The sequence below is a fragment of the Paraburkholderia atlantica genome, from assembly GCF_009362785.1.
Classification (GTDB): Bacteria; Pseudomonadota; Gammaproteobacteria; order Burkholderiales; family Burkholderiaceae; genus Paraburkholderia; species Paraburkholderia atlantica.
The window spans coordinates 113,670-169,397 of the sequence record NZ_WHNQ01000014.1; the positions used below are offsets into that span (position 1 = coordinate 113,670).

Sequence of the window (55,728 nt, forward strand, 5' to 3'; positions counted from 1 at the left end):
CATCGGGCGCTGTCGCGGCCGCGCAGAGCACCGCGCCAAGGGACAGCGCGATACGCAGCGACGCGGCGAGAGCGTTCAATCGCATGCGGCCCTCCAGGCGGGCACGAGGCTGCCGGCTTCATCGAAGCGGTAGCGTCCATCGATGAACCCTGTGCCGAACAGACCGAGCACACGATCGTAGTACACCGGTTCGCGGCCCGGCACGCTCGCGTCGAGCGCGGCGAGCCGCGTGCGCGCGAGGCCGAGGCCATGCTCGTCGCCCAGCGTCTTGAAGTAAGGCGCGAGCGCGCCCCAGTAGCTGAGCGGGCCTTCGCCGCTCGACGCGCCGGTGGTCGACGACACCTTCTCCGGCGGGAAGCCGTTCTGCGCGACCTTCGCGCGCATGCCGCCGAGCGCGCCGAGCCACGGCTTCGCGAGCGGATCGGCGGGCGACGCGAGGCCGGCCCACAAATAGACGCGGATCGCGTCGTAGCTGCCGACGTCGCCGTGCTTAGGATCGACGACGAACCGGCCGTTCTGCCACGCCGCCCAGTCGGGCGCGAAGCCTTGCGGCGACACGGTTTTGACGAACTGATAGGCGTTGTCGGCGAGCTTGGCCCACGGGCCGTCCGGCACCTCGTGCGCGAGCGCGCGCAGCAGCGGCAGCGGCAGATAGCTCGGATTCAGGCGCGTGACGCCGCCGTTCCTGAAACCCTGCGCGCCCGGCAGCAGCATCGGCCCGAGACCGGACAGATTCGCGACTTCGTCGTGCGCGATGCGCTCGGCGAGCGCCCGCCCGAGCTGCGTGTAGGCGGGGTTGTGCCACAGGCGGCCGGCCTGCAGCAGGTCGTAGGCGATCCAGAGGTCGGAATCCGATGCCGAATTCGGATCGAGGACGCCGTACGAGCCGTCCGGTTTTTTGCCCCATTGCCACGCGGGCAGCCGCAGGTTCTGCGCGTCGAACTGGTCGCCAGCGAGATTCGCGCGGGTCCAGCCGAGCAGCTTGTCGAAGGTCGCGCGGTCGTTGGCGACCAGCGCGAAAAAGAGCGCGTAGGACTGGCCTTCCGAAGTGGTCTGCTGGGTCGGCGTCGAGTAGTCGATCACGCGGCCGTCGGCCTGCACGAAGCGTTGCACGAAGGTTCGCCACGCACTCCAGTCGCCGCAGGCGGCGCCGTTCTGCGCGGCCTGAGCGGGGCTGCTCGAAGCCGCAAGACTCGCCGACGCCGCAATGCCGATACCGAGCGCCAGCGCAAAAGAGGTTCTTCTGCCGATCCGAAACCGCATACGAGTCATATCCGTTCCATCAGTCCTTCAGTCGACGCGCGGCAAGCGCGCGCAGCGTCCGGTAGCACAGGCCCGCGATGATCAGCGCGGCGAGCACGCCGCCGAACAACAGCAGCAGCGGATGCGATGACAGCGCCCAGCGCAGATACTCCTGCGGCGACAAATGGCCGACATAGTATGCGGAGCCGTTCGACGTGACGGTGACGTCGCGGCCATGGATCACGGCCATCGCGCCTTGAATCTTCGGCAGCACGTCGGCGTCGAGCAGCGCGGCGGACAAGTCCGCATCCGACGGGCCGGCCGCGCTGATCAGCGCAACCGCGCTGCGGCCGCTCTGGAGCGGCGACTCGAAGCCGGTCAGCAGCGCCGCGCCGTTTGAGCTGACCATCGTCAGATCGGCGCGCGCGGGCGTGCGCTCGACGCCGCGCTCGCCGTGCCACCAGTCCCGCAGCTTGAACACGAGGTCGGTGAGCTGGAACGTGTGCGCGTCGCCGTTGCTGGAGAACGGCATCGACTTCGACCAGCGCTGCAACAGCGGCTGCTTGCCGGGCGCGCCGAACACCAGCAGGTCCTTGTCCGCGAAGTGGTCGACGTCGGCCGCGTGGGTGACGGTCACGCCGGCGACCGGAAAGCCGGTCGATTCGCCCATCCGGCCCATCGTCAGCAGATACAGGCCATAGTCGCTCGCGTCCGGGTCGTCCGGCAGCACGACGGCGGTCTCCGAGAGATCCGCCATCCGTGTGAACGGGAAGCCGCTGTTGGCGAACGCGGCCAGGTCGGGCAGCGCCATGTAGTGCGGGAACGACGACAGGTCGATCGTCGAGTTCGGATCGATCGCGCCGACCACGTTCTGCAGCAGGCGGCCCGCGCATTCGCCGGTGTTCGGGATGTCGTAGTAGAAGTGCAGGCGCAGTTGGGTGCGCGGCGTCATCAGCAGCGGCGGGATGCGGATGTTGCGGCGCGCGTCGGCGGTGCCGTCCGGCATGATCAGGCTGAAGTAGCGGCTCAGCTCGAACACCGACGTCGAGCGTGCCGGAATCGGCAGCGCCTGCACGAAGCCGTTGTTCACGCTGATGTTCAGCGACGAGCGGTCGCGCTTGGGTCGCACCGTGTAGCGGTAGCGCAGAGCGATCGGCGCGCCGCGCGTGTGCCACATGAACAGATCGGGCGCCACACGCATGTTGATGCGCACCGCGTCGGCGTCGTAGCCGAACACGGTCAGGTCTTTCGGATCGGCGAGTTCGCCGAAGCGCACCGCGCGGTCGGTCGCAAGCCAGTTCGGCGCGTCGTACGGCACGCGCGGCGTGATCTCGTTCAGTGCCGTGATCGTCGCGCTCGCGCCGGACAGCGTGCTATGGCCGATGCCGAGCGACTTCGCGGCGGTCTTCAGCTCGGCCTCGTCGCGGCCGAGCACGAGCAGCAGCTTGCCGCGCGCGTTCGCATCGCGCTCGATTACCGCGATGGTCGGCCCGGTGATCTCGGGAATCGTCACGCCGGCCGGATGCTGGTCGCTGGTCGCGAACACGACCGCGTTGCCCGACAGTGGCGGGTTGTCGAGCTGGGTCGGAAACAGCGCGCCGCGATAGCCGGCGAGCGAGCCGAACCATGACGCGACGATGCCCGCGGCTTCGAGCGTGCCGTTGCCGGGTTTCTGCGCGAACACGAACGGCAGTTCGAGGCGGCGCACGTCGCGGCGGTCGAAGAACGGCTGCGGCAGCGCGGCCAGTTCCGCCTTCGTCGCGAGCGACGAGTAGGTCAGGTCGAGCGAGCTCGCGTTGCTGATCGTCGCCCACAGCGACGAGTTCGCGGGGTCTTCGCAGGCGGTCGTGTAATGGCCGATCAGTTGCAGGTTCAGGTGGTTGAAGTCGGTGATGAAGCGCGGATCGATCGTGATGTCGCGCGCGACCAGCATGCCGGCCTGCTCGTGCGGCAGCGGCAGCGTCGCGGCGACCTCGCCGTTGATCAGCACCTTCAGTTGCGACAGGTTCGCCAGCAGCGCGGGCGAGTAGCTGTAGATCAGATGCAGCGTCGCGCCGGTCACGACCTCGTCGCCGCGCACCGAGAACGCGATGCCGTTCTGGCCGTCGACGCCGCGCAGTTGCAGCGGGTCGAGCGCGCCGAAGTCGGCGAACGTCAGCGTCTGACGGCGGCCTCCCGGCACCAGCGTGCCGGGCTCGGCGGTGGTCGGCGTGCGCATGCCGAGCGCCTTCACCGACGATGCCGCGAGCGCGGGCGTCGGCGTGGCGAGCTGGTCCTGGGCGATCGCGTTCGGATCGAACGGCACCGCCGCGCTCGGCGCGGGCACGTTGCCGACACCGGTCGCGACTTGCGGGGTTTCCGCCGCGCCGGCGGTTGCGGCGGCGGCCGGGGCCGGTTTGGCCGCGGTGGTGGCTGCCGGAGCAGCAGCCGGTGCAGCCGCTTCAGCGAGCGGCACGAACGACGCCAGCGCGGTCTGCAGCGCAAGCCAGCAGGCGGCGCCGCGCATGATTCGCCGCGAGCGCTGCGAGCCGTGGCGGGCTAACACGCGCGATTGGGGTCCAGTGCTGTTGCGCCCGTTAGCCGGGTGTTCGATGTTGTCCTTAGGCATCCGGTAGCCCATAGATCAGTCTTTCGTTTTTAGCTTCTTGACGTCCGCGGGACGGCTTTTGATCGAACTGCGCAAGTCGTCGTATAGATGCTCGAACAGCCCCGCGATGCCACGCACGCCGACCTTCAGCACATGCGACAGGCCGCGCAGCGGCGTGTCCGTCTCGCGTCCCTCGGCCCAGCCGGTCCACGCGTCCGCGCGGGCGAAGGTGGTCTTCACGAACTCGTACTCCTGTTCAGGCGACAGCGACGAAAAGCGCAGGCCCACGCGGCCCGGCTCGGTGAAGCTGACGGTGGCGGGGAATGCGTACTCTTCGTCGCCGCGGAACAGCGACACGGTCACGGGCTCCTGCATCGGCACTTCGATCATGCTGGGCAGCGCGACACCAACGCCGCCTTCCGAGTAGTCGATCGTTTCGCAGGCGAGCGTGCGGCCGGTCGAGAACTTCAGCATCACCGGCATCTTCATCGCGACGCGGGGCACCGCGCGGATCTGGCGACGCTCGCTCGCGGCGGCCACGCTCGCGCCGAGGATCAGCATGTTGTAGCTGGTCCACGCGAGATTGAGCACCGTGGTCTCGACGATGCTGCGCACGTGCCAGTTCAGATAGATGTGCACGAGGCCCGCGAGGAAGCCGAGCAGGTTCAGCAGCAGCAGGAACAGATACGGCCGCGAGATCGACCAGTCGAAGTAGCTTTTCTCGATCACGCCGCCCTTGGCCGTCACGTTGAACTTGCCGAGCTTCGGATTGATCAGCGCGAGCAGCGTCGGTGCGGTGATGTACGACGCGAGCACCGACTCGTACACCTCGGCCCAGAACGAATGGCGGAACATCCGCTGCATCCGCGAGTTCGTGATGCTCGCGTGCATCATGTGCGGCAGCGCGTAGATCGCGATCGTGCTGGCCGCCGCTTCGATCACATGCGCGCCGAAGAACAGATACGACAGCGGCGCGGTCAGGAACACGAGACGCGGCACGCCGTAGAAGAAGTGCATCATCGCGTTCAGATAGCACAGGCGCTGGCCGATCTTCAGCCCCTTGCCGGCGAGCGGATTGTCGATGCGGAAGATCTGCGTCATGCCGCGCGCCCAGCGGATGCGCTGACCGATGTGGCCCGACAGGCTTTCGGTCGCGAGGCCGGCGGCCTGCGGAATCGCCAGATACGCGGTGGTGTAGCCGAGGCGGTGCAGCTTCAGCGCGGTGTGCGCGTCCTCGGTCACGGTTTCCACCGCGATGCCGCCGATCTCTTCGACCATGTTCCGGCGCAACAGCGCGCACGAGCCGCAGAAGAACGTCGCGTTCCACAGGTCGTTGCCGTCCTGCACGAGGCCGTAGAACAACTCGCCCTCGTTCGGCACCTTGCGGAAGGTGCCGAGGTTGCGCTCGAACGGGTCGGGCGAGAAGAAGTGGTGCGGTGTTTGCAGCATCGACAGCAGCTTGTCGCGCAGGAACCAGCCGAGGCCGATCTGCAGGAACGAGCGGGTCGGGATGTGATCGCAGTCGAAGATCGCGAGATACTCGCCGCTCGTGATCTTCATCGCCTCGTTGATGTTGCCGGCCTTCGCGTGACGGTTGTTCGTGCGGATCGTCCAGTTCACGCCGACCTCTTCACAGAACGCCTTGAACTCGGGGCGGCGGCCGTCGTCGAGCACGTGGATCGACATCTTGTCGCCCGGGTAGTCGAGCGCGAGCGCCGCGTAGACGGTCGGCTTCACGACCGCGAGCGGCTCGTTGTAGGTTGGGATGAACACGTCGACGGTCGGCCACTCGTCGCGATTGGCGGGCAGCGGCATCGGCTTGCGCTTGAGCGGCCACGCGGTCTGGAAGTAGCCGAGCATCAGCACGAGCGTCGCGTAAACCTCGGCGGAGACGAGCAGCAAACCCCAGGCGGCGTCGAGCGGCCGCTCCCAGCCGGTCGTTTCGGTCAGACGCCAGTACATGTAGCGGCCCGACGCGACGATCGACAGCATGATCATCACCATCGTCGCGTAGCGGCCGGGCAGACGGCGAAACATCAGCGCGAGCACGAAGCACAGCGTCGCGAAGGTCAGCTGCTGATAGAACTCGAGCGGCACCGTGAACACGAAGTACAGCATGTACAGCGCGAGCAGCGTGACGAGCCCGGTGACGATGCGGCTGTTCCAGAAGTTCGCTTCGATGAAGCGTTCGAACCGCGAAGGCTCGCCGCCCTCGGGTTCGCGGGAGGAGGCCGGGCCGCTCATGCGACGTTCCTCGGCTGAGCGGCGATCGCGTCGAGCGCCGCCATGAGCCACGCGCCGCACGCGCGCAAATCGGCGGCGGCCTGGCTCAGTGGATCGTAGTGGATCAGCGTCGTGTCGCAGGCGAGCGCTTCGCTGACGCCTTCGTCGAGATGAATCACGCCGGGGAACACCTTGCCGGCGAGCATCTGGCGCAACACCTTCAGCACGTCCTTGGTCAGCTGGCGCGACTGGTCGATCTGGTTGACCACGTAGCCGACACCGCCGAAGTCCCCGCGCGGCGCCGCGTAGGTTTCGATCAGCCGCTCCATGTGCGGGATCGCCGCGTACGACGCGGCGTCGGCGAGCACGATGTTCAGCGCGAAGGTGGCCGCGCTCAGCGCGGTCCGCACGTAGACCGACGAGCCGGGCGGCGTGTCGATGATGACGATGTCGGACGCATCGAGCCGCAGGCTCTGCAGCGACTGCGCGAGCCATTGCGGATGCTGGTCGATATGCGCCTCGAGGCGGCGGCGGTCGTCTTCTAGCAGCGCGCCATAGGGCAGCACGGTCACGCCGTCGATGCCGTCGAACATCACCGTTTGCCACGGGTTGCCGGAGAGCGTTGCGCGCGACACGCCGTCGATGCTGTCGAGCGGCACGCCGAAATGCAGCCGCAGGGCGTTCTGCGGATCGAGATCGAGCGCGATCACGCGCCGGCCGCTGTTGGCTAGCACGGAGGCGAGATTGGCGGCGAGGGTGGTCTTGCCGACCCCGCCCTTGGCGGACACCACGGCAATGACTTTCATGACCGACGCGGACCGTTGGTGAGCCACGAGGGGAAGCCGCCGCGCGCGGGGCCGCTGGGTGGCTGCGCGCCTTGCACGGGCGTGCCGCGCAGACGGTCGAACACCGCGTTCAGCGACGTGGGCTGTGGCGCGGGCGCGGCAGCTTGCGGCGGCGCTGACGGGGTCTGCGCGGCAAACATCTTGCCGAGGATCGACGGTGGCTGGGCCGGCTGCGCGGGCGGGGCGGGGTAGCTGGGTTGCCCGGCCTGTAGCGGTTGCATCGACGCTGCCGGTGCAGCGCTGACGCCGGATGCGACCCATGCGGGCGCGGTCGGTGGAACCGAAGCTTGCGTCGCTGCCAGAGGCGATGCGGAGATCGGCGGGATCGGCGGGATCAGCGTGGGCGCGGCAGCAGCCGGGGCAGCCGGCAAACCCGGCGCGGCAGCGATGCCCGATGACGCGACGCCCGCCGCCGTGCGCGCGGCCGCCTCGTCGGCTTCAGCGGTACTGAAGCGCGACCCGCCACTGGGCGCCGCTGGCTGCGCGGGAGTCACCGGCACCGGTGGAATGTCACGCCGGTGAGGGCGCGTGAACAGCGGCGCCTTCGCGCGCGTCACCGATGCCATGTCTTTCGGTGTCGTGTCGTCGTGGGCGGCGGCGGCCCGTGGCGCCACGCTCGCCGGCGGCTGCTGTTTCGTGTCTCGAAGCTGGCCGATTGCTGGAATGGCCGGCTGCGTCAGATCGAGCGTGACGAGCAGCGGCCAACGAGTGCGCGCGCTGCGCGCATCGTTTTCGCGACCGATCTCCTGGTACGCGTTGGCGTCGCCGCCGAATTGCTCGAACAGTTTTTCGATGTCGCTCGATGAACTCATGATGCCGTCGTCCGGTACATACCGTGCATTGCCCCGAGACGATTCCTCGGGCGCTGTTTATTGGAACTGCCTTCCCTGCTTCCACGCGTCGGCTGTATCGACGTCGCACATTTCTTGCATTACTACCGCTGTCCTGAATTGGTATGTCGTTCGCATACCGAGCCGCTGATGCTCAGGCCGGATGACGGCCGAGTCGGAATTCGAGCGAGCTGTCCTCGCCGAATGCGCTCGTCTGCACGACCGACAAACCCTGCGCGCCCAACGCGCTCAACCACGTTTGATAAGCGCCTTCGAGAAACGCCGGCGTCCAGGCGAGCGCCGATTCACCGAAGGCCGGCAGCGGCGCGCAATAGTGAATGATGCGCAGCGACTCCGCCTCGTCGGCGAGTGCGACGTAACCCCAATCCATCTGATGCCAGTAAGCGTTCAACACCTGCTCGAGCTCGGCCGTCGATGCGCAGGCGGGCAGCGGATGCGCGAGCGCAAAACGGTTGCCGACGCGATGCATCAGCTGACGCAATTCGTCGCGTCCGATCTGCGCTTCGAACTCGCTCGCCAGTGCGCTTAGCATGCCGCGCCATTGCGGCGAGATTTGGCGTTCAAGCAGATAGTCGAGGATTGGGGCCATGTTTTCCGGAAGTGGTCGCTACCCGTTGCGCATTCGCAAACGTTTGCTCAATTGGGCAGCGCAGTCGTTCGGCAATCGCGCGCCGCGCCATTTACGTCATTTGTACCGGCATGTCTGGCGCGTCCGGCACACATCGTGAGAAGTCTACTTAAGACACTGGCTTTTAGCCACTTTCCATTACTCAGCTTAGACGTTTATTGATGCGCATTCGAGACACATGAATTACGTAATTTTTGCTGCTTCAAACAAAATTGAAACGTTTGCCTTCCGCTTCATGCAAAAAGGCTTGCGCAACAATAGGCGGATTAGCCGACAATTCCGGCATGCTTTGAGCTTTGCGCTTTAAATCATGCATTCGGCGGGTGGTGAATCGCGCGAATTGAATTGCGGAATTGCCTGAAACCGTAATGAAAGTTATCGTCGCATGCCGGCATTGGCCGAGTAGCGACCTTCGATTCAAAACAATTCGCAATGCTCAATCCACTCACTATTCTGCTGGTCACGATTCTGGCGGACGCAATCGCGATGGCCGTGCTGCTGTCGCTAAGGCCCGCGGAGATTCCGGGTGTCGGCTACTGGATCGCCGCCAACGCGATCGTGGTCGTCGCGCTTCTGGGTACCGCGTTACAGGGACATGCATCGCCCTGGCTGACGCTGGTCGTGGCCAACGTGCTATTCGCGCTCGCGCTGCTGCTCCTGTTCGAAGGCTGCCTGCGTTTCCTCGGCCGCCGCCCACGGCCGTGGCCCGCATATGTGGGGCTGCTATTCGTATTGGCTGGCATGATCTACTGGACCTTCGTTGCGCCGAACTTCAATGCGCGCGTCGCGCTGGTCTCCGCCTATCACGCGACCGTCTATGCAGCGCTCGGTCTGCTGATGCTGACCGGACGCCCGGCCAACCGGCCGCGCTACAGCTTCTACTTTCTCGCGACCGCGGCGCTGCTGCTGTGCCTCGGCCACACGACACGCGGCGTCATGTACGGCTTCCATCTGCTCGAGCAGGCGAGCCTGATGCAGGTGTCGATGCCCAACATCGTGTTTCTCGCGCTCGGCATTCTCGCGCCGCCGTTCCTGTCGATCGGCGTCGTGATGCTCGCGCACGACCGGCTCGCCGAGCGCCTCGAGCGGCTCGCGAACGTCGACGATCTGACCGGCGCGCTGTCACGTCGCGCGTTCATCGAAATCGGCGGCGCGCTGCTGAACGCATCGCTGCGCACGGGCTCGCCGGTCGCCATCGCGATCGTCGACATCGATTCGTTCAAGGCCGTCAACGATACGCACGGCCACGCGGCCGGCGACCAGGTGCTCGCGCACTTCGCGGCATTCGTCGCGCGCGAGCTGCGCATCGGCGACGTATTCGGGCGCCCGGGCGGCGAGGAGTTCGGCGTGCTATGCCCGGCGACTTCGGCTGCCGAGGCGGTCGTGCTGCTCGAGCGGCTGCGGGCGCGCCTCGCCGCCACCGTGCCGGACGAAAGGCCGCGCGGGTTGCGCTATACGTTCAGCGTCGGCGTCGATCAGCAGCGGCGCGGCGAATCGCTCGCGCAGTTGATGGCGCGCGCCGACCGTGCGTTGTACGCGGCGAAAGCGGCGGGGCGCGATCGGGTGATGGCGGCGTAATGGAGCGCGCCGCAATTTGTACGTCGTCTTACGTTAGCCATAAATGTTTATCGAACGTTTGCCGATAACCATTGGCGGAGTGACCGGAAACCCATCCTGATCAGCCCTCTATGTCTGCCATCCCGACGCAGCACCTGTCCCAGCCGAGCCTGCGTGAGCGCTTTCACCGGCGCTCGCTCGACCATCAGCGGCCGCTTTCCCTCGTGACGATGGGCTTCACCGTGGTTGCGTTCCTGTGCATGGTGGTGGTGCGCGAACTGATCCGCGCTCCGTCCTCGCCGCTCGGCTACCGGCTGCTGTGCGCGCTCGTGCTTGCGCTGCTGGTGCTGGCGATCCCGCGCGCGAAGTCGACGACGCTGTTCGGCGCGATCGGCGTCGCGTACGAGCTGGTGCTGATCGGCGGGCTCGTGCTGAATGCGAGCGGCCTCACGCATCCGTTGGCGTGGCTATTGCCCGCGTTCGTCGTGATACCAATCTGCGCGGCGCCCCTATGGCTCACGCCCGCCCATTTCGCGACCGGCAGCGCGCTGTTCTACGCGGCGGCCATCGCGCTGCTGCGCGGCAAAGCCCATGCGCCCGAGGTCGACGCTGCTGTGTGGACGTGGGTCATCGCGATCGGCGCGCCGATGGCGGTGGTGTTCCATTTCGGCTTCTACCGTTTCCGGCGCAATCACTTTCTGCTCGAAAGCCAGCTTGCGCAGCTCGCCGCAACCGATCCGCTGACCGGCCTGCAAAACCGCCGCTCGTTCGTCAAGCACGCGGAGGGACGCCTCGAAACGCTGGCGCCGGGCGCGCGGATCAGTGCGATCTTTCTGGACATCGACAGCTTCAAGTCGCTCAACGATCGCTTCGGCCATGCGGTCGGCGATCATGCGCTGTTCCAGGTCGCGCAGGTGCTGAAGGACGCGGTCGCGCTTTACCACAGCGTGAGCCGCATCGGCGGCGAGGAGTTCGCGTTGCTGATCGACGATGATCTCACCGGCGCGCTGCAACTCGCCGAGCGGCTGCGCCTCGACATCGCCGCGATCGAACGGCCGGACGGCCATCTGACCGCGAGCTTTGGCGTAGCCGAGCACCGGCGCGGCGAAAGCTTCATGGTGCTGCTCGATCGCGCGGACGAAGCGTTGCTGCGCGCGAAGCAGACGGGCCGCAACCGTGTCTGCGCGGAGCGCGCGCTGCCGTTCGACGCGCTGCAGCCGCCGTTCGACGATGTGCTTGCGCCGCGTTACCGCTGGGAAGACTTCTATCTGATCTCGCACTTCCAGCCGCTCTACAGCCTGTCGCATCAGAAGCAGGTCGGCTTCGAGGCGCTGCTGCGCGGCGAGCACGACGACGGCACGCTGGTGCCGCCGGTCGTGATGTTCGCGCCGAAGCCGTCGAGCGACGAAGGCGCGCTCGACCGCGCGAGCCACGCGGTGCATCTCGGCAACGCGCGCCGCGCGCTGCCCGGCGATGCGTGGCTGTTCCTGAACATCCTGCCGGCCACCTTCGTCGCCGACGGCTATGCCGACCAGTTGACGAAAATCGTGCGCGCCGCGGGGCTCGAACCCGAGCGCGTGATTCTGGAGATTCTCGAATCGCATGGCGGCAGCGTCGACGAGATGTCGCGCGCGGCGGCCCGCTATCGGCAGCACGGCTTCCTGATCGCAGTCGACGACTTCGGCGCGGGCCAGTCGAATCTCGACCGGCTGCTGCGCATCCGGCCGGACATCGTGAAGCTCGACGGCGAGCTGATTCGCGCGACTACGCACGGCACGCAGCAGCCGATCCTGCCGAAGCTGGTGTCGCTGCTGCATCAGGCGGGGATGCTGGTGGTCGTCGAAGGCGTCGAGACGGCCGACGAGCTGATTCTCGCGGTCGAGTCGAATGTCGATTTCGCGCAGGGCTTTCTGCTCGGCCGGCCGGCTGTCGAGATCGCGCCGCCCGAGTCGGTGCACCGCCAGATCGACGATGCATTCGACGTGATCGCGCAGGGCCGGGCGCATCAGTATGCGTTGTTCGAATCCGAGATGGAGCCGTACCGGCTGGAACTGCGGCGCGCGGCCGACGCGTTGCGCGCCGGCGTCACGATGGACGATGCATTCGCGCTGCTCGCGACCTTCAGGCGTTGCATCAGCTGCTTCCTTCTCGACGATACCGGTCGCCAGATCGGTCACGAGGTGCGCGGGCCCGCATGGAGCGAGGACGCCGCGTCGCTGCAGCCGGTCGCGAATCCGCGCGATGCGCGCTGGGATCATCGGCCGTACTTCCGCAATGCGGTGCTGCTGCCCGGCGAGGCGATTACCAGCAATCCTTATCTGTCGCTCGCGAGCGGGCGGCCGTGCATCGCCGTGACGTTGGCCGCGCAATTGGCGAGCGGGCGCTGTGTAATGGGCGTCGAGCTGGATTGGTCGGCGCGAGACTTGCCGTGGCCGGCGGGGGAGTAGCGGGAAGGTGAAGGCCGCGAGCGCGGGTGGGTGCGGCGGCTCGCGGCTTTTGCCGCAGCTTTTGCGTCAATACCCGCCTTTGACCTGCGGTGCCATCGCCGCCGTGCTCTTGTACGACGCGGCGAGGTCCGCGGCCGCGCGGCTCAGCAAACCGGTATCCGTGCCGACCGCGACGAAGCCCGCGCCCGCCGCCAGATATTCGGCCGCCAGCGCGGGATCAGGGGCGAGCACGCCCGCCGCCTTGCCAGCGCCGCGCACGGTATCGATGCCGCGGCGAATCGCATCGCGCACGCGCGCGTCGCCCGGTTTGCCGAGCAATCCCATCGACGCGCTCAGATCCGACGGCCCGAAAAACACGCCATCGACACCATCCACACGCGCGATCTCCGCGAGATTGTCGAGGCTCTGCACGGTCTCCGCCTGCACGATCACGCACAGTTCGTCGGCGGCGGTGTTCAGATAGTCGGGCACCCGATTCCAGCGCGACGCACGCGCGAGCGCGCTGCCGACGCCGCGAATCCCTTGCGGCGGATAACGCGTGGCCGCGACCGCGTCGAGCGCCTGCGCGGCCGTGTCGATCATCGGCAGCAGCAGCGTTTGCGCGCCGATGTCGAGCAACTGCTTGATCAGCGCGGCGTCGCTCCTCACCGGTCGCACGACCGGATGCGACGGATACGCGGCGACCGCCTGTAATTGCGACAGCGTGCTGCGTACGTCGTTCGGCGCGTGCTCGTTGTCGATCAGCAGCCAGTCGAAACCGGCGGTGGCGAGCAGTTCGGTCACATAGGCGTCGGCGAGCGCGGCCCACAAGCCGAACTGCGGCCGGCCGTCGGCGAGCGCGCGTTTGAAGGGGTTGGTCGGCAAGGACATGTCGTCGCTCTCAGATGAAATTCAAACCGATGCCGCCGAGCGGGCCATAGTCGACGTGGAACGTGTCGCCCGCCCGGGCCGGAATCGGGCTCGTGAATGAGCCGCTCAGGATTACGTCGCCCGCGTTCAATGATTCGTCGTACGGGGCAATCTTGTTGGCGAGCCACGCGACGCCGGTGGCCGGATGGTTGAGCACCGCCGCCGCGAGCCCGCTTTCCTCGACCGCGCCGTTCTTGTACAGCAGCGCGCCGACCCAGCGCAGGTCGACGTCGAGCGGACGCACGGGCCTGCCGCCGAGCACGACGCCCGCGTTCGCGGCGAAGTCGGAGATCGTGTCGTAGACCTTGCGCGGCGCGCGCGTTTCGCGATCGAACTGCTCGATGCGCGCGTCGATGATTTCGATGGCCGGTGTCACATAGGCGGTCGCGTCGAGCACATCGAACAGCGTGACGCCTGGGCCTTTCAACGGCTTGTTCAGTACGAACGCGAGTTCCACTTCGACGCGCGGTGCGATGAAACGATCCACGCGAATGTCTTGGCCGCTGTCGATGAACATGCTGTCGAGCAGCGGCGCGTAGTCGGGTTCGTCGATCTGCGACGAGCGCTGCATCGCGCGCGACGTCAGGCCGATCTTCCTGCCCTTGATCACGTGGCCTTCGGCGAGTTTAAGCTTGACCCACTCGCGTTGAATCGCGTAGCCGTCCTGTACCGTCATCTGAGGATGCTGCGCGGAAAAATGGCGCAGTTGGGTACGGGTCTTTTCCGCGTGATCGAGTTGCGCGGCGAGCTCGCGAATGATGTGTTCATCTAGCATGATGTGTCAGCCCTTGAGCCGCGCGTGCAGATTGTTGTGCTTCCAGGTGCCCGCTTCGCTGAACTCGTTGATTTCGAGCGACAACGCGAGCCCCTGTCGTTCGAACTCAGTGGCGAAGCACTGTTTGATCAGCGCGAACAGCGCGTCGCCGGTCGCCTGTTTGACGGCCTCCGAGCGACCCGCGCCGATCTTCAGGTTCGCGTGCAGGAACGCGGCGTCGGGGCGCCCATCGGCGATGCAGTACTGTTCGCAGCGCAGCGCACGCACGCGAATTCCGCCGAGCGGATAGACGCGCTCGCCGTTATCGCGCTGCGTGTCGAGGCACTGCGCGAGGTCTTTGCAGAGTGCGCCGAGCCGTTGAGCATCTGCGAGATTGGCGCTGTATTCGAGTGTCAAGTGAGGCATGGCGATTTCCTCGCGAGTGTCAGACGGGTAGCGGCGTGACCGGGAAGATCGCGTTGATCTGGCCGGTGCCAGAACTGCCGAAATAAGGCGTGATGACTTCGACCTTGCCATCGTAACGATCCCAGCCGAGCGCGCCGAGCAGCATCGCGGTATCGTGCATGCCGCCTTCGCCCCAGCATTTCTCGTTGTAGAGCGGCAGCATGTCGCAGAAGGTCTTCCAGTCGCCGGCTTCCCACATGCGCACCACGCTGCGATCCATCTGCTCGAGGAACGGGCTCCAGACTTTGTGCAAGAACTGATCGGCGGTGCCGTTGTTCGCGAAGTGATGCGACAGCGAGCCGCTCGCGAGAATGGCCACGGTACCGTCGTAGCGTTCTTCGATGGCCTTGCGCACCGCGAGGCCGAAGCGCGCGCTGGTCGGGAGGTCGTGCCACATGCACCAGCCCGCCACCGACACCGTCTTGAAGTGCTGATCGCCGTTCATATAGCGCATCGGCACCAGCGTGCCGTATTCGAGTTCGAGCGTGGTCTCGCTGTGCGCGCGGCTTTTCACGCCCATTTCGTTGGCGACTTCCGCGATCAACTCACCGAGCCCGACATTGCCCGGGTACGCGTACGGCATGTTTTTGATGAAATGCGGCAGTTCGTTGCTCGTGTACACGCCTTCGAACTTCGGCGCGCAATTGATGTGGTATTCGCTATTCACGAGCCAGTGCACGTCGAACACGACGATCGTATCGACGCCGAGTTCGCGACAACGTCGGCCGATTTCGTGGTGCCCGTCGATCGCGGCTTGACGGCAACCCTTGTGCGGACCGTCGAGCTCGGATAAATATAACGACGGCACGTGTGTGACCTTTGCTGCCAGCGCGAGTTTGCCCATCGCGGTCTCCCAGGTGTTTTCGATGTCGCGGTTAGACGCCCCAGCGCGGAATATGATGCGAGCCGAGCGACACGCAGACGTTCTTCGGTTCGAGGAATACTTCATAGCTCCACGTCCCGCCTTCGCGGCCCACGCCCGACGCTTTCGTGCCGCCAAACGGCTGACGCAGATCACGCACGTTCTGGCTGTTTACGAAGCACATGCCGGCTTCGACAGCTGCGGCCACGCGCAGCGCACGGCCCGTGTTCTCGGTCCAGATATAGCTCGACAGACCATACGAAATATCGTTGGCGACACGGATCGCCTCGGCTTCGTCGTCGAACGGAATCAGGCACGCGACCGGTCCGAAAATCTCTTCCTGCGCGATGCGCATGCGGTTGTCGACGTCGACGAACACGGTCGGCGCGACGAAATTGCCGTGGCGCAGGGCGTCGGGCAACTCGGGCGTGTCGAGGCCGCCGCACGCGAGCGTCGCGCCTTCCTTCGGGCCGAGCTCGATATAGCTGCGTACTTTCGCGAGATGCCCCTGGCTGATCATCGGGCCGACGATCGTGCTGTCCGCTAGCGGATCGCCGACCGTCAGACGCTTCGCGCGCTCGATGAAGCGCTCGGCGAACCGCGCGTAAATGGAGCGCTGCACCAGAATGCGCGAGCCCGCGGTGCAGCGCTCGCCATTGTTCGAGAAGATCATGAACACCGCGGCATCGAGCGCGCGTTCGAAGTCGGCGTCGTCGAAGATCACGAACGGCGACTTGCCTCCCAGCTCCATCGAGAACTTCTTCAGGCCCGCGGTTTGCACGATGCGATTGCCGGTCGCGGTCGACCCGGTGAACGACACCGCATGCACATCACGATGCGCAACGAGCGGCTCGCCCGCTTCTTTGCCGTAGCCGTGCAGGACGTTCAGCACGCCCGCCGGAATGCCCGCTTCGAGCGCGAGCTTGCCGAGCATCGACGCGGTCAGCGGCGACAGCTCGCTCATCTTCAGCACAGCGGTGTTGCCGAACGCGAGGCAGGGCGCGACCTTCCAGGTGGCCGTCATGAAAGGCACGTTCCACGGCGAGATCAGCGCGCACACCCCGACCGGATGAAACAGCGTGTAGTTCAGATGCGAGTCGGTCGGGTACGTGTGGCCGTCGACGCGCGTGCACATCTCGGCGAAATAGCTGAAGTTGTCGGCCGCGCGCGGCACCAGTTGCTTGCGCGTCTGCGAGATCGTCTGGCCGGTGTCCTTCGTTTCGGTCTCCGAGAGTTCCGGCACGTGCTTCGTGATCAGCTCGCCGAGCTTGCGGATCAGCTTCGCGCGCTCCGCGGCGGGCTTCGCGGCCCAGGCGGGGAAGGCGCCTTTGGCCGCTTGCACGGCCGCATCGACTTCCTTCGCGCCGCCGCGCGCGACTTCGGCGAGCACTTCCTGCGTGGCTGGATTGACGGTTTCGAAGTAGTCACTCGAAGTGCACATCTCGCCGTTGATCAGATGGTCGATCGGCATTGCCTTGTCCTTTTGCTGTTCGCTGGGTGTTTGCTGTCCATCAGGCGCGGCCGAAGTCCGCGTCCGATGCGATCGTGTTGACGAGACGGCCGAGGCCGTCGATCTCGCAGACGACTTCATCGCCCGCGTTGACGCTGACGATGCCTTCGGGCGTGCCGGTCAGCATCACGTCGCCGGGTGCGAGGGTCATGAAGCCGCTCAGGTATTCGATCAGCGCGGGGATGTCGGTGACGAGATCGCGCGTATTGCCGCATTGCTGACGCGTGCCGTTGACGAACGTGCGCAGCTCGAGCTGCGTGACGTCGCCGATGTCGGCGGCGTCGACGAACCAGGGGCCGAGCACCGTGCCGCCGTCGCGATTCTTCACGCGCAGATTCGGGCGATAGTAGTTTTCGAGGTAGTCGCGAATCGCGTAGTCGTTCGCGATCATGTAGCCGGCCACGTGCTGCATCGCGTCTTCGCGCGCGACGTTTTGCGCGGTTCGCCCGATCACGACCGCGAGCTCGCACTCATAGTGCATGAACGTGACGTCGGCGGGGCGGCGCGTGACGCCGCGATGGCCGAGTACCGTGCCCGGTCCCTTCAGAAATACCAGCGGTTCTTCCTGCTTGCTGAACTGCAGTTCCTTCGCGTGCTCCGCGTAGTTCAGGCCGAGCGCGAAGATGGTGCCGACTTCGATCGGCGCGAGCCAGACCACTTCGTCCTCGCGACACACGCGGCCGTCAGCGAGACGGACACCCTGCTCGTGCGGATACGCTTCGTGAATCGCTCCCGCATAGGCGATGCGGCCGCGCATCATGATTGTTCTCCGTTGGGTTGATCGACGCCCACGAACGATATGGTCAAGGGCGGCAGCGTGCCGACCGACAGCGTGGCCGTATCGCCGACATGCGCGACCGGCGAGCCGTGCCGCACGCCGAGCGTCAGCACGTCGCCAGCGTTCAGCGTCATGAAGTCGGTGACGTCGGCGAGCAATTGCGCGACGTTGCGCACGGACGATGCGGTGCTCGCGATAAACGGTTCGGCACCGTTCAGCGAGATGGCGATGTCGAGCCGATCCGGCGCGGCGACATGGCGCGCGGCCACGAGCGCGGGTCCGATCACGCAGAAGCCGTCGCGTGCCCGCAGCCGTACGTTCGGGCGATACACGTTGGTATGCGGCACGCTCAGATCGCCGACCAGCGTATAGCCAGCGATATAGTCCGCCGCGCGCTCGACACCGACCCGCGTCGCGGTGCGGCCGAGCACGATGCCGAGCGACGCGCCGACCTCGACGCCGAGCGTGTTATCCGGCACGACCACGCGCGCCCGATGTCCGGCCAGCGTATTGCGCGGCTTCAGATACAGAATCGGTGCTTTCGGCGGAGCCTTGTAGGGTGCCGCATGCACTGCGTCGCCAAGCGCGTTCAAGGCGGCGCGATCGTTAAGCAGGACTCCGTACACGGCGCCGCTGACCGGCGCGCGACATGCGACGCCGCGCGCGAGCAACGCGGCCGCGGTGTGCGCGTCGACGTCGCGAGGCAGCGCGTCGCCTTCGGGATGCAGTAGATGATCGGCAAGGGCAAACATATATGTGCAGCCTCGTGGCGAAAGTTCGGCGAAAACACTAAGATGTTAGTAGTATCCTGCTTGATATGATTGACGGTCAATAGGCTGTCAGTTGATCGCGGGTTTTCCCGTAAGCTTCGACGGCTTTTCTTTCTGATTTCTTACCGACATGCCTGCTGCGTCCACTCGAGTTTTGCACCGCAACCTGCCGATGCTGTTATTACGCGCTCGCGAAAAGATGATGGAGCGCTTTCGTCCGTTGATCACCGCGCACGGACTCACCGAGCAGCAATGGCGAGTGATTCGCGCGCTCAACGAGCACGGCCCGATGGAGCCGCGCCAGATCTCCGATATCTGCACAATTTCGAGCCCGAGCATGGCCGGCGTGCTCGCGCGCATGGAGAGCATGGAGCTCGTGACGAAAGAACGTTTCGCGGAGGATCAACGGCGCGTACTCGTGTCGCTGACCGATACGAGCATCGAACTGGTGCGTGTGATTTCGAAAGATCTCGAGGCGCACTATCGCGAGCTCGAGCGCAAGGTGGGACCGGAGATCGTGGAGCGCGTGTATCGCGCGGTTGACGATCTGCTGGCGGGGTTGTCGGAAGAGGAGGGGTGACGCGGTGGCTTACCAGCCGTAAAACCTTTGCCACTCGACGCTGCTGCCGTCCGGCGCGACCGCGTGATACTCGGGAAACTGTGCGCCGGTCGCGCACGCGTGGTTCGGCAGAATGCGCAGTTTCATACCGATCGGAAAGCGCTGCGCGATGTCGGCGCTCTGTGCATCGGCTTGCGGGTCGGCCTGAGCCGCCGCAAGAATTCCGTGCTCCTGGTTGGCGCCGCTCACGACATAGCCCGGCAGCAACGTGCCATTGAGCAAACACGGCTGCCCGTAACCGAAATCGTGCGACTGCCGCGAGGTGCCGCGATCGCGGCTCAACGCCATCCAGCCCGCATCGAGAATCGCCCAGCCTTTGTCTTCCTGATGACCGATCACGGTCGCGAGTACGCTGAGCGCGATGTCGTCGAGCGTGCAAACGCCCACGTTGTGCATGACCAGATCGAACAGCACGTAGACGCCGGCCCGCACCTCGGTGACGCCTTCGAGATTCCGCGCGGCGAGCGCGGTCGGCGTCGAACCGACACTGACGGCCGGACACGCAATGCCCGCTTCGCGCAGCCGCTCGGCGGCGCGCACGCAGCCCGCGCGTTCCTGCTCCGCGAGCGCGGCGAGCGCTTCGGGCGTATTCAACTCGTAGCTCGAACCCGCATGGGTCATCACGCCGCCGACCTTCACACCGTTCTCGTGCAGAATCCGCCCGACGTCGAGCAGTGTCTGCTGTTCAGCCTGGATACCCGAGCGATGGCCGTCCGTATCGACCTCGATCCAGACCTCGAACGTTTCGCCGTGCTGGTCGCCGAACGCGGCAAGCGCCGCGGCTGCGGTCGGATTGTCGACCACCAGCTTCAGATCGCAGCCCTGGCGACGCAGCGCGAGTGCGCGCGGCAGCTTCGACGGAACCATGCTGACGGCGTACAGGATGTCGTCGACGCCGGCCGCGAAGAACGCTTCCGCTTCCTTCAGCGTCGATACCGTGATGCCGCGCGCGCCGGCGGCGATCTGCGCGCGGACGACGTCGATGCACTTGGTGGTCTTCACGTGCGGCCGGAACGCGACGCCGAGCTCATTCATCCGCCCTTGCATCCGCGCGATGTTCTTCTGCATCCGCGCGACGTCGATCAATGCGGCCGGGGTTTCGATCTGTTCGAGTTTCATGCTTGCACCTGAGGAACGAGGTGAGGTTGGAGGTTCAGTGCCGATGATCGCGGCCAAAGCTTGCGAGCCACGGCACGAGCCCGTCGAGCGATGCCGCTTCGACCTCGGGCGCCTGCGCGCCCGCGACGAGCGGCAGGCCGACGTGGTTGTGCCAGTAGGTCCGCAGACCGACGGCCGCGGTGCCGAACATGTCATAGCTCGACCCGGCGACGAACGCGGCGCGCCGCGGTTCGACGCCGAGCTTATCTAGCGCGAGGCCGTACGGGTGCGGGTCCGGCTTGTAGACGCCGGCTTCCTCGGCGGTCACGATCGCGTCCCAGCGCACGGGCAACAGCGCGGCCGCCTGCAAGCCGAGCCGCGTCGAGCAGTTGGTGACGACCGCGAGTTTGCAGTGCGGCGCGAGCGCGCGCAATGCGTCGATCGCGCCGGGCCACGGCGTCAGGTTCAGCCAGTCCGCTTCGAGCGCGTTCGCGGCCGCTTCGGACAAACCGACCTGCGTGGCAGCCTCCCGCACCAGTTGTTCGTAGGGAACGTAGCGGCCGCAGCCGTACGTCAGACGCAGATAGGCGGCACGCCATGCGCGGCCCGCTTCGCCGGAGCCTGCCGCGCGGTTCCACGAGGTCCACGAGTCGAGCAGGGCGGTGAGCAGGTCGAACAGGACCGCGTCGGGGTAGGCGGGGGTGTCGGCGGGGTAGGCGGCGGCAGTCATGATTGCATGGGCCGGCTGGTGAGGATGAGTTGATTATAGGTTTCTGATCGTACGTAGGCGTTCAGGCGGGTTGACTCTCAGATTCAGGCAAACTGAATCATCGCCGCCACGGCGGCAGTGGCCTGAAGCTGCTTTGCAAATACTGCATGAAATGGCGCGTGCGCGCCGGCAGCCCCGTGCGCTGATGCGTGAGCGCGATCACATTCGCATCAGGCGCTTTCCAGCCCGGCAGCAGACGCACGAGTTTGCCCTTCGCAAGGTCGTCTGCGACGTCCCATTCGGAGCGCACAATCACGCCGCGTCCCTCGCAGGCCCATTGTCGGATCACGTCACCGTCGTTGCAGCTCAGATGCGCGGACACGCGCACGCTGCGACGCGTGCGGCCCTTGCTGAACTGCCACAGCGACACGTCCTCGTTGTTTTCGCGCAGCACGATGCACGGTAGCCGGCTCAGTGCTTCCGGCGATTCGGGTTGGCCGATGCGCTTGACGAGCGTGGGCGCCGCGCAGACGAAGCGCGCGTTCGGCGCGATCGTATAGCCGATCAGGTTCGACAGCGGCAACTCGCCGATATGCACGACGATATCGAAGCGATCTAGTGTTTCGGTCAACGGCCGGTCGGACAGCGTCAGCGCGACGTCGATATCGGGATTCTGCTGCTGGAACTCGCTGATCAGCGGCGCCAGATGGCGTCGTCCGAAACCGAGCGGCGCATTGATCTTCAGCGTGCCGACGAGGCCGCCGCGGCGCGTTTGCAGATCGTCGAACAACGCGTCGAATTGCTCGATCAGCTCGGCGCCGCGCTCGCACAGCAGCAGGCCTTCGTCGGTGAATTGCAGGCGGCGCGCGCTGCGGTTCACGAGCTGCGCGCCGAGCTTCTTTTCGAGCTGCTGCAGGCGCTGCGTGACCGCCGACGGCGACAGCGCGAGCCGCCGCGCTGCGGCGATCAGGCTGCCGCTAGCGCGCAGGGTGAGCAGGAAGCGGATATCGGCCGAATCGTTCATGAGGGCGAGGTGGGTGCATTGGCGGGAGCCTGGAAACTCGCAGCATAATGCGTCCCGATCGCTCACAGGGTAAAGTGGCGCTTCCGGTCTATCGATTCAATCATTGGAAGAGAAGTCCCATGTCGTTGCCTCATGAGTCGTCCGCGAACGACGCAGCGCCCAACGCTCCGCTGAAACAGGCGGTTTTTCTGCACACGGGCTGGCGCAGCGCGGGCACGTGGGTGTGGTCGCGGCTACGCGAACTCGAAGGCGCGGCCGGTTTTTACGAGCCGCTCAGCAACGTGCTCGCCGATCTCAAACTGGCCGACGTGCCCGCCTCGCGGCCCACCTTGACATCGGGGCATCCGCCGCTCGCCGCGCCATACTTCGATGAGTACCGGCCGTTTTTGCGCGAAGACGCGCGCGGCGTCGCGGGTTACGACCGGCGTTTCAGCATCGATCGATTTACGCGCGAGCCCGATGCGACATTCCCGTCACTGCAGGCCTATCTGCAAGCGCTGAGCGCACACACGATCGAGCAGGGCCGTGTGCCGGTGTTCAAGTTTTGCCGCACGGGCGGTCGTCTACCGTGGCTGAAGCGCGCGTTTGCCGAGGCGCTGCACGTGGGCGTGCTGCGCAATCCCGCGTCGCAGTTCGCGTCGGGTTGGCTGCTGCGGCAGCAATGGAGCAATGCATTCTTCGTCGCCGCGCCGTTTCGCGTGCTCGGTCTGAACCAGATCGATCCGCTGGTGCGTGAGGCGGTGGGCGTGTGCGGCGTGCGCCTGCCGCCCCTGCCGCCGATGCCCGATGACGCATATGCGGTCGCCTGCGAGCAATTCGCGCGCACGGTGGACAGCGACAACGCGTATCGCGCGTTCATTGCGTTGTGGATTCTCTGCGCGCTGCGCATGGGCGAGGGTGTCGATTTGCTGATCGATATGGAGCGGCTCGGCGAATCGCGCGACTACGCGGCCGGTCTGAGCGCCGCATTCGACGCTCACTGCGGCTTGTCACCCGACTTCACGGGCGCGCGCGATCTGGTCGTTGAAACGCGGCGCAGCGCGGCGCGCATGACGGGCATCGACGGCGGCGCGTTGCGCGCCGTGCACTCGGCCGCGCTGAAATTCCTGAAGGCGCAGGCGGGTATCGACCCGGCCTTCGCCGAGGTGGTCCGCCAGAAAATGGTGCTGGCCAACGAATTGACCGAAACGTGGCGCTAGCCCGCCGCGGACACCGCCGCGCGCAGCCCGAGCAGATAGCTGTCCACACCGAAGCCGCAAATCTGCCCTTTGACGATCTCCGCGAACACCGACTGATGCCTGAACGCTTCGCGCGCGTGAATGTTCGACATGTGGATCTCGACCACCGGCACGGTCAGGATCGCGAGTGCATCGCGAATGCCGTAGCTGTAGTGCGTCCATGCGCCGGCATTGATCAGCACGCCGTCGGCGTTGTCGGTGAACGCCTGGTGAATGCGCTCGCACATCGCCGCTTCGCTATTGGTCTGAAAGCTGTCGACCCGCACACCGAGCTCGTCGCCGAGCGCGCGCAGCCGTGCGTCGATTTCTTCGAGTGTAATCGTGCCGTATTGCGCGGGATCGCGCTTGCCGAACATGTTGTGGTTGATGCCGTGCAGCATCACGAATGTTTTCATATAGCCATCCTGTTTGATCAACTGAGTAATATCGACGCGACTTCAATTTGTTTTAGTGGACCGCCGGCGCGACAGCGCGGGTCGTGTCGACGACCGCGCCGGTCCTCGCCGCTTCCACAATCGCCTCGGTAATACGCAAATTCTGCAAGCCGTCCTGTGCGCTGACGAGCGGCGGCTCTTTGCCGTGAATTACCCGCACGAAATGCTCGAGCTGCAGCTTCAGCGGATCGTCGCGCGTCATGTCGGCGACGCTGACGTCGAACGGCTTCCACCACGAGCGGTCCGTGGCTTTGGCGTAGGTTTTCAGACGCATCGTCGGGACCGCGAGCGAGCCGAAGGTGCCCGCGATCACGTAGCAGTCTTCGTCCGGATACGTCGGATAGGCCTTGTTCTCTTGCGACGTCTGCTCCCAGCTGCGCGCGCTCGCGGCGGTATCGGACAGCATGAAGCTGCCGAGCGCGCCGTTCGCGAAACGCAGGTTGATCGCGACGGTATCCTCGACCGGAAAGCCGCGCGTCGCATGCGACGAGAAAGCCTGCACGGCGACGATGTCGCCGCACAGCATGCGCAGGTTGTGCACCTCGTGAATCATGTTCAGCAGGATCGGACCGCCGCCGGGCTGGCGCCGCCAGTCGGCGTCGGCGAAGTACTCGTCGGGTTTGAAGAACACCGCGCTGCCCATCACTGCGACGAGCTTGCCGAGCCGTCCCTCGTCGATCAGCTGCCGCGCGCGCGCCATGATCGGACTGTGCGCGCGATGATGACCGATCAGCAGCGGCACGCCGCTGCGCTGCGCGTCGGCGGCGAGCGTTTCCGCTTCGTCGACGCTCGGCGCGATCGGCTTTTCGAGCAGCGTCGGCACGCGCGCCGCGAGACAACGCGACGCGTGTTCGACGTGCAGCTGGTTCGGCGTCGCGAGAATCACGCCGTCCGGGCAATCGCGGTCGAGCAGTTCGTCGAGCGTGCGGAACAGCGGCACGCCCGCCTCGGCCGCGAGCGCGGCGGCCGCGGGCGACGGATCGACGATCGCCGACAGCGTGCACGCGTCGCTTTGCTGCGCGACCGCCATATGAGCGCGGCCGATGTAGCCCGCGCCGGCGACGGCGATCCGGATGCTGGTCATGAGCGGGTTCCCTGAAAGTACTGACTAAAACGCGCTAACGGGCAAGCGGGCTCAAGCAACGGCCTTTTTTCCTGCGGCCATGCTTTGCGCGCGCAGCGCGTCGTAGCTGAGCTTGTCCATCGGCACGACGTTCTTTTCGCCGAGGTCGCTAAGCCGCACACGGAAGTTCTCGCGCGCGCTCCATGCGGAAATCGCGCAGACGATCGTGATGCCGAACGTGATCGCGCCGATCGTCAGCGGCACGTTGTGCGATCCCGGCGGCGCGACGTAGGCGAACAGGGCCGGCAACAGAGCGGTGATCGTCGTGCCGATGTTCTGGCCGATCGCCATCGCGGAGACGCGTGAACGCGTCGGGAACAGTTCCGGGTAGAAGCTCGGGAAGATCGCGTTATAGCCTTGATAGATGACGCCCCACATCAGGATCGACATCACCATCGCGAGCGGCACGTTGTGGATGCTGATCGCGTACAGATACGCGAAAGAAAGCAGCCCGGCGCCGAGCGCGCCGACGATGATCGGCAGACGCCGGCCGATCCGATCGGACAGATTGCCCACATACGGAATCACCAGCACCGCGACGATATTGCCGATCACCGGAATCCACAGATACAGGCTCTTCGAAAAGCCGATTCCATACGACGGCTGCACCGCGTACGCCGCGCCGAAAATCGTCGCGACGACCGGGATCACGTTCATCAGCGAGCACAGCACGACGCGCAGCATGTCGCGCCAGTTGTACTTGAACGCTTCGACGATCGGCGAGCGCGGCACGCCGCCGCTCGCGCCTTCCTTCTCGAACGCCGGCGTTTCGTGGACTTCGCGGCGGATGATGTAGCCGGCGATCAGCACGATCGCGCTGAGCAGGAACGGAATGCGCCAGCCCCACGAGTTGAACGAGGCGTCGTCCATGTAATAGGCGAGCGGCAGGAATACCGCGGCGGCGAGAATCTGCCCGGCCTGCACGCCTTGCAGCGTGAAGCTCGCGTAGTAGCCGCGTCGTCCGAATGGCGCGTGTTCGAGGATCATCGAGCTGGCGCCCGAGATCTCGCCAGCGACCGCGAAGCCCTGGATCAGCCGCAGCACGACGAGCAGCACCGGCGCGAGAAAGCCGATCTGGTGATAGGTCGGCAGCAAACCGACCGCCATCGTCGACAGACCCATCAGGAACATGCAAAGAAGCAGTACGTTCTTGCGCCCGTGTGTATCGCCCCAGTGCCCGAGCACGATTGCGCCGATCGGCCGCGCGACGTAGCCGACGCCGTAGGTTGCGAGCGATGCGACGATCGCGATCTTGGGGTTGCCGGAAGGGAAGAATAGTTGAGGAAAGATCAGCGCGGCGGCCTGCGCATAGATGAAGAAATCGTAGTACTCGAGTGCCGAGCCGATCCAGCCGCTGGCGGTTGCCTTGCGCGCCTGCGAGCTATGCCCGCTGCTTGCGGATGCGTTCGTTTGCATGTCGTCTCCTGAATGGGAAATGTTTTTGTCAGCTTCTACGGCTGAATCATTGGCGCTTTTAAACGGGCACCGCGCAAGCCAGGATTTTCCTGATCCCGTTACCGCGGTGCAGCACAACGGTATGGATCGACGCATGTCATACGCCGCCGCGGCGCACTGCGGGTTAACCACGGCATGCGTGCCCCGGGCATTGCACGCAGACGGCATTCGAACGACCGCCCTTGCCCAACCAATCCGTTGGAGCTAGGGTAATAGCGTTATGCGCCGACACAATGCGTCCAGATGCAAAATCAGAATGCGCTCACAGCCACGAATGAATCCTTCCTGCGCGATCTGCAGCTGTTCTGTCATATTGCGCGGCGCGGCAGTTTTGTCGCGGCGTCGACGGAGATGGGGCTGTCGCCGTCGCATGTGAGCAAGCGCATCGCCATGCTCGAAGCCGGTCTCGGCGTGAAGCTGTTTCAGCGCACCACGCGCCGCGTCAGCGTGACGAGCGACGGCGAAGCCGCGCTGCAGTGGGCGCAAAAAATTCTTGACGACGTGCAGGGCATGGCGGACGCGTTCGCCGATCGCCGCACCGAGCTGAGCGGTCTGTTGCGCATCAGCACGAGTCTGCGGCTCGGCCGCAAGCACGTGTCACCGATTCTCGCGATGCTGCGCGAGCGCCACCCAAACCTCGAAATCTGGCTCGAACTGCTGGATCGGCGCGCCGATGTGGTCGGCGAGAACTTCGATATCGACGTGCGCGTGGGCGAAGTGCAGGAGCCGCATCTGATCGCGCACAAGATGGTGGAGAGTGCGCGCATTCTGTGCGCGTCGCCGGCTTATCTCGAGCGGCACGGCGCGCCGGTCGAACTCAACGATCTAACGGGCCATGATTGCCTGCTGTTTCGCGGCCGCGACGACCGCTTCGGGGTGTGGCGTCTCAGTGGGCCGCACGGCGAAAAGAGCGTGAAGGTGACGGGCACGGTCGCGTCGAATCTGAGCGACATCGTCGTGCAGTGGGCGAAGCAGGGCTACGGGATCGTGATGGTATCGATCTGGGACGTGGCCGAGAGCCTGCGCGCGGGCGAACTGGTGCGCGTGCTGCCCGACTATCGGCAATCCGCCGATGTTTGGGCGGTGACGGCCGAGCGCTTGTCGTCGTCAGCGCGGATTCAGGTATGCATCGAGTTTCTCAGGGAGCAGCTGACGTGCGGGCCGTATGCGCTGGTGACGCGCGGCGTCGGCGGACTCTGAGCTGCGCCAGGATGGGACCGGGGCTCGGACGCTGCGCGCTTATACGCTCGAAGCCGTATCCTCTTCCGCCTCGTCGAGCTCGCTGCGCTGAACCGTCGTGACGGAGTCGGGAAACGCCGTGGTGGCCGTGACGGGTCGCGGGTCTTCGATGCTGTAGCGCAGGAGCCAGCCTTCACGATAGAAGCGCAGCTGCCGGTATCGCATCAGATAGACCAGACCGACGAGCGCCGCGCCGAACCCCGATGCCGCGCCGACGCCAAGCGCCCAGCGCGGGCCGAAACGGTCGGCGACCCAGCCGACTACCGGCGCGCCGAGCGGTGTGGTGCCGAGCGCGATCGCGAGCAGGATCGCGATCACGCGGCCGCGCATCGCGGGCTCGGTGGTCAGTTGCACGAGGCTATTGGTCGAGGTGGTGAAGGTCTGCGTCGACACACCGATCACGACTAGCACGATGCCGAACAGCACGTAGTTCGGCATCAGCGCGGCCGCCGTGCAGCCGACACCGAACAGCGCGCCGGCGCCGAGCAGCAGCCCCATCGTGGGCCGCGCGCGGCGCGCGGCGAGCAGCGCGCCGGTGACCGAGCCGATCGCCATCGTCGAACTCAGCAGGCCGTATTCGCTGGCGCCGGCACGGAACGCGGTGACGGACATCGTCGAGATGAAGATCGGGAAGTTCAGGCCGAAGGTGCCGATCAGGAACAGCATCAGCAGCGCCGCCTTCAGATCGGGGCGGGTCCACACATATTTGAAACCTTCGACGAAGCTGCCGCGCGAGCGCACATTGCGCGGCTTGATATGCAACTGGTCGAGCCGGAGCATGCGCAGCGCGCCGAGCACCGCGACGAACGACAGCGCATTGATCAGAAACACCCAGCCGCTGCCCACCGACGCGATCAGCAGACCCGCGACCGCCGGGCCGAGCATGCGCGCGGCGTTGAACGACGTAGAGTTGAGCCCGACCGCGTTGGCGAGATCGCGTTCGCCGACGAGGTCGGATACGAAGGTCTGGCGCGCGGGTGAATCGAACGCGGTCACGCAGCCGAGCAGACCCGCGAACACGTAGACCTGCCATAGCTGCACGAGCCCCGTGACCGTGAGCAGACCGAGCGCGAGCGCCAGCGTGCCCATCGCCGCCTGCGTCGCGAACAGCAGCTTGCGGCGGTCGAAATGGTCGGCCGCGTAGCCGGTGAGCGGCAGCAACAGCATCTGCGGGCCGAATTGAAGCGACATCACGATCCCCACAGCCGTCGCGTTGTGATGCGTAAGCTCGGTCAGCACGAGCCAGTCCTGCGCCGTGCGTTGCATCCATGTGCCGATGTTCGAGACGAGCGCGCCGCTTGCCCAGACACGATAGTTGAATATTCGCAGCGAACGGAACGTGGTGCTCACGGCAGGGGTTTCCTCAACGCGGGGTGGGCCGGTGCGGGTGGTGACTCGCTTCAATTCTGGCTTTAAGCGCGCGAGCGTTCGAGCAGATCGAGCACTTCCTGCGTCGTGCCGGTTTCGCCGAGGCGCGGGAAGATGCGCGTGATGCTGTTGGTGTGCGCTTCGGCGTTCAGATCGGTCATCGCGTCGACGACGAGCGTGACGTGCAGGCCTGCCTCGCTCGCGAAACGCGCGGTCGATTCGACGCCGATGCTGGTCGCGATACCGACGAGCACCACTTGCGTCACGCCTTGCCGTTGCAGATACGAGGCCAGATCCGTGTTGGTGAAGGCGCCCCATGTGCGTTTCGTGACCAGATGATCCGACGGCTGCTGCTTCAGTTCGGGCAACAGATCGGCGAAACCGGCCGGGAAGTCGGCGGAGTGGCGACCCTGGTCGGTGCGGCCCGGTGCGCCGGCGGTGACATTCACGAGCACGACCGGCAGGCCGTGGCGGCGGAACGCGTCGAGCAGCGTCACCGAGCGTTCGACGATTTCGTCGGCCGAATGGGGCGCGGTGGGCAACGCGACGACGCCGCGCTGCAGATCGACGACGATCAGTGCAGTTTTGGCATCGAGAGTAGTGAGTGCCATGAAGTGCTCCTGCAAGTGGCGAGACGCGCGTGCGCGAATCGCGAGTTTTACAAATCGACGAGGCGTTTCAGCAGATCGACGCCCGTCGCGAGCTGTTGCTGTTCGGCTTCCGTGAAGCGCGTTCGAATCGTGCGGTACAGCCAGTCTTCGCGCGCCGCGCGGCTCGCCTTGACCTTCTTGCGAAAGGAAGGCGTCAGCGACAGAACCGTCTGCCGACCGTCGTTGGGATCGGGCGCGCCGCTGACGAGCCCCGCGGCTTTTAGTGCCGCGAGCGTTTCTCCCATCGACTGTGGACGCATGCCGTGCGCGCGTGCGAGCGCGGTGACCGTGGCTGGGCCTTCGCGTTCCAGCAAATTCAGCACCTGAACCTGCGACGGCGTGAAGTCGCCGACATGCGACTCTTCGCGCAGACGCCGGCGCAGCTTGCCCGCCAGCACGCGCAGGTCTTCGGCCAGCGTATGGAGTTCTTCCGGCGTAACGGGGAGAGGGGATTTGCTCATGCGATGAACTCGCGCGATGACATGATGTGAAGGTATCCTGCGAAGGTTACCTTCGTATCGCGCCTGGGTCAATTTTTGAGGTGGCGGGACGCCGTACGCCTGGGCCACGATCGCCTCAACGCGCCCGCATCCGTCGGTTGAAAAAGCGCCATACCGCGGCGCCGGCCAGCATCGCACCGCCGAGCGCAAGGCCCAGCAACACCAGCGAACTCAGATGCTCGCGCACCACCGGCACGTTGCCGAACAGATAGCCGGCCGCGATCAGCGACACGATCCACAGCGCCGCGCCGGCAGTGACGAACGTGACGAAGCGCGAGAACGTCATTTGCGACACGCCCGCGGCGAACGGCGCGAACGTGCGCACCACGGCGATGTAGGGTGACAGCAGGAAGGTCAGGCGGCCGCGCGCCTCGCTGAACGCGTGGGCGCGGCTCAGCGCATTGCGGTTGAGCCAGTAGTAGTTGCGGGTGTAGACCTTGTCGCCGACCGCGTGGCCGATCGCGTACCCGACGACGCTGCCGGCCACCGTCGCGACGAACAGCACGGGCGCGATGATCCACACGTTCAATGCACCGGTGGCCGCGAGCGCGCCGCAGATAAAGATCAGCGGATCGCCGGGCAGAAAGAACAACGGCAGAAAACCGAATTCGACGAACACGACGACGAACAGCAGTGCGTAGATTGCCGTGCCGAATTGCACGATCAGCGCGCTCAGGTGCTGGTCGAGGTGCAGTGCGATCTGCAGCGCATTCATCAGGTTCATGTTGGCATGAGCCTCAGGTGGCGTTCGGATCTGATGAGTGTAGTCCCGCGAGCGTGGGTGCAGGGCGCGCTTGCGCGAGTTTATGTCGTTTGACCCTTGTCGATGTTGCGGCGCCGATGTCAAACTCGGGTGGTCTTCATCAGATGCAACGCCATGTCGCACGACTCCGCCATCACCTTCCGTTTTGCCGAGCCGCACGAAGCGGAAACGATTCGCGCCATCGAATTCGAAGCGGGCCTGCGTTTCGTCAGCGTCGGCATGACGGGCATCGCTGACGCACCGCCGATGGCGCGCGAGGTCGTCAAGCGCAAGATCGAAGCGCGCGAGATCGTCGTCGCGCTCGACCAGCAGGAGATTTGCGTGGGCTTCGTGATGTTCGAGCCGCAACCGGCGCGCATCTACGTTCAGGAGCTCGATGTACTGACCTCGCACGCGGGCAGGCGCATCGGCGCGGCATTGATCGAAGAGGTCGCGCGAATCGCGCGCGCGCGGCAATTGACGCAACTCGTGCTGTCGACGTATCGCGACGTGCCGTGGAACGCGCCGTACTACCGGCGGCTCGGTTTTCGCGACCTCGATATGTCGGAACTCGACGCGGCATTGATTGCGCGGCGCGACGCGCATATCGCGCGCGGGCTCGATGAGACGAAACGGGTGTTCATGCGGCGCGATCTGGCGTAGCGCGCAAAAAAAAGCGGCGGGCGTGGCTGAAATTCAGTCACGCCCGCCGCTTTGCCATTTCATACAGCGGACTTGAGCCCGCTGTCACTACCGATTACACCGCTTCCAGCGCCGGATAGTCGATGTAGCCGGCTTCGCCGCGCGCATAGAACGTCGCCGGAACCGGCGTGTTCAGCGGCGCATCTTCAGCGAAGCGGCGCACCAGATCCGGGTTCGCGATGTACAACTTACCCCAGGCCACCGCATCTGCTTCACCGGCGTCTAGCACTTGCTGCGCGGTTTCCTTCGTGAACTTCTCGTTCGCGATGTACGGGCCGCCGAACGCTTTCTTCAACTGCGGGCCGAGGCGGTCGTCGCCGAGCGATTCACGCGCGGCGATAAATGCGATCTTGCGCTTGCCAAGTTCGCGCGCGACATAGCCGAACGTTGCGGCCGGATCGGAATCGCCCATCGTATGCGAGTCGCGGCGCGGCGCGAGATGCACGCCGACGCGGTTTGCGCCCCACACGCTGATGCACGCGTCGGTGACTTCGAGGAGCAGACGCGCGCGGTTCGCGATCGGGCCGCCGTAGATATCGGTACGCTGGTTGGTGCTGTCCTGCAGGAACTGGTCGAGCAGATAGCCGTTCGCGCCGTGCACTTCGACGCCGTCGAAGCCCGCGGCCTTGGCGTTTTCCGCGCCCTTGCGGAATGCTTCGACGACACCGGCGATTTCATCGAGCTCAAGGGCGCGAGGCGTCACGAACGGACGCTCGGGCCGCACGAGGCTCACGTTACCGCCGGCCGCGATCGCGCTCGGCGCGACCGGCAGCTCGCCGTTCAGGAACACCGGGTCCGAAATACGGCCGACGTGCCACAACTGCAGGAAGATCCTGCCGCCCGCGTCGTGCACGGCCTGCGTGACGAGTTTCCAACCTTCGACCTGTTCCTGCGACCAGATGCCCGGCGTGTCCGCGTAGCCGACGCCCTGCGGCGTGACCGATGTCGCTTCGCTGAGGATCAGCCCGGCGCTTGCGCGTTCGGCGTAGTAGCGCGCCATCAGCGCGTTCGGCACGCGAATTTCCTCGGCGCGCTGACGCGTGAGCGGCGCCATGATGATGCGGTTCGGCAGCGTGATATCGCCAATTTGCAGCGGATCGAAAAGAGTCGGCATGAGAGTTCACCTTTGGCGGCGGGCAGGGCCCGAGCCTCATAAAACTGCGTGAAAAAAAGAAACGCGGCGATGCGAGTGCGGTGCTCAGAGCGTGGCGTTCATGTATTCGAGGAACGCCTGAATGACGGGCTCGTTGCGTTTGAAAAACACCCATTGGCCGACCCGTTTCGACGTGACGAGCCCCGCGCGCTGCAAAGCGGCGAGATGCGCCGACACGGTGGACTGCGACAGGCCGCAGCGCGCGTCGATCTTGCCCGCGCACACGCCGTGGTCGAGCGGCAGCTCCTGATCGGCGAAATGCGCTTGCGGCTCGCGCAGCCAGCCGAGAATCTCCCGGCGGACCGGGTTGGCCAGCGCTTTGTGGATCGCGTCGAAATCGGGCGTCATGTGGATGGTTTCAGGTGGTTCGAAAAGCAGCACGCTGGTTGGCGTGCGCGCAATTGCATCGCTACAGTACGAATCATATATCGGAATTTGACGATATGGGAGAAGGCACTACTGCGAATGGGGCGATAGCTTATCGACGTGAAGTTTGGATCGCGCTGCGTGGCGGTGCGCGGCGATTGCGGTTTTCGGGACGGTCATTCGCAGCAACGACGGGCGGCAGCATTGTCCCGACGGCTCGAAGGATGAGTCGCTGGTCGAAGTTCTCCCTAATGTCGCGCGAGCTCAACTACGCGGCGCTACGTGGCATCTACGGCCTTGGGATAGCGCTTCTTTCTGCCTACTTTGTCGCGCGTGATGACGAATTCTGTTTCTACAGTCATCCGATTTTTTGCCCTATTTCTTGTTTTCCCTCCTTTCCATTTTCATCGCGAGAAGGTCCAAAAATCGATGTGAAAGTATTTGCCGATAAAGCCGAGTCTGCGGAGTTGTCCTATGTCTTGTGTGGAGACTTTAGGACGAGGCTGATTATCTTGCTTGTGCAAAAAAAATAAGATTATTCGGAACTTTTGTCGTGAGCAAGTCGTTTCGTTTTGCATTCGTAGATAGTTTTTCAATGGCTCAAATGCAAATTCTTTCATTCGCGCGCCCGCTAGCACGGGCTGGTCGGGAATGATGCGCGGTTTGAGAGACGATTTGTAAATAAGTGAAGGATTTCAGAGGCGAAGAAAAATTTAACGTCTCTTTCGCGACGCCCAAGGGCGACGACGATTAACGCGGACGTCGCCATCTCTGATGCCAAATTTTAGTTTTGAGAAAGGATTGGATTATGAATAAGTCGTATAAAAGTGTCTGGAATGAATCCCGTGGCACTTGGGTCGCAACTTCAGAGTTGACGACGTCTCGTGGTAACGCGATCAAATTCACCGCCACGGGCGATGTACTGCTCGAGGTCTACCTGAAGGACGACACGGCCGACGATTCTCCGATCGTGATCGGCGTCAGCGACACCGGCATCGGCATGACCCCGCAGCAGCAGGAGTCGCTATTTCATGCTTTTACACAGGCCGATTCCTCGATTGCGAGGCGCTACGGCGGAACAGGCCTCGGACTCGCGCTCTGTCTGCGCCTGACCGACTTGATGCATGGCACGATTTGGGTGAAGAGCGAGTTACATGCCGGAAGCACTTTTGTCGTGACCTTGCCCATTCCGGTGAGTGCAGACGGCCAAGTCAGCGCCGCAGGACATACCAAGGCCGAATCGAAGTCCACCGAGATCGACGCAAACGCCATTCACATCCTCGTTGTGGACGATCAACTCGCCAACCGGGAGTTGCTCGTCGCGCAACTTGCTACGCTCGGATACGAGGCCGATATGGCCGATAGTGGCGGGGCGGCATTGCGGCGCTTCAACGAGCGCCACTACGATCTGGTGATGACCGACATCAATATGCCGGGAATGGACGGGTACGCGCTCGCGCGGTGCCTTCGCGCTCAAAGCGCGACGGTGCCGATCATCGCGATTACTGCGCATGTCGCGGCAGAAGTGCGGGCGCAATGCACGAACGCGGGAATCGACGAGGTCCTTCTCAAGCCTGTCCTGCTCGACACGATGGACGCGATGGTGCGGCGGTTGGTCGACGAGGCCGCCAGACGTCCCGCGAACGACACCATGGCCAGGCGCGACATCTCGCAAGGGCCATTGCCCGAGCACATCCATGCTGCGATGACCCAGGCGCTGAAGGATTCGCTTCGGGAACTGCATGCCGCCGTTGAAGTTCGGGATGTGAAAACGGTGCTCGCCCAACTTCATGCGGTGCGCGGATCTTTCGCGATGATTCAGGAAACGGAAGTGGCGAATGCGTGCGCGCAGATGGAGCAGCAAGCCAGAAATAACGACATTGCCGCCGTCAAGGATGGACTCGATCGTTTCGAGCCACTCGCATACTCGGCGCTCGCGCGGCGCGCCATTGGCGAGCAGTCCGACGCATGAGTTTCGGCGTCAGCGCTGCATCAGCGGGCGCCTGAACAGAGCGTCGACTTCTCCGACGACGCTCCCGGCGTTGGCCAACCTCTTCGATCCCGGTTTCACCGACGCGCCGCACCCGGCACACGTCCAGCTTCCCCTTGATGCCCCAGCGCGCGCGACAGATTGCCCACCTCCCGCTTGAGCAACGCCGCGAACTGCGCGACGCGCTCATCGGTTACGCGCACGCTCGGCCCGAAAATGCAGACCGAACCCGCCACCTGGTTCGCGCCGTTGAAGAATGGCGCGGCCACCGCGACTGCGCCGGCGATCAGTTCGTGATGGCTGGTGCCGAAGCCCTGTGCGCGGACCGCGTCGAGATCGGCGGCGAGCGTCGCGACGTCCTGATTCGGGTCGGTCAGAAAGCGCCGCAGATCGTCCGCCGACAGCGGCATCTGCGAAAGAATCGTGCGGCCGCTCGCGCCAAGCACGAGCTTCTCTCGATAGCCAACTCCGCGCCGGAAACTGAGCGGCTGCGGACTTTCCAGTTCGGCCACGCAAATCCGGTAGGTCCCCTCCGGCACGAACAGCGCGACCGTCTCCGAGGTCGCTTCCCAAAGCTCGCGCAGCATCGGCTGCGCGAGCTGCGCGATCGTATTGTTCGCCATCCACGCGTGCGCGACTTGCGCGACCGAACTGCCGAGCCTGAAGCGCTGCGGCTCGCCGGACGACGCGAGAAAGCCGTTCTGTTCGAGCGTATTCAGCAGCCGGTATAGGGTCGGTCGGCTCAGGTCCACGCGGGTCAGCAACTCCGCGACGGTCAATTCCTTGTCGCCGGGTCGGAATGCCAGAAGAATTTCTAGCGCCCGCTCGACTGCCCGCACATTTTCGTGCGGCTTTTTTTCTTCCATTTGAAATTTCCTTTCCGCGTCGATCCGCGTCGATTGCACATTGTAGTGAAAGTCCCTATCGGCACGAACTTGACGCACATCAATCTGTCCGTACAATGAGAACACATTCTCACACAACGGACAACCGGATTCGGAGGAATTATGGACAAGAACATGTCGGAGACGCTGGTTCGCACGGGCCCAGGCACGGCGATGGGCAATCTGATGCGCCGCTACTGGGTGCCGGTGCTGCTCGCGAGCGAAATCGCGGAGCCCGATTGCCCGCCGGTGCGCGTGCAGATCCTCGGCGAAAAACTGCTCGCCTTTCGCGATTCCGAAGGGCAGCCCGCGCTGATCGACGAGTTCTGCTCGCACCGCGGCGTGTCGCTGTACTTCGGCCGCAATGAAGAGAACGGCATTCGTTGCTCGTATCACGGCCTCAAATTCGACCGCAACGGCAACTGCGTCGAAGTGCCGTCCGCACCGCAGGCGTGCAAGCACATGGGCATCACGGCCTATCCGTGCATCGAACGTGCGGGCATCGTGTGGGCGTACATGGGACCGAAGGACCGCCAGCCGGCGCCGCCGGATCTCGAGTGGTGCAACCTGCCGGACAGCCACGTGTTCGTGTCGAAGCGGTTGCAGGAATCGAACTACCTGCAGGCGATGGAAGGCGGCATCGACACGAGCCACGTGTCGTATGTGCACCGCTACGAAGTCGACGATGACCCGATGCACCAGGGCACCAAGGCGCTCGACTACATCAAGGCGGACGGCAACGTGATCTTCGAGATCGAGAAGCAGCCGTTCGGCCTCACGCTGTTCGGCCGTCGCAACGGCGAGCCGGATTCGTACTACTGGCGCGTCACGCAGTGGCTGTTCCCGTGGTACACGCTGATCCCGCCGTTCGGCGATCACTCGCTCGCGGGCCACGTGTGGGTGCCGATCGACGATCACAGCTGCTGGGCGTGGAGCATCAACTTCCGCCCAGACCGTCCGCTCGACGAGCAGGAACTGGCCGACCTGAACGCCGGCAAGGGCATTCACTGCGAGTACGAGGAGGGTGGCAGCTTCCGGCCGAAGGCGAACAAGGACAACGACTACCTGATCGACCGCAAGGCGCAGAAGGAAAAGCGCGCGTATTCGGGCGTGTTCGGCTTCGCGATGCAGGACGCGTCGCTGCAGGAAAGCATGGGTCCGATCCAGGATCACAGCAAGGAAAAGCTGTTGCCGACCGACCGTGCGATCGTGATGGCGCGCCGCATGATGTATGAGGCGGCGACGGCGCTGGTGCCCGACACCGATCCGCCCGCGATCGACGCCGACCAGCAGCGTGTGCGTGCGGCCGGCGTGCTGCTGCCGCGCGATCAGAAGCCGCAGGAGTGGGCGGTGATCCATCTGCACGACGGCAAGGACCAGCCGATCTACACGATCTGATGCCCGGCGGGGCCGCACTCCTGTCGGGCCCCGCCGTGTCGTCGTCTGATCCGACTGGATCTTCCGCCCATTCCGCAAAAGGAGGCCGGCTGCGCGCCGGCATGCAATGCAGCAACGTAAAAGACTCGAAGACAAGGTCGCGCTGATCACCGGCGGCGGAGGCGGCATCGGTGCCGCGACCGCGCGCGTGTTTCGCGCGGAGGGCGCCGCTGTGGTGCTCGTCGATGCGAATCAGGAGGCGCTCGCGCGCGTCGCCGACGAACTGAAGACGGTCGATCCGTCCGCGCGTGTCGAGACGTTCGCGGCCGATGTGTCGAACGACGCCGATGCGATGCGCGCGGTGCAGCTCGCCGCCGATTCGTTCGGCCGGCTCGACGTGCTGGTGAACAACGCGGCGATGCGCAACTACAGCGCGCTCGCCGACGCCACGCCGGCCGAGTGGCAGGCGATGGTGTCGGTCAATCTGGTCGGCACGTCGAACTATTGCAGGGCGGCGCTGCCGTTCCTGCGCCGCGCGGGCCGCGCGAGTATCGTCAACGTATCGTCGTGCTATGCGGTGACCGGCCGCAAGGGCATGGGCCTTTACGACGCGACCAAGGCCGGCATGCTCGCGATGACCCGCACGCTCGCGTTCGAGGAGACCGCGAACGGCGTGCGGGTGAACGCGGTGTGCCCGGGTTCGACGCTGACCGAATTCCACGTGAACCGGGCGATCGCCTCGGGCAAGAGCGTCGAGGTGCTGAAGACGCAGCGCCAGGACACGTCGCTGATCGGCCGCTGGGCGTCGCCCGAAGAGATCGCGTGGCCGATCCTGTGGTTCGCGAGCGACGAGGCGTCGTACATCACCGGCACGACGCTGATGGTCGACGGCGGCCTGTCGGCGATGTGAGCGGAGGAGATGGCATGAACATGACCGATTCCACGCTGATGATGCGGGTCGCCGCACGGCGCGACGAAGCCGACGGGATCGCCGGCTTCGAGTTCGTCGATGCAGACGGCCGCGAGCTGCCGCCGTTCGAGGCGGGCGCGCACATCGACGTCTACGTGCCCGGTGGGCCGGTGCGGCAGTACTCGCTGTGCAACGCACCTCACGAGCGTCACCGGTATCAGATCGCGGTGTTGCGCGACGCCGATTCGCGCGGCGGCTCGCAGCGCATGCACGACGCGGTGAACGAAGGCGACGCGATTCGCATCGGCGTGCCGCGCAATCATTTCCCGCTCGCCCGGCATGACGCGAAGCCGCTATTGCTCGCGGGCGGCATCGGCGTCACGCCGATTCTCTGCATGGCGGAGCAGCTGGCAGCCAAGGGCGCGGCGTTCGACATGCATTACTGCGCGCGCTCGAAGAGCCGTGCGGCGTTCGTCGAGCGGATCGCCGCGTCGTCGTGGGCGGACAACGTGCAATACCACTTCGACGACGAACACGGCATGCTCGATCTGAACGCACTGCTGACAGGCGGCACGGACCGGCATCTGTACGTATGTGGTCCTCAGGGCTTCATGAATGCGGTGCTCGACACGGCGCGCTCGCTCGGCTGGAGCGACGATCGTCTGCATTACGAATACTTCGCGGCTGCGCAGCCTTCCGGCGACGGCGCGTCGTTCGACGTGCGGCTCGCGCGCTCGGGCCGCGTGGTGTCGATTGCGGCCGATTGCACGGTCACGCAGGCGCTCGCGGCGGCGGGTGTCGACGTGCCGGTGTCGTGCGAGCAGGGCATCTGCGGCACCTGCATTACGCGCGTGCTCGACGGCGAACCCGACCATCGGGATCTGTACCTGTCGCCAGAGGAGCAGGCCCGCAACGATCAGTTTCTGCCGTGCTGTTCCCGTGCGAAGTCGAGGGTGCTCGTGCTCGATCTGTAACGGCATTCGCCGGCGCCGGTCACATCGGACGGCCGGCGCCCTATCCATCAGAAAGAAAGAAAACGGGCGGCCGCTGGCACGCCCGGCATTGGAGGAGTCATGGAGAAGAATCTGGCGTCGTCGCAGGGCATGTCCGCGAGCGTCTGGAGTTCGAACGGCGCACGCGAGGCGAGTAGCGCCGACACGAACCCGTATCGCTGGGTCGCGCTGTTCATCGTCTGGGCCGCATTTCTGCTCAGCTATGTGGTCCGCGTGGCATGGAGTACGGTGGCCGCGCCGGTCGGCGCGTCGCTCGGCATCAGCGTGTCGATGCTCGGTGCGTTCGTGACCGCGTTCTACGCGGGCTATGTGCTTGCGAACGTGGTCGGCGGCATGCTGACCGATCTGCTCGGCGGTCGCGCGATGCTCACGCTCGCGCTGCTGCCGCTCGGCGTGCTCACCTTCACGTTCGGCTATACGCATTCGCTCGCCTTCGGCATCGTGATTCAGGCGGCGATGGGTTTCGCGGCGGGCGCCGACTACTCGGCCGGCATGAAGATCATTCCCGCATGGTTCACGCGCGACCGGGGCCGCGCAATGGGCCTCTACACGACCGCGACGTCGCTCGCCGTCGTGATCGCGAACGCGGTCGTGCCGTCGTTCTCCGCGCGGCACGGCTGGTCGAACGCATTCCATATGCTCGGCATCGTCACGTTCGCGTGGGGCATCGTCACGTTGCTGCTGCTGAAGAACCGGCCGTCGAACGAAGCGAAACCCGCGCGCAACAGCCTGCGGGACATGCTCGGCCTGCTGCGCAACCGTAACCTGATCGCGCTGTCGATCGCGGGCTGCGGCGGCTTGTGGGCGACCGTCGGCTTCGCCGCATGGGGCAACGCGCTGATGACGCGGCAATACGGCATTGCGCCGATCGTCGCCGGATCGATCGTCGCCTCGTTCGGCATCGGCGCGGTGATCGCGAAACCGACGCTCGGCTGGATCTCCGATCTGCCCGGCGTGTCGCGGCGGATGATGTCGATCGGCTGCCTGATCGCGTTCACGATCGCGCTGCTGGTGTTCGGCTACTGCTCGACCGCGCATCAGTTCTATCTGGTCGCGCCGATCCTCGGGGCGTTCTCGTTCGGCTATCTGCCGGTGCTGATGGCACAGGTCAGCGACGCATCGGGCAAGCGCCTCGCGGGCGCGAGCGCCGGCTGGACCAATGCGATCTGGCAGTCCGGCAGCGCGGTGTCGCCGATGGTGGTCGGCTCGCTGTATGGCGCGAGTCATTCATTCATGCTCGCGCTCATCACGCTTGCGATCGGACCCGCTATCGCGGTCGTCGCGATGTTCTTCGTCAATCCGCACATCGCACGCGAATGACTGATTCTCCGATAGCTGCCGCGGCCTCGCGCCGGCTACCGCGACCACAGAGATCGAACGATCGCTCTTCCGCAGCACAAAACAACTCAATTTCCAGCAGGAGACACATGGTGAAGCACACGCCTCTCGCCAGGCCGTCGAAGGTCCTTTTTGCATGTGGTATTGGTATCGGCATCAGCGGCGCGGCGCATGCGCAGTCGTCGGTCACGCTGTATGGCATCGTCGACTCGGGGGTGACCTACGTAACTCACGCTGTGACGCCGCAGGGATCGTCCGGCACGCAGGTCGCTCTCGGCACCGGCAACCGGCAGAATTCGCGTTGGGGTTTCACGGGCAAGGAAGATCTCGGCAACGGATTGCGGGCGATTTTCACGCTCGAATCGGGCATGGCGATGAACACCGGCGCGCTGCAGCAAGGCGGGCGGCTATTCGGCCGGCAGGCGTTCGTCGGACTCGAATCGGACCGCCTCGGCACGATGATGCTCGGCCGGCAGATGACGCCGATGTACCGCTACTTCCTCGCGCTCGACCCGCTCGGCTATTCGAGTTACGGCCTTTCCGCGCAGGACGCGCAGTTCGTCGGTCGCGCGGATAACGCGGTGTCGTATCTCGGCCACGTGGGACCGTTCGAGCTGAACGCGCTCTACAGCTTCGGCTATGACGCAGTCGCCTCGAACGTGCCGGTGGCCGGCTCGTTTCGCGTCGGCAAGCAGTACGACATCGGTGGACGCTACGTGCAGGGGCCGCTCAATCTGACGTTCGTGTACGAGCAGCGGCAAGGCTCGGTGATCGCGACATCGGGCGACAGTGAGCGGCGCTACGTGGCCGGCGGTTCGTATTCGATCGGCAAGGCGACGCTGTACGGCGGCTACGAATTGCTGCTGAACGACGTCCCGTCGACGCTCACCGCATCACCGCCGCAGTCGATGGCGTTCGCGGGCGTGCGCTACAAGGCGACGCCGGCGCTGGACCTCGCAGCCGCGGCTTACTATCACGCGTATCGCCACGTCGACGCGCACGCATTGAGCACCGGTCTCAACGCGGACTACTGGCTGTCGAAGCGCACGGCGCTGTACACCGACATCACGTATGTGATCAACAGCTCGAAGGCCGCGCTGAGTGCGACGGGATGGGCGACTTCGGTCGCGACGACGACCGTGAAGACAGGCGCGAACCAGCTGGCGGTTGCGGTCGGCGTGCTGCACAAGTTCTGACGGCGACGGCCCGCGCTCAATCGCTCAGCGCATCGCGATGATCGCGCGGGCTTTTCGCCGACGCGTAATACCGCTGCAACGCGTCGGCCGAGCGCGCGCCCAGCGTGCGGATCTGCGCGAGCCAGTCGGTATCCGCCGGCCATTCACCACCGATCACGCGTGGATAGATCTGCCGCGCGTAGCGATGCAGTGCCTTCGCGCCGATGTTGCCGCTGACGCCAAGCAGCGCATGCAAGCTCGCGTGCGTCGCCTTGATATCGACAGCCGCGCTGTTTGCCGCGAGTCTCACGACGAGCGAGCGGATCTGTTCGATGCCGTTCAGGAACGATTCGTCGAGCAGATCGAGCGAGACCAGTTCCTCGAGGTGCGCTTCGTCGAGCAGGCTTTCTTCAGCGATGGTGGCGGCCGCGGGCGCGCTCGCAGTGGGGGCCAATGCCACCGGCGTCGCCGCAAAATCCGTTTGCGCGCTTGCGCCCGCGGTTTCCGCGATTCGTCGCGAAGATGGAGCGTCCGCAATCAGCGCGCCGCGCGTGCCGAACTGCCGCGCGAGACATGCGTACAGCGAGCCGGCCTGCACCGGCTTGATCAACACCTCGTTCATCCCGGCGGCAAGGCAGGCCTGCGCCGCTTGAGCATCGGTGTGACTGGTCAGCGCGATGATAGGCAGCGTCGCGTACGCATCGGTGCGCGCGCGAATCGACTTCGTGGTCTCGATGCCGTTCATGCCGGGCATGTTTACGTCCATCAGGATCGCGTCGATGAAGCCGTCGTCGTGCAGGTTGGTCAGCACCGCCTGACCGTGGTCGGCCTCGACGACGCTCGCGCCGCAGCGCTCCAGATACGCCTTCGTGACGAGCCGGCTGTAGGTGTCGTCGTCGGCGATCACGAAGGTTCTGCCGGCGAAGCCGTCGGGCAGTTCGCCCGGCTGATGCCGCACGCCGTTGTCGAACAGGGCCTGCACCGCGGTGATCAGCTCCTGCACACTCGACGTCTTGCCGATGATCTCGTCGATGCCGGCGCGCCGCGCGCGCAGCCGCACCGCATTGCCCGGCTCGGCGGTATAGGCGGCGATCAGCACGTTGCGGTTCGGGCAGTCCCGGTCGGCCCGGATGCGCTCGGTCGTCGCGTAGCCGTCCAGGTCGGGCATGCTGATGTCCATCAGCACGAGGTCGTAGAGCGGCGCGCGCCGCAACGTGGCGAGCGCGAGCTCGCCGCCCGACGCCTCGCTGACATAGGCGCCGGCCTTCGTCAGCACGCGGCGGGTGCGGGCGCGCAGCGTAGCGTCGTCGTCGACGACGAGCACGCGCTTGCCCTTGAACGCGGGCATCGCGCGTTCGAACAGGCGCCGTTCGTGCTCGGCGACCTCGTCGGCCGCTACCGGCGGAAAGCGCAGCGTGAACGCGGTGAACTTGCCGAGTTCCGATTCGCAGTCGATGCTGCCGCCGAACGCGCGCATCGCCCGCTGGCAGTAGGCGAGCCCGAGCCCGGTCCCGCCCGAGTTGCCGGCCGTGCGAAACGGCTCGAACAGATGCTGCAGGATCTCCGCCGCGATGCCGGGGCCGGTGTCGCGCACGATCACCGAGCCGCTATCGACGGTCAATGTCAGCGTCGCCTGCGGATACGCGACGATGTGATGCAGCGCGTTCTTGATCAGGTTGAACAGCGTGAACAGATAGACCGTCTCGTCGACCTTGAACACGAAGTCGCGCCTGACGACGACGCTCACCTTCGCGCGCTCCTTGTCGTTGTCGAAGCCGTATTCGGCGAGCGCCTTGCGCGTGGTCGCGCCGGCATGCAGGTAGCTGAGACTATCCGGGCGGATCGATTTCGCGGCGACTTCGTCGAGCGTCATCGCGATGATGCGCAGGCCGCGCTCGATCGACAATTGGCCCTGCGCGAGATGGTTGTACATCAGCGAGGCCGTGCCGTCGGAGAGCGTCGGCGCCGCGCCTGCTCTGTTCGCCGACGGCAGCGCTTCCTCGACGCGGTCGAGCACGTGCCGCAACTGGCTCAGCGGATTGCGCATCTCGTGCGCGATGGAACCCGCGAGCGCCTGCAATGCGCGATTCTTTTCGACGAAGATGCGTCCCTTGCTGATCGCATGACTGAACGCCATGCTGCACAGTACGACCACCGGCAGCAGCGCGAGATTGGACTTGTCCTCGGCGCTGAGAACGACGGGCGTCGGCGCGCTCAACACGCCGGCAAGGCCGCCGGAAAACACGCCGATACCGATGCACGTTATCAGCAGCAACGGGTTGTCGATACACAGCGCCAGAATGAAGATCATCATGACCTCGGTCATCATCCACATCGTGGAGAAACCGTTTCTGACGGTCAGGAACGTGCACACGAACGGCAGCACGTAAATCAGGCAGCAATGCCAGTAGATCAGCAGCGCGGGGTTGTAGCGTCGCGGCCAGCGCGCCTGGAACAGCAGCGGAACGCAGACGGCCGCCGCGCTGAGCCGCAGCGGCAGGTTGTCGTAAGGCTGCGGAAGGATGTAGGTCCAGACGACGTAATAGATGGGGTGACACAGGAGGCCGAGTGCGCCTCCCCATCGAATCGCGAACCTGCTTCGTTCCAGCATATCCCGCATGCTTTCGCGCGGTCTCGCCATCAGGCCTCCGAGTTCATCAGGAACCCATCATTTCATGCGTATTGAATTGCTGTGCTTCGACGCCTTCGGCGAGCGAATCGCCGTTCTTGCCGTGAAACGGTCCGACCGAAAAGCCGTGCTTCTTCAGGAGACCATGAGTATAAGAGACTGACCATACGGGCGGGCTACCGATGATGAAATCGGATGCGATGCCTTCCTGCCATGCCGAATAGCCTTCGGCAAAGCAGGTATAGCAGTCGCGGGTGGACGGCAGCCTGAACGGGAACGCGGTGTCGAGTTCAGCGGGCCCACGCGCGAAACATTCAATATAGAGCGTATGGCCGCGAGAAGCGAGTTCCGCTTCGACGCTTGCCGCGCGAGGGTGCGAATCGTCGATCCAGAACCGCGCGCGTTTGAGATCGGCGGCGCTCAGGTAAGGCACGCTCGTGCTGCTCGCCAGAATCGCGCCGTCGAAGTCAGGCAGCGGCGTGTCAGGGCTGAACGTATGCACCGATACTTTCGATTTGCCAAGCAGGTCCGACGCGAGCAGCTCGTTCGCCTGATCGGTCAGCAGGTTGATCTTGTCCGGCAGATCGATCAGCACCAGTTCCTTCGGCGCATCCTTGTAGAGCAGATATTTGGCGACGGTCGTGCCGAGCCGGCCGGCCGCGCCGAACAGTGCGAGCTTCGTGTTGCCGAATTCGAGGTCGAGCTGCTCGCAGCAATGCATCGCCCAGTCCTTCAGCATCCCCGCGGTCGCCGCGTGGCCGGTCGTGATGTGAGGCGGCTTGACCGGCCGGGGCAGCGCGCCGTAGTTGCAGGCATACGGCGTCGACGCGCCCATCGCGACCATGTTCAAGCCTGCCTTTCTGGCGAGTTCCAGCGCCGGAAAGAATTGCGTCTCGCGAAAGCGCTTGATGCCGCGCGGGCTGCCGAGCCACATTTCGAGCGGCACCGGGCAGGCGATATTCGCGCCGATCACCTGTGAGCCCGAATAGATCGGCGATGCGATGAAAGGCTTGGTCTTCCACAGCTCCTCTTCGAACGACTCGCTGCGTTCGCGAACGTTGTGAAAAGAAAATGAAAGCGTCTCCCAGTCGGTCGCGTGAAACAGAAAGCCGACTCCCCCCTGACGGGCCGGCAGGCTATCCCGGATCTGTTCCGGGTGAATTTCGTGTTTGAGCGCAAGCGGTGCACTATTCCGATGCAAAAGAAGTCCGGTTGGCTCGTTTGAAACGGTCGACAGGTCTTTAAGGAGAGCGGTTTTCATTGGTTTTTCCTTGGTTTTGATTAGACGCTGGAAAAGTCAGCGCGCGGCGTGGCCAGCCGGTTGGACCGGCAACCCTTCAACTCTAGAGAAATCCGCACCGATATGCCCGTCTGTTCGTGCACACAGAATTCACGAGCGGATTTAAGACGGGTTGCCCGCCGGGTGGGAATCGGCTGTGGGCAAACTTTTGAAAGAATTACGGCAGAACTTTCGCTGTATTAAGGCACGTCGTGCGCCGTCCTCGAATGGCAAAAGGGCCGCTCGGCGGCCCTTTGCTTGCATCTCAGGCGAATTCCGGATTAGCGTGTGATGCTATAGCCGATTCGCGCAATCCAGCGATGCTGGTTGTAGTCGAGAATGTCCTCGCCATAACCGCTAAAGAAGCCGAGCCACACGTAACCGCCCCAGCGGCTGTTGATCAGCTTCGCCAATGGATAGGTGAACTGCGTATCGATGCTGCCCTTGCCGCCTTTCGTGCCTTTGCGCAGCGTCGTGTCCAGTTGCGCGCCATCGGGGCTGCCGTAGATGAACCGCAGATCGACATAGCCGCGGTAGTCGGCGATGTCGTGGTTCTCGCCGGCGATGTGCGTATAGTAATAAAACTTCGGCTCGATGGTCAGATGGTAGCCGTTGATGTCGCCGAAATCCCAGATCGGCTTCAGGAACACATAGTCGACGCCGCGCGATTCCGGACCGTCGCGGCCATTCGATTCGTGCTCGTAGCCGGCCATCACGCCCATTCTGCTCCACCATTTGCTCTTCCAGCCGGTGTCTTCGAGGTAGTAGAAGAGTGCGGGCATATAGCTGGTGTCGCGGAACGGCGACGAGTACTCCTCGATAGCCCACAGCGAGGTTTGTGTATAGCCGAAGTACAGGTTGTCCACGAATCTACGCGAGCGCGGGTCGTCGGGAATGACGAGGCGGAACTTGAAGCTCAGCTGGAATTTCGCGAGATTGTCGCCATCCTGGCCCCAGCCGTCGGCGAAGTACATCGGCTCGTAGGCGGAGAAGCGGCTCAGGAAAGTATTGATTTGCGGCACCGGCGCATCTGGTCGCGACGGTGCGGGCGACGACGCGATCAGGCTCGACGACGACGGTGCGCCGCTCGCGGTGCCAGCCGTCGTCGTTGCATTGGCACCCCCGGCCGACGCGAGCGCCGCGTCCTTGCCGGAGCGCGGCGGACGCGTCAGCAGCACGTACGATGGCGACACGTCGAGATCCGGCACGTCGATCTGCATCGCGCCGCGCGCCCATTCGGGCCACGTGCCGGTATAGCGCACCGCCTTCAGTTCGCCGGCGGCGAGTTTCAGATGCTCGGGTGCGCCGCTTTCGCGCGTGAGCGCGAGCCGATGCGGTACTACGTCGGTATTACTGACCGCAATGTTCAATTGCGCCGGCACGTCGACTTCGGTGCCGCCGGGTTGATCGCCGGCATAGACAATCGTCACTTCGAGGGGAGTGCTCGAGAGCGCCTCGCGCGGTGGACGCAACACGGAAACGCCGGCGACGCTATACGCGCAGTAGCCGCCGAGCACCAGCGCGCTGATGCAAAGCGATAACCGGGGGAGAAGTCTGGAGAGCGAGCGGGAAAGCGAGCCGTAAAGCGGACTTGACGATAATCGGGAACCACGCGAGCGGCGGCTGCGGATGGCGGACGGGCGGCCTTTCTTCACGCGAGACATCGATCGATTCCGCACACGAAGCTCCTGGTGGTCTACGAGTTCAGGTCGCAATGAGACGATAGCGTTAAGGCGTGCAATTGGGTAGCAAATCAGGTCCGTGTGTGTCGTTGCGGAAACGGCGGTGCATGCCGATTCCCGCTGACTGGTTTTTTGCCTATTCTGCCAGCGCTATTTCGGAATGCGTGAGTGGAAAAATGAATTAGGAGCGCTACGAGTGCAAATAGCGCGGCGGAAGTGCGGATAATGCGGGCGTGTCGTTGCATTTGCGCAACGAAGCTTTAAATGTCAAATCGCGTGTCACTCGCAATCCTATGTAATTGCGCGTCAATTGGCGACTCGCTTTCGCGATAATTCGTCGCGCGGCCAATGCGATGGCTGAATGCTTTCTTCAATAGGCGAATTTCCGGTATTGCTCCGGCGCACACGCATCGTCGAGTTCGCTTACGCGCGGCATATGGCGCAGCAGGCGTTTCGCGCGTGGCGCCAATTGTTGATAGACGCGCGTCTTCGGAGCGCATCCGATGCGTGCCGAGCGTGGTTTCGAGCGGGCCGTTCTCGAGCGTGACGTCGCACAGCGGGAAGTTGACCGCGAGATGGAACGACGGGGTTTCCGCTTCGCCGTCGAACAGCGCGGGTGTGTCGCGATGAATCTCCTGATACGTCGAGCCGTTCAATGGCGTGGCGGTGGCCAGTTGGCACATCACGGGGTCGTCGCCGGCCACGCGCTCGACGATGCCGAGCACGTCCGATTCACAGAAGATCGACTGATCGGCGAATACCCCGTGAACGGCAGCGTGATGTAGTGCCGGTTTTCGCCTCGCACCACGGTCGCCTGCGCGGCGATCTGCTGTTGCAGCAATCGCGTTCGAGCGTCGCTGCGTAGTCATCGAGTTGTTCGATCGAAGAGCGGCCCACGGTTGTCCCCTTTATCGAGTCGTTGAGTCGGGGTTGCCCAGGTAGCCTGCATATGACGATCATTCCATCGGCGAGACCAGCAGCGACACCGGTACGCCGTGACAATCGACTTCCGCGAGGAACGTCGCGCCGAGCTCTTCGCCCAACCTGGTGCGCGCGTCGATCGGACTTCCATTGCGGTCGATGCGCAGAATGTTCAGCGGCCAGGACGGCCGCGTCAACCGCTCGTGCGCGAACGCGCCGACCCACAGCGGCGCCGCGGAGGCGCCGTTGCCGACCGCGTAACCGCTCGGCCAGAAACGAAGCACATAACGTTCCTCGCGCGATTCGCCCGGCCGCATGAAGACCAGCGACGACGGCACGCCATTGTTCAGCTTCGGCAGCACCGGCAACGACACCGCCGCGACGTCGGGCGAAGCGAGCGACAGCAGGCTGTGAGCGGACACGTCGGTGCCCTCGACCCAGCCCTGCGCGCGCAGTAGCTCGCGGATCGAAGCGGGTTCGGAAACCCATTGCAGCGTCAGCGGCTCCTTGTGATCGCCGCCCATGTCGGAGCGATAGCACGGCAGCCGCTTCCACTCGGAGTGCGTCCACTGCGCCAGCGTGAACTGCACGGGTGGTGGTTGCGGCGCGCTGTTCGGCGGCGTCGGCATCGCGACGCCGAGCTGCACGCCGACGCTGAGCACCACCACCGCGAGCACCACCAGCGGCATGAAACGGCGCGGTGGCGGCGGCCGCGGATGCCGCCAGATCGCCGTCAGCGCGATCAGCGTGACCCATACATAGGCGAGCGCCGCGCCGCCGATTGCGTCGGACACCCAGTAGCGGCCGAAGTAGACGCCCGCGAGCGCGACCACGATCACGACGATGATGCTCGCGCCGGCAACCAGCACGCCTTCGAGCTTGTCGACCCGACGCGCGAGCAGAAACGCGAGAAAGCCGTAGACGATCACCGTCGCGGCGACGTGATTGCTCGGAAACACAAAGTGGCCGGTCATCAACTCATTGGGCGGGGCGCGGCGCATCGCGAGTTGCAGGCCGAGAATCAGCAGCTGCGAAAACACGACCGCCGCGAGCCAGTAGGTGATCGTGCGCCAGCGCCGCTCCCATATCATCCACAGTGCAACCGTGACGACCAGCGCGAGCAGCGTGATGCCGCTGCCGAGCGTCCCGAGCGCCGCGAGCACCGTGTCGCCCCACGGCGTGCGCACCGATTGCAGAAAGTGATAGACGGACAGATCGATGGTGGTCAACGGATCGCCGCTGACGACGTCTTCAAGGACCCCAATGAAAAGCGCGCCGGCCACCAGCACGATCAGCGATGCCATGAGCAGGTGGGTCGCATCGGGCGTGTCGGGGTCGAGCATGCGGCGTGCGATGCGGCCGAGCGGGCCCGGATGGCGGCACGCCCAGGAGCCGAGATGACGGCCCGCCGCGCTCGACCACGCATTCGCGTGCGATACCAGGAACCCCGCGCCGCGAAAGCTGAGCCACACGATGCACACCAGCATCGCGATGATCACGACGAGCCGGAACGACACCGCGCCCGCGAGCAGCACCGACGCGCCGAACACGACGCCGGGCAGGATGTGCGCGGGCGCCCACAGCAATGCGGACAGCACGTTGATCGCGAGGAAGCGCAGCGGTGGCATGCCCATCATGCCCGCGACGACGGGCACGATCGCCCGCAATGGGCCGATGAAGCGGGCGAGCACGACGCTCTTCGCGCCATGCTTGAGAAAGAAGCGCTGGCCCGCGTCGAGTACGCCGGGGTGTGTGCGGAACGGCCACAAAGTGACGATGCGCTCCTTGTAGCGATCGCCGAGCCAGAAGCTGGCGCCGTCGCCGGCGACCGCGCCGATGATCGCCCACACGAAGACCCAGGCAAGGCTCAGCGAGCCGGTGCCGGTCAGCGCGCCGGCGAGGAACATCGCGGTGCTGCCGGGGACGAAGGTGCCGATGACCGCGATGGATTCGAAAAAAGCGGCGAGGAACACGACCGCGAGCATCCACGTCGAGTGGCCGGCGAGCAGATGCAAAAGGTGGCTGTAGGCGTGCTCCATCGTGCGCGATCGGCGGTTCTCGGGCGTGACGATCGATCATAACGCGCACGCGCAAACGGTGGGCGCGAGCGGGAGCGGTGCTTGTGCATCGGTCGGGCGATCGGCTCAGAATAGATGTCGTGGCTCGGCGGATCGATGCGCTTGGGGGGAGCTATGAAGACAGCAACAGGTGAGATCGTGTGGTCAGCGTTGCTTGTGACGCTGTTGACGGTGGGGGGCGCGGGGACGGTCGAAGCTCAGCAGCTGGGCAATCCTGGCGGCAGCCAGGCCGGAACTCGTGCGGGCAACAACGCCGGTACCAGCGCGGGCAGCGGCAATGCGGCTGTCGGCGGCGCAACGGGCATCGGTACCGGCGTCAGTCCGAGTGCGATGCCGGGGCCCGGCATGTCGGCGGGTGGCTCGTATGGGCTCGGCTCCGGTGGCGCGACCGGCTCGGGCGGCGCGCTCAACAACATGCGCGCGAACGGCACGGCGCTCTACATGAGTCCCGACCCGCGCGCGCCGAACGTGACCGGCCGCGCGGCGCCGCCGCGCTAGGGCCGCGTATAGAATGCAGATCCGATCGACCACAGGGGAAGGGAATGGCACACGGCGAGCACAAGTACCGCGTATCGGTGCAATGGACCGGCAATCGCGGCAGCGGCACCTCGGGCTACCGCGACTACGGCCGCGACCACGTGATTTCTTCCGACCGCAAGCCGGACATTCCGGGTTCGTCGGACCCGGCGTTTTTCGGCGACGCGGCGCGCTGGAATCCCGAGGACCTGCTGGTCGCGTCGGCGAGCGCGTGTCACAAGCTGTGGTATCTGCATCTGTGCTCGGACGCGGGCATCGTGGTGCTCGACTATCGCGACAACGCCGAAGGCACGATGCTCGATTCCCCTCACGAAGGCCGCTTTTCGCAGATCGTGCTGCGCCCGCGCGTGACGATCCGCGAGGGCGGCGACGTCGAGCAGGCGATGCATCTGCATCACGTCGCGCATCAGAAGTGCTACATCGCGAACTCGGTCAACTTTCCGATTCTCTGCGAAGCGGTGGTGGAGACGGCTGCGCGTTGACGCGCATGCGGTGGTGCCGGGCATGCGAGCCCGCTGCCGAGCGGGGCGCCGGCCAGCCGGTCGCTAGCGCTAGCTCAACGATTGCCGTCGAGCAGATCGCCGAGCAGTTCGTCGAACGCGGCTTGCGCGTCTTCGAGTTCCTGCAGCGCGGCATCGAAAGTCTGCAACGCAAATTGCGAGGGTTTGCCGCTGCCTGCCGGCGGGAATTGCGATTGCAGCGACGCGAACGCCGTCTGCACACGCTTGGTGGCGGTCAACACGCGTTCCATTGCGGCGGTTTCTTCGGCTCGCGCCTTGTCGTGATCCATGAGAACTCCCGGAGTCTCGGGTTGCGTCGGAACGGCTCGCGCCGCTCCAAAAGGGGACTAAAGGGGTGACTATGCCACGTTCGCGCTCACGACAGCGGCAGACCGCCAAACGCTTTCACTTCGCGCAACGATAAGGCCGATTCCACCGACGTCACGCCCGGCAGGCTGCGCAGTTCGTCGCGCATGAAGGTGCCGTAGTCGTCGAGGTCGCGCGCGACGATCTGCAGGATGTAGTCGGCGCTGCCCGACACGTTGTGGCACGACAGGATACGCGGGATCGCCTGCACCTCGCGCTCGAAGCGCGTCGCCACCACGCGATCGTGCACCGCGAAGCGCACCAGCACGAATGCGACCACGCCCAGACCGAGCCCGGCGCGCGACAGCACTGCGCGGTAACGGTCGATGTAACCATCGTTCTCCAGACGTTTCAGACGGCGCGCGCACGGCGTTTCGCTGAGGCCGACCATGTCGGCGAGACGCGCAATCGACATGCGCCCGTCGTTTTGCAGCGCGGCGAGAATTGCGCGGTCGGTTTTGTCGAGATCGTCGGCGGACATGGTCGGGAGGTGGGTTCTGCGGATTGGTGGAAGGCGCCATCGGATAACGAAATATTAGCGCATTCCACTATTTTATTATTCGCCCAAGCCGAAAATCGCCAGCAAACCCTCCGCCTCCGATAGCAACATGGAGGCTCGAACAACAAGGAGGCTCCGATGATTTCCGCTCACCTGCTGGCCGTCTACGTGGCGGCATTGGTTGTCGTTTATGCGGTGCCTGGGCCGGACATGGCGCTGATCCTGCAAACCAGCATCGCGCGCGGCGTGCGCAGCGGCTTCGCGGCCGCGGCGGGGCTCGGCGTGTCGCGCGCGACGCACGTGACGCTGTCGGCGTGCGGCATGGCGGCGCTGCTGCGCAACGCGCCGTGGCTGTACGACGCGGTGCGCTATGCGGGCGCGGTCTATCTCGCGTGGATCGGGATTCAGATCTTCCGCTCGCCCGGGTTCGCGTTGCCCGTCGGTTCACGCGACAAGCAAACGGCGGGCGCGTCGCGAATGGAATCCACTCCTTCGAGGGATGCGGATACAGAGGCGCGGCCGTTGCGGACCGCGTTCGTCAAAGGTCTGCTGACGAATCTGCTCAATCCGAAGGCCCTACTGTTCTGCTCGGTGCTGTTGCCGCAATTCGTGCGGCCGGAAGCGGGGCCGGTGGCGTGGCAGATGATCGAGCTCGGTGTCGTGCTGCTCGCGATCGGCGCATGCTTCGACGCGTTGTATGCGATCGGCGCCGCCCGCATCGCCAACTGGATGCGCGCCCATCCTCTGGCGCAGACGCTGCAACGCTGGACGTTTTCGGCTGCGTTGATCGGCTTCGCGCTGCGCCTTTCGCTGGATTGAAACTCGAGGCTGGCGCGAGTTTGCGTGAGTGGCCGACCGGCGACGCCCGCCGCTCACTTCTTCAGCTTGCGCTCGCGCCGAGGCCGGTCCTCGATAATTTTCTTGCGATGCTTGTCCTTCATTTTCTTCCAGCTTTTGCATTCGTCGCGCGTGCGCATACAGCCGATGCAAAGGCCGGTTTTGTCGTCGAACTTGCAGATGTCGACACAGGGTGACGCGATGCTCATGACCGGTGGCCGTTCGAGTTGAAGTAGCGCGAATGTCGCACGTGCAGCGCGCACGCTGCCAAGTGATTGTGTTAATAAAGCCGATAGCGCAGCGGCAGCCCGCATGCGCGGCGACACAACCAACCTTCTCACCTCCGTCGATGAAAACCTTCCTGCTGTATGTCGTGACCGCTATTGCCGAGATCGTCGGCTGTTACCTGCCGTGGCGCTGGCTGAAGGAGGGCGGCTCCGCGTGGCTGTTGCTGCCAGGCGCGGCAAGCCTCGCGCTGTTCGCCTGGCTGCTGACGCTGCATGGCACCGCCGCGGGCCGCGTGTATGCGGCCTACGGCGGCGTGTACGTGGCGGTGGCGATTGCGTGGCTGTGGGTCGTGGACGAGGTACGGCCCACGCTGTGGGACGCGGCAGGCGCCGCGCTGACGCTGGCCGGCATGGCGGTGATCGCATTCCAGCCGCGCCTATACGTGTGAGCGGGGCGCCGCGATCGACGACCCGCCCGCTCCCTTTACTGCTGCATCCCGCCCAAATAGTCGAGCTTACCGAGCTCAACACCGTTATGACGGAGGATGTCGTACGCGGTCGTCACGTGGAAAAAGAAGTTCGGCAGCACGAAACCGAACAGATACGACGCCCCCGTGAACTCGATCGGACCCGGCCGCAGTTTCAGCGTGATCGTGCGGCTTTCCGAGCCGTCGATCTGCGCCGGGTTGAATTCCTTCAGGTAATCGATCGTCTTCTGGATACGGGCCCGCAGTTCGTCGAAGGTCTGCTCGACGTCCTCGAACTTGGGCGGCTCGACGCCGGCGAGGCGCGCCGCGCACCCCTTGCCGGTATCGCTCGCGATATACACCTGGCGCACGAGCGGCAGCATGTCCGGCGCGAGCCGGGCATTGGTGAACACCGACGGTTCGATCTGCTTCGCGGCGGCGTGCGCCTCGGCCTTGCCGAGGATGGCTTGCAGGTTGGTGAGGCCGCGAATCAGCACAGGCAGTGATGCTTGATACATCGAAATTGACATGGGTTCCTCTGATTTCTCGATCGTGCGCGCAGGCGGCTCGCGCGGCACTGAAACGGCGGGAATGCCGCTTCAGCATCATAGCGTGTCGCATCCGCGCCGCGCACTAGCCATTCGGACGACTGCCGCATGCGCCGGAACTGTGTTCGAATGCCTTGGTCGGACGCTTGGACGAAGTTCTTGAACAACCCCTGCCGCGCATCGCGCAAACGATGCGCTTCATGCAGGCGCGTGGCGTGCTTGCACCCGCCGGGTCGCGCGGTCGTGCATGACCGTGTGCGAAGCCACGCTAACAGGAGAGTCGACACCATGGTCACCAAGCATCCATTGCCGGGCAGCGAGCGCAAGGTCGCACAGGGCACGAGGGTCATCGGCCAATGCGATCCCGCCGAGCGGATCGAGGTCTTCGTGATGCTGCGCCGCCAGCAGCAGGCGCAATTCGACGCGTTGATGAAACGCATCGAGGCCGGCGACGCGAGCGTGAAGCCGCTGTCGCGCGAGGCGCTCGAGAAGGACTACGGCGCCGCGCCCGACGACATCGCGAAGGTCCGCGCGTTCGCGGCCGCGCATGGGCTCACCGTCGCGCGCGAGGATCCGGCGGCGCGCTCGGTGCTGCTGAGCGGCACGATCGCGCAGTTCCAGAGCGCGTTCGAGGTGAAGCTCGAACGCTATCAGCACCACACGGCTGGCCAGTTCCGTGGCCGTACCGGCACGATCAGCGTGCCGGACGATCTGCGTGGCGTCGTCGAGGCGGTGCTCGGGCTCGACGACCGGCCGCAGGCGCGGCCGCACTTTCGCATCCGGCCGCCGTTCGTGGCGGCGCGGGCCCAGCAGGTGTCGTTCACGCCGCCGCAGCTCGCGTCGCTCTATCAGTTTCCGCAAGGCGACGGCGGCGGCCAGTGCGTCGGCATCATCGAGCTCGGCGGCGGCTACAAGACATCGGACCTGAAGACCTATTTCTCGAGCCTCGGCGTGAGCGAGCCGACCGTGACCGCGGTCGGCGTCGATCAGGCCGGCAACAAGCCGAGCGGCGACCCGAACGGGCCGGACGGCGAGGTCACGCTCGACATCGAGATCGTCGGTGCGATCGTGCCGCGGGCGACCATCGCCGTGTACTTCACGCCGAACAGCGACGCCGGCTTCATCGACGCGGTGAGCCGCGCGGTGCACGATAAGACCCACAAGCCGTCGGTCATTTCGATCAGCTGGGGTGCGCCGGAATCGGTCTGGACCAGCCAGTCGATGAATGCGCTCAACAGCGTGCTGCAATCGGCGGCGGCGCTCGGCGTGACGATTTGCGCGGCCTCCGGCGACAGCGGGTCGAGCGACGGCTCGGGCGGCGGCGACCAGGTCGACTTCCCGGCGTCGAGCCCGTACGTGCTCGCCTGCGGCGGCACGCACCTGAGCGCGTCCGGATCGGCGATCAAGCGCGAGGTCGTGTGGAACGACGGCGAACAGGGCGGTGCCAGCGGCGGTGGCGTCAGCACCGCCTTCGAGATGCCGGCGTGGCAGCAAGGCTTGTCGGCCACGATGACGGGCGGCGGCAGCCAGCCGCTCAGCGGGCGCGGCGTGCCGGACGTCGCGGGCGATGCCTCGCCGTTGACCGGCTACGACGTGCTGGTCGACGGAACGCAAACGGTGGTG

At 65.0% G+C, this 55,728-nt stretch carries 54 protein-coding genes (2 of these 54 running past the window's edge); 18 read left to right on the plus strand and 36 right to left on the minus strand.

What is annotated here, in order from left to right:
- The 7 genes from GCT19_RS20765 to bcsD form a co-directional block, all read right to left on the minus strand.
- On the minus strand, nt 1–85 hold the 5' end (the start) of the coding sequence (locus GCT19_RS20765; protein WP_152852988.1) for a cellulose synthase subunit BcsC-related outer membrane protein. It extends 4,568 nt beyond the left edge of the window; the window shows 85 of its 4,653 coding nt (coding positions 1–85); the start codon lies at nt 83–85; the stop codon falls past the left edge of the window.
- Nucleotides 76–1,263, minus strand: coding sequence for a cellulose synthase complex periplasmic endoglucanase BcsZ (bcsZ, locus tag GCT19_RS20770; RefSeq protein ID WP_152852989.1), 1,188 nt, complete (start codon nt 1,261–1,263; stop codon nt 76–78). The genes GCT19_RS20765 and bcsZ overlap by 10 nt, the downstream gene beginning before the upstream one ends.
- A gap of 19 nt (nt 1,264–1,282) precedes the next feature.
- The gene (bcsB, locus tag GCT19_RS20775; RefSeq protein WP_152852990.1) at nt 1,283–3,862 is read right to left on the minus strand and encodes a cellulose biosynthesis cyclic di-GMP-binding regulatory protein BcsB; all 2,580 of its coding nucleotides are present in this window, start codon (nt 3,860–3,862) and stop codon (nt 1,283–1,285) included.
- 3 nt (nt 3,863–3,865) lie between these two features.
- Nucleotides 3,866–6,073, minus strand: coding sequence for a UDP-forming cellulose synthase catalytic subunit (bcsA, locus tag GCT19_RS20780; RefSeq protein WP_018433517.1), 2,208 nt, complete (start codon nt 6,071–6,073; stop codon nt 3,866–3,868).
- On the minus strand, nt 6,070–6,858 hold the full coding sequence (gene bcsQ, locus GCT19_RS20785; RefSeq protein WP_018433516.1) for a cellulose biosynthesis protein BcsQ: 789 nt from the start codon (nt 6,856–6,858) through the stop codon (nt 6,070–6,072). Before bcsQ ends, bcsA begins: the two co-directional genes overlap by 4 nt.
- Nucleotides 6,855–7,709, minus strand: coding sequence for a cellulose biosynthesis protein BcsP (gene bcsP / locus GCT19_RS20790; RefSeq protein ID WP_152852991.1), 855 nt, complete (start codon nt 7,707–7,709; stop codon nt 6,855–6,857). Before bcsP ends, bcsQ begins: the two co-directional genes overlap by 4 nt.
- 172 nt (nt 7,710–7,881) lie before the next feature.
- Nucleotides 7,882–8,337 carry a cellulose biosynthesis protein BcsD gene (gene bcsD, locus GCT19_RS20795; protein ID WP_013091396.1) on the minus strand — a complete coding sequence of 152 codons (456 nt, stop codon included), beginning with the start codon at nt 8,335–8,337 and terminating at the stop codon, nt 7,882–7,884.
- A 471-nt stretch (nt 8,338–8,808) separates the two neighbouring features.
- On the opposite strand from bcsD, the gene GCT19_RS20800 reads away from it, so the two are divergent.
- Together GCT19_RS20800 and GCT19_RS20805 are read left to right on the plus strand one after the other, a co-directional pair.
- Nucleotides 8,809–9,954 (plus strand): GGDEF domain-containing protein, encoded by a 1,146-nt coding sequence (locus tag GCT19_RS20800; protein WP_152852992.1) that lies wholly within the window; start codon nt 8,809–8,811, stop codon nt 9,952–9,954.
- Nucleotides 9,955–10,064: 110 nt separating this feature from the next.
- Nucleotides 10,065–12,380 (plus strand): bifunctional diguanylate cyclase/phosphodiesterase, encoded by a 2,316-nt coding sequence (locus GCT19_RS20805; RefSeq protein WP_152852993.1) that lies wholly within the window; start codon nt 10,065–10,067, stop codon nt 12,378–12,380.
- 66 nt (nt 12,381–12,446) lie between these two features.
- Here GCT19_RS20805 and hpaI read toward each other — a convergent pair whose 3' ends face one another.
- From hpaI to GCT19_RS20840, 7 genes are read right to left on the minus strand one after another with little or no spacing between them, the layout of a single operon-like run.
- Nucleotides 12,447–13,250: a 4-hydroxy-2-oxoheptanedioate aldolase gene (gene hpaI / locus GCT19_RS20810; RefSeq protein ID WP_152852994.1), complete on the minus strand. Its 804-nt coding sequence runs from the start codon at nt 13,248–13,250 to the stop codon at nt 12,447–12,449.
- Nucleotides 13,251–13,260: 10 nt separating this feature from the next.
- Nucleotides 13,261–14,064, minus strand: a complete 804-nt coding sequence (hpaH, locus tag GCT19_RS20815) for a 2-oxo-hept-4-ene-1,7-dioate hydratase (RefSeq protein WP_152852995.1) — start codon at nt 14,062–14,064, stop codon at nt 13,261–13,263.
- Nucleotides 14,065–14,070: 6 nt separating this feature from the next.
- A complete protein-coding gene (locus GCT19_RS20820) occupies nt 14,071–14,469 on the minus strand; it encodes a 5-carboxymethyl-2-hydroxymuconate Delta-isomerase (RefSeq protein WP_152852996.1) in 399 nt (132 codons plus the stop codon).
- 19 nt (nt 14,470–14,488) lie between these two features.
- Nucleotides 14,489–15,352, minus strand: a complete 864-nt coding sequence (gene hpaD / locus GCT19_RS20825; protein WP_152852997.1) for a 3,4-dihydroxyphenylacetate 2,3-dioxygenase — start codon at nt 15,350–15,352, stop codon at nt 14,489–14,491.
- 31 nt (nt 15,353–15,383) lie between these two features.
- Entirely contained in the window at nt 15,384–16,841 is a 1,458-nt protein-coding gene (gene hpaE, locus GCT19_RS20830; RefSeq protein ID WP_018433509.1) for a 5-carboxymethyl-2-hydroxymuconate semialdehyde dehydrogenase, read from the minus strand.
- A 40-nt stretch (nt 16,842–16,881) separates the two neighbouring features.
- Nucleotides 16,882–17,640, minus strand: coding sequence for a fumarylacetoacetate hydrolase family protein (locus GCT19_RS20835; RefSeq protein ID WP_152852998.1), 759 nt, complete (start codon nt 17,638–17,640; stop codon nt 16,882–16,884).
- Nucleotides 17,637–18,410 (minus strand): fumarylacetoacetate hydrolase family protein, encoded by a 774-nt coding sequence (locus tag GCT19_RS20840; protein WP_018433507.1) that lies wholly within the window; start codon nt 18,408–18,410, stop codon nt 17,637–17,639. The genes GCT19_RS20835 and GCT19_RS20840 overlap by 4 nt, the downstream gene beginning before the upstream one ends.
- 190 nt (nt 18,411–18,600) lie before the next feature.
- Here GCT19_RS20840 and hpaR point away from each other — a divergent pair, with 190 nt between their 5' ends.
- Entirely contained in the window at nt 18,601–19,008 is a 408-nt protein-coding gene (hpaR, locus tag GCT19_RS20845) for a homoprotocatechuate degradation operon regulator HpaR (protein WP_035490605.1), read from the plus strand.
- 9 nt (nt 19,009–19,017) lie between these two features.
- Here the strand turns inward: hpaR and GCT19_RS20850 are convergent, their stop codons facing one another.
- The 3 genes from GCT19_RS20850 to GCT19_RS20860 all read right to left on the minus strand — a co-directional run bounded on the left by GCT19_RS20850 (nt 19,018) and on the right by GCT19_RS20860 (nt 21,878).
- Nucleotides 19,018–20,166 (minus strand): DSD1 family PLP-dependent enzyme, encoded by a 1,149-nt coding sequence (locus GCT19_RS20850; RefSeq protein WP_152852999.1) that lies wholly within the window; start codon nt 20,164–20,166, stop codon nt 19,018–19,020.
- Nucleotides 20,167–20,200: 34 nt separating this feature from the next.
- Nucleotides 20,201–20,875, minus strand: a complete 675-nt coding sequence (locus GCT19_RS20855; RefSeq protein ID WP_152853000.1) for an HAD-IA family hydrolase — start codon at nt 20,873–20,875, stop codon at nt 20,201–20,203.
- 97 nt (nt 20,876–20,972) lie between these two features.
- Nucleotides 20,973–21,878, minus strand: coding sequence for a LysR substrate-binding domain-containing protein (locus GCT19_RS20860; protein WP_152853001.1), 906 nt, complete (start codon nt 21,876–21,878; stop codon nt 20,973–20,975).
- 119 nt (nt 21,879–21,997) lie between these two features.
- Here GCT19_RS20860 and GCT19_RS20865 point away from each other — a divergent pair, with 119 nt between their 5' ends.
- A complete protein-coding gene (locus tag GCT19_RS20865) occupies nt 21,998–23,077 on the plus strand; it encodes a hypothetical protein (RefSeq protein WP_018433502.1) in 1,080 nt (359 codons plus the stop codon).
- Here GCT19_RS20865 and aroQ read toward each other — a convergent pair.
- Genes aroQ through GCT19_RS20880 form a run of 3 tightly spaced genes read right to left on the minus strand, consistent with a single transcriptional unit; the run spans nt 23,074 to nt 26,089 of the window.
- On the minus strand, nt 23,074–23,511 hold the full coding sequence (gene aroQ / locus GCT19_RS20870) for a type II 3-dehydroquinate dehydratase (protein ID WP_013091411.1): 438 nt from the start codon (nt 23,509–23,511) through the stop codon (nt 23,074–23,076). The genes GCT19_RS20865 and aroQ overlap by 4 nt on opposite strands.
- A 52-nt stretch (nt 23,512–23,563) precedes the next feature.
- Entirely contained in the window at nt 23,564–24,634 is a 1,071-nt protein-coding gene (locus GCT19_RS20875) for a Gfo/Idh/MocA family protein (protein WP_018433500.1), read from the minus strand.
- Nucleotides 24,635–24,685: 51 nt separating this feature from the next.
- Nucleotides 24,686–26,089: an MFS transporter gene (locus GCT19_RS20880; RefSeq protein WP_018433499.1), complete on the minus strand. Its 1,404-nt coding sequence runs from the start codon at nt 26,087–26,089 to the stop codon at nt 24,686–24,688.
- A gap of 282 nt (nt 26,090–26,371) precedes the next feature.
- On the opposite strand from GCT19_RS20880, the gene GCT19_RS20885 reads away from it, so the two are divergent.
- A complete protein-coding gene (locus GCT19_RS20885) occupies nt 26,372–27,328 on the plus strand; it encodes a LysR family transcriptional regulator (RefSeq protein ID WP_018433498.1) in 957 nt (318 codons plus the stop codon).
- Nucleotides 27,329–27,367: 39 nt separating this feature from the next.
- Here GCT19_RS20885 and GCT19_RS20890 read toward each other — a convergent pair whose 3' ends face one another.
- The 4 genes from GCT19_RS20890 to GCT19_RS20905 form a co-directional block, all read right to left on the minus strand.
- A complete protein-coding gene (locus GCT19_RS20890; RefSeq protein WP_018433497.1) occupies nt 27,368–28,717 on the minus strand; it encodes an MFS transporter in 1,350 nt (449 codons plus the stop codon).
- Nucleotides 28,718–28,779: 62 nt separating this feature from the next.
- Nucleotides 28,780–29,346, minus strand: coding sequence for an isochorismatase family protein (locus GCT19_RS20895; protein WP_152853003.1), 567 nt, complete (start codon nt 29,344–29,346; stop codon nt 28,780–28,782).
- 47 nt (nt 29,347–29,393) lie between these two features.
- On the minus strand, nt 29,394–29,846 hold the full coding sequence (locus GCT19_RS20900; RefSeq protein ID WP_018433495.1) for a MarR family winged helix-turn-helix transcriptional regulator: 453 nt from the start codon (nt 29,844–29,846) through the stop codon (nt 29,394–29,396).
- A gap of 115 nt (nt 29,847–29,961) precedes the next feature.
- A complete protein-coding gene (locus GCT19_RS20905) occupies nt 29,962–30,609 on the minus strand; it encodes a VTT domain-containing protein (RefSeq protein WP_018433494.1) in 648 nt (215 codons plus the stop codon).
- A 153-nt stretch (nt 30,610–30,762) separates the two neighbouring features.
- Here GCT19_RS20905 and GCT19_RS20910 point away from each other — a divergent pair, with 153 nt between their 5' ends.
- On the plus strand, nt 30,763–31,290 hold the full coding sequence (locus GCT19_RS20910) for a GNAT family N-acetyltransferase (protein ID WP_018433493.1): 528 nt from the start codon (nt 30,763–30,765) through the stop codon (nt 31,288–31,290).
- Between the two features lie 94 nt (nt 31,291–31,384).
- On the opposite strand, the gene GCT19_RS20915 is transcribed toward GCT19_RS20910, so the two are convergent.
- A complete protein-coding gene (locus GCT19_RS20915) occupies nt 31,385–32,443 on the minus strand; it encodes an alkene reductase (RefSeq protein WP_152853004.1) in 1,059 nt (352 codons plus the stop codon).
- An 84-nt stretch (nt 32,444–32,527) separates the two neighbouring features.
- Nucleotides 32,528–32,830 carry an ArsR/SmtB family transcription factor gene (locus tag GCT19_RS20920; protein WP_018433491.1) on the minus strand — a complete coding sequence of 101 codons (303 nt, stop codon included), beginning with the start codon at nt 32,828–32,830 and terminating at the stop codon, nt 32,528–32,530.
- 14 nt (nt 32,831–32,844) lie between these two features.
- Here GCT19_RS20920 and GCT19_RS20925 point away from each other — a divergent pair, with 14 nt between their 5' ends.
- Together GCT19_RS20925 and GCT19_RS20930 are read left to right on the plus strand one after the other, a co-directional pair.
- On the plus strand, nt 32,845–33,381 hold the full coding sequence (locus GCT19_RS20925) for a hypothetical protein (RefSeq protein WP_152853005.1): 537 nt from the start codon (nt 32,845–32,847) through the stop codon (nt 33,379–33,381).
- A 275-nt stretch (nt 33,382–33,656) separates the two neighbouring features.
- Nucleotides 33,657–34,820 (plus strand): response regulator, encoded by a 1,164-nt coding sequence (locus GCT19_RS20930; protein ID WP_152853006.1) that lies wholly within the window; start codon nt 33,657–33,659, stop codon nt 34,818–34,820.
- A gap of 95 nt (nt 34,821–34,915) precedes the next feature.
- Here GCT19_RS20930 and GCT19_RS20935 read toward each other — a convergent pair whose 3' ends face one another.
- Entirely contained in the window at nt 34,916–35,704 is a 789-nt protein-coding gene (locus GCT19_RS20935) for an IclR family transcriptional regulator (protein ID WP_152853007.1), read from the minus strand.
- A 141-nt stretch (nt 35,705–35,845) separates the two neighbouring features.
- Here GCT19_RS20935 and GCT19_RS20940 point away from each other — a divergent pair, with 141 nt between their 5' ends.
- The 5 genes from GCT19_RS20940 to GCT19_RS20960 all read left to right on the plus strand — a co-directional run bounded on the left by GCT19_RS20940 (nt 35,846) and on the right by GCT19_RS20960 (nt 41,556).
- Nucleotides 35,846–37,120 (plus strand): aromatic ring-hydroxylating dioxygenase subunit alpha, encoded by a 1,275-nt coding sequence (locus GCT19_RS20940; RefSeq protein WP_013091424.1) that lies wholly within the window; start codon nt 35,846–35,848, stop codon nt 37,118–37,120.
- 106 nt (nt 37,121–37,226) lie between these two features.
- Nucleotides 37,227–38,009: an SDR family NAD(P)-dependent oxidoreductase gene (locus GCT19_RS20945; RefSeq protein ID WP_152853008.1), complete on the plus strand. Its 783-nt coding sequence runs from the start codon at nt 37,227–37,229 to the stop codon at nt 38,007–38,009.
- Nucleotides 38,010–38,023: 14 nt separating this feature from the next.
- On the plus strand, nt 38,024–38,983 hold the full coding sequence (locus GCT19_RS20950) for a PDR/VanB family oxidoreductase (RefSeq protein WP_018435736.1): 960 nt from the start codon (nt 38,024–38,026) through the stop codon (nt 38,981–38,983).
- Between the two features lie 99 nt (nt 38,984–39,082).
- Entirely contained in the window at nt 39,083–40,342 is a 1,260-nt protein-coding gene (locus GCT19_RS20955; protein ID WP_152853009.1) for an MFS transporter, read from the plus strand.
- A 107-nt stretch (nt 40,343–40,449) separates the two neighbouring features.
- The gene (locus tag GCT19_RS20960; protein ID WP_018435734.1) at nt 40,450–41,556 is read left to right on the plus strand and encodes a porin; all 1,107 of its coding nucleotides are present in this window, start codon (nt 40,450–40,452) and stop codon (nt 41,554–41,556) included.
- Between the two features lie 16 nt (nt 41,557–41,572).
- On the opposite strand, the gene GCT19_RS20965 is transcribed toward GCT19_RS20960, so the two are convergent.
- The 5 genes from GCT19_RS20965 to GCT19_RS20985 form a co-directional block, all read right to left on the minus strand.
- Nucleotides 41,573–44,176, minus strand: coding sequence for an ATP-binding response regulator (locus tag GCT19_RS20965; protein ID WP_018435733.1), 2,604 nt, complete (start codon nt 44,174–44,176; stop codon nt 41,573–41,575).
- 16 nt (nt 44,177–44,192) lie between these two features.
- The gene (locus GCT19_RS20970) at nt 44,193–45,425 is read right to left on the minus strand and encodes a hypothetical protein (protein ID WP_026228744.1); all 1,233 of its coding nucleotides are present in this window, start codon (nt 45,423–45,425) and stop codon (nt 44,193–44,195) included.
- A gap of 299 nt (nt 45,426–45,724) precedes the next feature.
- Entirely contained in the window at nt 45,725–46,960 is a 1,236-nt protein-coding gene (locus GCT19_RS20975) for a phospholipase A (protein ID WP_368042656.1), read from the minus strand.
- Nucleotides 46,961–47,385: 425 nt separating this feature from the next.
- On the minus strand, nt 47,386–47,994 hold the full coding sequence (locus tag GCT19_RS20980) for a phytanoyl-CoA dioxygenase family protein (protein ID WP_152853010.1): 609 nt from the start codon (nt 47,992–47,994) through the stop codon (nt 47,386–47,388).
- 87 nt (nt 47,995–48,081) lie between these two features.
- The gene (locus GCT19_RS20985) at nt 48,082–50,085 is read right to left on the minus strand and encodes a bifunctional DedA family/phosphatase PAP2 family protein (protein ID WP_152853011.1); all 2,004 of its coding nucleotides are present in this window, start codon (nt 50,083–50,085) and stop codon (nt 48,082–48,084) included.
- 153 nt (nt 50,086–50,238) lie between these two features.
- On the opposite strand from GCT19_RS20985, the gene GCT19_RS20990 reads away from it, so the two are divergent.
- Nucleotides 50,239–50,622 carry a hypothetical protein gene (locus GCT19_RS20990; protein ID WP_152853012.1) on the plus strand — a complete coding sequence of 128 codons (384 nt, stop codon included), beginning with the start codon at nt 50,239–50,241 and terminating at the stop codon, nt 50,620–50,622.
- Between the two features lie 44 nt (nt 50,623–50,666).
- Nucleotides 50,667–51,143 (plus strand): OsmC family protein, encoded by a 477-nt coding sequence (locus tag GCT19_RS20995; protein ID WP_152853013.1) that lies wholly within the window; start codon nt 50,667–50,669, stop codon nt 51,141–51,143.
- A gap of 74 nt (nt 51,144–51,217) precedes the next feature.
- Here the strand turns inward: GCT19_RS20995 and GCT19_RS21000 are convergent, their stop codons facing one another.
- Together GCT19_RS21000 and GCT19_RS21005 are read right to left on the minus strand one after the other, a co-directional pair.
- Nucleotides 51,218–51,451 (minus strand): hypothetical protein, encoded by a 234-nt coding sequence (locus GCT19_RS21000; RefSeq protein WP_013091435.1) that lies wholly within the window; start codon nt 51,449–51,451, stop codon nt 51,218–51,220.
- Nucleotides 51,452–51,537: 86 nt separating this feature from the next.
- A complete protein-coding gene (locus GCT19_RS21005) occupies nt 51,538–52,008 on the minus strand; it encodes an Lrp/AsnC family transcriptional regulator (protein WP_018435727.1) in 471 nt (156 codons plus the stop codon).
- A 156-nt stretch (nt 52,009–52,164) separates the two neighbouring features.
- On the opposite strand from GCT19_RS21005, the gene GCT19_RS21010 reads away from it, so the two are divergent.
- Entirely contained in the window at nt 52,165–52,845 is a 681-nt protein-coding gene (locus GCT19_RS21010) for a LysE family translocator (protein WP_018435726.1), read from the plus strand.
- A 53-nt stretch (nt 52,846–52,898) separates the two neighbouring features.
- Here GCT19_RS21010 and GCT19_RS21015 read toward each other — a convergent pair whose 3' ends face one another.
- The gene (locus GCT19_RS21015) at nt 52,899–53,072 is read right to left on the minus strand and encodes a DUF1289 domain-containing protein (protein WP_013091438.1); all 174 of its coding nucleotides are present in this window, start codon (nt 53,070–53,072) and stop codon (nt 52,899–52,901) included.
- A gap of 140 nt (nt 53,073–53,212) precedes the next feature.
- Between GCT19_RS21015 and GCT19_RS21020 the strand changes: the two genes are divergently transcribed.
- Nucleotides 53,213–53,539: a YnfA family protein gene (locus tag GCT19_RS21020; RefSeq protein ID WP_018435725.1), complete on the plus strand. Its 327-nt coding sequence runs from the start codon at nt 53,213–53,215 to the stop codon at nt 53,537–53,539.
- A 35-nt stretch (nt 53,540–53,574) separates the two neighbouring features.
- Here the strand turns inward: GCT19_RS21020 and GCT19_RS21025 are convergent, their stop codons facing one another.
- The gene (locus GCT19_RS21025) at nt 53,575–54,087 is read right to left on the minus strand and encodes a DUF1993 domain-containing protein (RefSeq protein ID WP_152853014.1); all 513 of its coding nucleotides are present in this window, start codon (nt 54,085–54,087) and stop codon (nt 53,575–53,577) included.
- 306 nt (nt 54,088–54,393) lie between these two features.
- Here GCT19_RS21025 and GCT19_RS21030 point away from each other — a divergent pair, with 306 nt between their 5' ends.
- Nucleotides 54,394–55,728, plus strand: partial view of a S53 family peptidase gene (locus GCT19_RS21030; protein WP_018435723.1) — the 5' portion only. It continues 225 nt past the right edge of the window; only the first 1,335 of its 1,560 coding nucleotides appear in the window; it begins with the start codon at nt 54,394–54,396; the stop codon falls past the right edge of the window.

Excerpts from the sequence above, each read along its gene's own strand:
- bcsZ (WP_152852989.1), bottom strand. The coding sequence starts at position 1,263 with ATGCGGTTTCGGATCGGCAGAAGAACCTCTTTTGCGCTGGCGCTCGGT.
- bcsB (WP_152852990.1), bottom strand. The coding sequence starts at position 3,862 with ATGGGCTACCGGATGCCTAAGGACAACATCGAACACCCGGCTAACGGG.
- bcsA (WP_018433517.1), bottom strand. The coding sequence starts at position 6,073 with ATGAGCGGCCCGGCCTCCTCCCGCGAACCCGAGGGCGGCGAGCCTTCG.
- bcsQ (WP_018433516.1), bottom strand. The coding sequence starts at position 6,858 with ATGAAAGTCATTGCCGTGGTGTCCGCCAAGGGCGGGGTCGGCAAGACC.
- bcsP (WP_152852991.1), bottom strand. The coding sequence starts at position 7,709 with ATGAGTTCATCGAGCGACATCGAAAAACTGTTCGAGCAATTCGGCGGC.
- bcsD (WP_013091396.1), bottom strand. The coding sequence starts at position 8,337 with ATGGCCCCAATCCTCGACTATCTGCTTGAACGCCAAATCTCGCCGCAA.
- GCT19_RS20800 (WP_152852992.1), top strand. The coding sequence starts at position 8,809 with ATGCTCAATCCACTCACTATTCTGCTGGTCACGATTCTGGCGGACGCA.
- GCT19_RS20805 (WP_152852993.1), top strand. The coding sequence starts at position 10,065 with ATGTCTGCCATCCCGACGCAGCACCTGTCCCAGCCGAGCCTGCGTGAG.
- hpaI (WP_152852994.1), bottom strand. The coding sequence starts at position 13,250 with ATGTCCTTGCCGACCAACCCCTTCAAACGCGCGCTCGCCGACGGCCGG.
- hpaH (WP_152852995.1), bottom strand. The coding sequence starts at position 14,064 with ATGCTAGATGAACACATCATTCGCGAGCTCGCCGCGCAACTCGATCAC.
- GCT19_RS20820 (WP_152852996.1), bottom strand. The coding sequence starts at position 14,469 with ATGCCTCACTTGACACTCGAATACAGCGCCAATCTCGCAGATGCTCAA.
- hpaD (WP_152852997.1), bottom strand. The coding sequence starts at position 15,352 with ATGGGCAAACTCGCGCTGGCAGCAAAGGTCACACACGTGCCGTCGTTA.
- hpaE (WP_018433509.1), bottom strand. The coding sequence starts at position 16,841 with ATGCCGATCGACCATCTGATCAACGGCGAGATGTGCACTTCGAGTGAC.
- GCT19_RS20835 (WP_152852998.1), bottom strand. The coding sequence starts at position 17,640 with ATGATGCGCGGCCGCATCGCCTATGCGGGAGCGATTCACGAAGCGTAT.
- GCT19_RS20840 (WP_018433507.1), bottom strand. The coding sequence starts at position 18,410 with ATGTTTGCCCTTGCCGATCATCTACTGCATCCCGAAGGCGACGCGCTG.
- hpaR (WP_035490605.1), top strand. The coding sequence starts at position 18,601 with ATGCTGTTATTACGCGCTCGCGAAAAGATGATGGAGCGCTTTCGTCCG.
- GCT19_RS20850 (WP_152852999.1), bottom strand. The coding sequence starts at position 20,166 with ATGAAACTCGAACAGATCGAAACCCCGGCCGCATTGATCGACGTCGCG.
- GCT19_RS20855 (WP_152853000.1), bottom strand. The coding sequence starts at position 20,875 with ATGACTGCCGCCGCCTACCCCGCCGACACCCCCGCCTACCCCGACGCG.
- GCT19_RS20860 (WP_152853001.1), bottom strand. The coding sequence starts at position 21,878 with ATGAACGATTCGGCCGATATCCGCTTCCTGCTCACCCTGCGCGCTAGC.
- GCT19_RS20865 (WP_018433502.1), top strand. The coding sequence starts at position 21,998 with ATGTCGTTGCCTCATGAGTCGTCCGCGAACGACGCAGCGCCCAACGCT.
- aroQ (WP_013091411.1), bottom strand. The coding sequence starts at position 23,511 with ATGAAAACATTCGTGATGCTGCACGGCATCAACCACAACATGTTCGGC.
- GCT19_RS20875 (WP_018433500.1), bottom strand. The coding sequence starts at position 24,634 with ATGACCAGCATCCGGATCGCCGTCGCCGGCGCGGGCTACATCGGCCGC.
- GCT19_RS20880 (WP_018433499.1), bottom strand. The coding sequence starts at position 26,089 with ATGCAAACGAACGCATCCGCAAGCAGCGGGCATAGCTCGCAGGCGCGC.
- GCT19_RS20885 (WP_018433498.1), top strand. The coding sequence starts at position 26,372 with ATGCAAAATCAGAATGCGCTCACAGCCACGAATGAATCCTTCCTGCGC.
- GCT19_RS20895 (WP_152853003.1), bottom strand. The coding sequence starts at position 29,346 with ATGGCACTCACTACTCTCGATGCCAAAACTGCACTGATCGTCGTCGAT.
- GCT19_RS20900 (WP_018433495.1), bottom strand. The coding sequence starts at position 29,846 with ATGAGCAAATCCCCTCTCCCCGTTACGCCGGAAGAACTCCATACGCTG.
- GCT19_RS20905 (WP_018433494.1), bottom strand. The coding sequence starts at position 30,609 with ATGAACCTGATGAATGCGCTGCAGATCGCACTGCACCTCGACCAGCAC.
- GCT19_RS20910 (WP_018433493.1), top strand. The coding sequence starts at position 30,763 with ATGTCGCACGACTCCGCCATCACCTTCCGTTTTGCCGAGCCGCACGAA.
- GCT19_RS20915 (WP_152853004.1), bottom strand. The coding sequence starts at position 32,443 with ATGCCGACTCTTTTCGATCCGCTGCAAATTGGCGATATCACGCTGCCG.
- GCT19_RS20920 (WP_018433491.1), bottom strand. The coding sequence starts at position 32,830 with ATGACGCCCGATTTCGACGCGATCCACAAAGCGCTGGCCAACCCGGTC.
- GCT19_RS20930 (WP_152853006.1), top strand. The coding sequence starts at position 33,657 with ATGAATAAGTCGTATAAAAGTGTCTGGAATGAATCCCGTGGCACTTGG.
- GCT19_RS20935 (WP_152853007.1), bottom strand. The coding sequence starts at position 35,704 with ATGGAAGAAAAAAAGCCGCACGAAAATGTGCGGGCAGTCGAGCGGGCG.
- GCT19_RS20940 (WP_013091424.1), top strand. The coding sequence starts at position 35,846 with ATGGACAAGAACATGTCGGAGACGCTGGTTCGCACGGGCCCAGGCACG.
- GCT19_RS20945 (WP_152853008.1), top strand. The coding sequence starts at position 37,227 with ATGCAGCAACGTAAAAGACTCGAAGACAAGGTCGCGCTGATCACCGGC.
- GCT19_RS20950 (WP_018435736.1), top strand. The coding sequence starts at position 38,024 with ATGAACATGACCGATTCCACGCTGATGATGCGGGTCGCCGCACGGCGC.
- GCT19_RS20955 (WP_152853009.1), top strand. The coding sequence starts at position 39,083 with ATGGAGAAGAATCTGGCGTCGTCGCAGGGCATGTCCGCGAGCGTCTGG.
- GCT19_RS20960 (WP_018435734.1), top strand. The coding sequence starts at position 40,450 with ATGGTGAAGCACACGCCTCTCGCCAGGCCGTCGAAGGTCCTTTTTGCA.
- GCT19_RS20965 (WP_018435733.1), bottom strand. The coding sequence starts at position 44,176 with ATGGCGAGACCGCGCGAAAGCATGCGGGATATGCTGGAACGAAGCAGG.
- GCT19_RS20970 (WP_026228744.1), bottom strand. The coding sequence starts at position 45,425 with ATGAAAACCGCTCTCCTTAAAGACCTGTCGACCGTTTCAAACGAGCCA.
- GCT19_RS20980 (WP_152853010.1), bottom strand. The coding sequence starts at position 47,994 with ATGACTACGCAGCGACGCTCGAACGCGATTGCTGCAACAGCAGATCGC.
- GCT19_RS20985 (WP_152853011.1), bottom strand. The coding sequence starts at position 50,085 with ATGGAGCACGCCTACAGCCACCTTTTGCATCTGCTCGCCGGCCACTCG.
- GCT19_RS20990 (WP_152853012.1), top strand. The coding sequence starts at position 50,239 with ATGAAGACAGCAACAGGTGAGATCGTGTGGTCAGCGTTGCTTGTGACG.
- GCT19_RS20995 (WP_152853013.1), top strand. The coding sequence starts at position 50,667 with ATGGCACACGGCGAGCACAAGTACCGCGTATCGGTGCAATGGACCGGC.
- GCT19_RS21000 (WP_013091435.1), bottom strand. The coding sequence starts at position 51,451 with ATGGATCACGACAAGGCGCGAGCCGAAGAAACCGCCGCAATGGAACGC.
- GCT19_RS21005 (WP_018435727.1), bottom strand. The coding sequence starts at position 52,008 with ATGTCCGCCGACGATCTCGACAAAACCGACCGCGCAATTCTCGCCGCG.
- GCT19_RS21010 (WP_018435726.1), top strand. The coding sequence starts at position 52,165 with ATGATTTCCGCTCACCTGCTGGCCGTCTACGTGGCGGCATTGGTTGTC.
- GCT19_RS21015 (WP_013091438.1), bottom strand. The coding sequence starts at position 53,072 with ATGAGCATCGCGTCACCCTGTGTCGACATCTGCAAGTTCGACGACAAA.
- GCT19_RS21020 (WP_018435725.1), top strand. The coding sequence starts at position 53,213 with ATGAAAACCTTCCTGCTGTATGTCGTGACCGCTATTGCCGAGATCGTC.
- GCT19_RS21025 (WP_152853014.1), bottom strand. The coding sequence starts at position 54,087 with ATGTCAATTTCGATGTATCAAGCATCACTGCCTGTGCTGATTCGCGGC.